General features: G+C 66.2%; 59 protein-coding genes and 1 pseudogene (1 of these 60 running past the window's edge). 30 read left to right on the forward strand and 30 right to left on the reverse strand.

Annotated features, from left to right (window positions below; genetic code table 11):
• The 4 genes and pseudogenes from BMW75_RS24785 to BMW75_RS29295 form a co-directional block, all read left to right on the forward strand.
• Positions 1–279 (forward strand): annotated as a pseudogene (locus tag BMW75_RS24785) (methyl-accepting chemotaxis protein); the annotation flags it as partial.
• A 338-nt stretch (positions 280–617) separates the two neighbouring features.
• The gene (locus BMW75_RS24790) at positions 618–2,213 is read left to right on the forward strand and encodes a methyl-accepting chemotaxis protein (protein WP_092582282.1); all 1,596 of its coding nucleotides are present in this window, start codon (positions 618–620) and stop codon (positions 2,211–2,213) included.
• Positions 2,214–2,417: 204 nt separating this feature from the next.
• Positions 2,418–2,612 carry a PAAR domain-containing protein gene (locus BMW75_RS29800; RefSeq protein ID WP_371467589.1) on the forward strand — a complete coding sequence of 65 codons (195 nt, stop codon included), beginning with the start codon at positions 2,418–2,420 and terminating at the stop codon, positions 2,610–2,612.
• Positions 2,613–2,732: 120 nt separating this feature from the next.
• Entirely contained in the window at positions 2,733–3,143 is a 411-nt protein-coding gene (locus tag BMW75_RS29295; protein ID WP_139208596.1) for a hypothetical protein, read from the forward strand.
• 105 nt (positions 3,144–3,248) lie between these two features.
• Here BMW75_RS29295 and fliR read toward each other — a convergent pair whose 3' ends face one another.
• The 13 genes from fliR to fliF all read right to left on the reverse strand — a co-directional run bounded on the left by fliR (position 3,249) and on the right by fliF (position 14,655).
• Positions 3,249–4,037, reverse strand: a complete 789-nt coding sequence (gene fliR, locus BMW75_RS24800) for a flagellar biosynthetic protein FliR (RefSeq protein WP_092582283.1) — start codon at positions 4,035–4,037, stop codon at positions 3,249–3,251.
• A gap of 34 nt (positions 4,038–4,071) precedes the next feature.
• A complete protein-coding gene (gene fliQ / locus BMW75_RS24805; protein WP_008163193.1) occupies positions 4,072–4,341 on the reverse strand; it encodes a flagellar biosynthesis protein FliQ in 270 nt (89 codons plus the stop codon).
• Positions 4,342–4,359: 18 nt separating this feature from the next.
• The gene (gene fliP / locus BMW75_RS24810; RefSeq protein WP_092582284.1) at positions 4,360–5,151 is read right to left on the reverse strand and encodes a flagellar type III secretion system pore protein FliP; all 792 of its coding nucleotides are present in this window, start codon (positions 5,149–5,151) and stop codon (positions 4,360–4,362) included.
• A 34-nt stretch (positions 5,152–5,185) separates the two neighbouring features.
• A complete protein-coding gene (fliO, locus tag BMW75_RS24815; protein WP_076522135.1) occupies positions 5,186–5,509 on the reverse strand; it encodes a flagellar biosynthetic protein FliO in 324 nt (107 codons plus the stop codon).
• Positions 5,510–5,520: 11 nt separating this feature from the next.
• Complete coding sequence (fliN, locus tag BMW75_RS24820; protein ID WP_092582285.1) at positions 5,521–6,093, reverse strand: flagellar motor switch protein FliN; 573 nt, start codon at positions 6,091–6,093, stop codon at positions 5,521–5,523.
• Positions 6,086–7,093, reverse strand: coding sequence for a flagellar motor switch protein FliM (fliM, locus tag BMW75_RS24825; RefSeq protein ID WP_076521331.1), 1,008 nt, complete (start codon positions 7,091–7,093; stop codon positions 6,086–6,088). Before fliM ends, fliN begins: the two co-directional genes overlap by 8 nt.
• Positions 7,094–7,095: 2 nt before the next feature.
• Complete coding sequence (fliL, locus tag BMW75_RS24830) at positions 7,096–7,719, reverse strand: flagellar basal body-associated protein FliL (protein WP_092582286.1); 624 nt, start codon at positions 7,717–7,719, stop codon at positions 7,096–7,098.
• Positions 7,720–7,888: 169 nt separating this feature from the next.
• Entirely contained in the window at positions 7,889–9,268 is a 1,380-nt protein-coding gene (locus BMW75_RS24835; protein WP_092582287.1) for a flagellar hook-length control protein FliK, read from the reverse strand.
• Positions 9,269–9,292: 24 nt separating this feature from the next.
• Positions 9,293–9,745, reverse strand: coding sequence for a flagellar export protein FliJ (gene fliJ, locus BMW75_RS24840; RefSeq protein ID WP_092582288.1), 453 nt, complete (start codon positions 9,743–9,745; stop codon positions 9,293–9,295).
• Positions 9,738–11,201, reverse strand: coding sequence for a flagellar protein export ATPase FliI (gene fliI / locus BMW75_RS24845; protein ID WP_076522134.1), 1,464 nt, complete (start codon positions 11,199–11,201; stop codon positions 9,738–9,740). The genes fliJ and fliI overlap by 8 nt, the downstream gene beginning before the upstream one ends.
• Positions 11,202–11,245: 44 nt before the next feature.
• Positions 11,246–11,989, reverse strand: a complete 744-nt coding sequence (fliH, locus tag BMW75_RS24850; RefSeq protein WP_076521327.1) for a flagellar assembly protein FliH — start codon at positions 11,987–11,989, stop codon at positions 11,246–11,248.
• Positions 11,982–12,992: a flagellar motor switch protein FliG gene (fliG, locus tag BMW75_RS24855; protein ID WP_056316680.1), complete on the reverse strand. Its 1,011-nt coding sequence runs from the start codon at positions 12,990–12,992 to the stop codon at positions 11,982–11,984. The genes fliH and fliG overlap by 8 nt, the downstream gene beginning before the upstream one ends.
• The gene (fliF, locus tag BMW75_RS24860; protein ID WP_092582289.1) at positions 12,982–14,655 is read right to left on the reverse strand and encodes a flagellar basal-body MS-ring/collar protein FliF; all 1,674 of its coding nucleotides are present in this window, start codon (positions 14,653–14,655) and stop codon (positions 12,982–12,984) included. The genes fliG and fliF overlap by 11 nt, the downstream gene beginning before the upstream one ends.
• Positions 14,656–14,986: 331 nt before the next feature.
• Between fliF and fliE the strand changes: the two genes are divergently transcribed.
• On the forward strand, positions 14,987–15,319 hold the full coding sequence (gene fliE, locus BMW75_RS24865; RefSeq protein WP_076521324.1) for a flagellar hook-basal body complex protein FliE: 333 nt from the start codon (positions 14,987–14,989) through the stop codon (positions 15,317–15,319).
• 133 nt (positions 15,320–15,452) lie between these two features.
• Here fliE and BMW75_RS24870 read toward each other — a convergent pair whose 3' ends face one another.
• The 7 genes from BMW75_RS24870 to BMW75_RS24900 form a co-directional block, all read right to left on the reverse strand.
• Complete coding sequence (locus tag BMW75_RS24870; protein ID WP_369825586.1) at positions 15,453–16,256, reverse strand: flagellar brake protein; 804 nt, start codon at positions 16,254–16,256, stop codon at positions 15,453–15,455.
• 11 nt (positions 16,257–16,267) lie between these two features.
• The gene (locus BMW75_RS24875) at positions 16,268–16,594 is read right to left on the reverse strand and encodes an EscU/YscU/HrcU family type III secretion system export apparatus switch protein (protein ID WP_092582290.1); all 327 of its coding nucleotides are present in this window, start codon (positions 16,592–16,594) and stop codon (positions 16,268–16,270) included.
• Positions 16,594–17,982 carry a flagellar hook-length control protein FliK gene (locus tag BMW75_RS24880; protein ID WP_092582291.1) on the reverse strand — a complete coding sequence of 463 codons (1,389 nt, stop codon included), beginning with the start codon at positions 17,980–17,982 and terminating at the stop codon, positions 16,594–16,596. The genes BMW75_RS24875 and BMW75_RS24880 overlap by 1 nt, the downstream gene beginning before the upstream one ends.
• Entirely contained in the window at positions 17,979–18,329 is a 351-nt protein-coding gene (locus tag BMW75_RS24885; protein WP_076521320.1) for a flagellar protein FliT, read from the reverse strand. The genes BMW75_RS24880 and BMW75_RS24885 overlap by 4 nt, the downstream gene beginning before the upstream one ends.
• A 47-nt stretch (positions 18,330–18,376) precedes the next feature.
• The gene (fliS, locus tag BMW75_RS24890) at positions 18,377–18,805 is read right to left on the reverse strand and encodes a flagellar export chaperone FliS (protein ID WP_076521319.1); all 429 of its coding nucleotides are present in this window, start codon (positions 18,803–18,805) and stop codon (positions 18,377–18,379) included.
• Between the two features lie 20 nt (positions 18,806–18,825).
• On the reverse strand, positions 18,826–20,214 hold the full coding sequence (gene fliD, locus BMW75_RS24895; protein WP_092582292.1) for a flagellar filament capping protein FliD: 1,389 nt from the start codon (positions 20,212–20,214) through the stop codon (positions 18,826–18,828).
• Positions 20,215–20,359: 145 nt separating this feature from the next.
• Positions 20,360–20,737: a flagellar protein FlaG gene (locus BMW75_RS24900; protein WP_076521317.1), complete on the reverse strand. Its 378-nt coding sequence runs from the start codon at positions 20,735–20,737 to the stop codon at positions 20,360–20,362.
• A 137-nt stretch (positions 20,738–20,874) separates the two neighbouring features.
• On the opposite strand from BMW75_RS24900, the gene BMW75_RS24905 reads away from it, so the two are divergent.
• Positions 20,875–21,612, forward strand: a complete 738-nt coding sequence (locus tag BMW75_RS24905; protein ID WP_076521316.1) for an IclR family transcriptional regulator — start codon at positions 20,875–20,877, stop codon at positions 21,610–21,612.
• A gap of 76 nt (positions 21,613–21,688) precedes the next feature.
• On the opposite strand, the gene BMW75_RS24910 is transcribed toward BMW75_RS24905, so the two are convergent.
• The 4 genes from BMW75_RS24910 to BMW75_RS24925 form a co-directional block, all read right to left on the reverse strand.
• Complete coding sequence (locus BMW75_RS24910; protein WP_092582293.1) at positions 21,689–22,855, reverse strand: acyl-CoA dehydrogenase family protein; 1,167 nt, start codon at positions 22,853–22,855, stop codon at positions 21,689–21,691.
• Complete coding sequence (locus tag BMW75_RS24915; protein WP_092582294.1) at positions 22,845–24,086, reverse strand: CaiB/BaiF CoA transferase family protein; 1,242 nt, start codon at positions 24,084–24,086, stop codon at positions 22,845–22,847. The genes BMW75_RS24910 and BMW75_RS24915 overlap by 11 nt, the downstream gene beginning before the upstream one ends.
• Complete coding sequence (locus BMW75_RS24920) at positions 24,083–25,054, reverse strand: Bug family tripartite tricarboxylate transporter substrate binding protein (protein WP_175493262.1); 972 nt, start codon at positions 25,052–25,054, stop codon at positions 24,083–24,085. Before BMW75_RS24920 ends, BMW75_RS24915 begins: the two co-directional genes overlap by 4 nt.
• Before the next feature lie 65 nt (positions 25,055–25,119).
• Entirely contained in the window at positions 25,120–25,536 is a 417-nt protein-coding gene (locus BMW75_RS24925) for a cupin domain-containing protein (protein WP_092582295.1), read from the reverse strand.
• 174 nt (positions 25,537–25,710) lie between these two features.
• Here BMW75_RS24925 and folC point away from each other — a divergent pair, with 174 nt between their 5' ends.
• The 4 genes from folC to purF all read left to right on the forward strand — a co-directional run bounded on the left by folC (position 25,711) and on the right by purF (position 29,938).
• Positions 25,711–27,021 carry a bifunctional tetrahydrofolate synthase/dihydrofolate synthase gene (gene folC / locus BMW75_RS24930; protein WP_092582296.1) on the forward strand — a complete coding sequence of 437 codons (1,311 nt, stop codon included), beginning with the start codon at positions 25,711–25,713 and terminating at the stop codon, positions 27,019–27,021.
• 71 nt (positions 27,022–27,092) lie between these two features.
• On the forward strand, positions 27,093–27,899 hold the full coding sequence (locus tag BMW75_RS24935) for an SPOR domain-containing protein (RefSeq protein WP_092582297.1): 807 nt from the start codon (positions 27,093–27,095) through the stop codon (positions 27,897–27,899).
• Positions 27,899–28,387, forward strand: a complete 489-nt coding sequence (locus BMW75_RS24940; RefSeq protein WP_076521310.1) for a CvpA family protein — start codon at positions 27,899–27,901, stop codon at positions 28,385–28,387. Before BMW75_RS24935 ends, BMW75_RS24940 begins: the two co-directional genes overlap by 1 nt.
• A 30-nt stretch (positions 28,388–28,417) precedes the next feature.
• Positions 28,418–29,938, forward strand: coding sequence for an amidophosphoribosyltransferase (gene purF, locus BMW75_RS24945; protein WP_092582298.1), 1,521 nt, complete (start codon positions 28,418–28,420; stop codon positions 29,936–29,938).
• Between the two features lie 78 nt (positions 29,939–30,016).
• Here the strand turns inward: purF and BMW75_RS24950 are convergent, their stop codons facing one another.
• From BMW75_RS24950 to map, 5 genes are all read right to left on the reverse strand, one after another.
• Positions 30,017–30,538, reverse strand: coding sequence for a M48 metallopeptidase family protein (locus BMW75_RS24950; protein ID WP_076521308.1), 522 nt, complete (start codon positions 30,536–30,538; stop codon positions 30,017–30,019).
• Between the two features lie 28 nt (positions 30,539–30,566).
• Complete coding sequence (locus BMW75_RS24955; RefSeq protein WP_076521307.1) at positions 30,567–31,049, reverse strand: disulfide bond formation protein B; 483 nt, start codon at positions 31,047–31,049, stop codon at positions 30,567–30,569.
• A gap of 49 nt (positions 31,050–31,098) precedes the next feature.
• Entirely contained in the window at positions 31,099–31,812 is a 714-nt protein-coding gene (locus BMW75_RS24960; protein ID WP_076521306.1) for a MarC family protein, read from the reverse strand.
• Positions 31,813–31,880: 68 nt separating this feature from the next.
• Entirely contained in the window at positions 31,881–34,487 is a 2,607-nt protein-coding gene (locus BMW75_RS24965; protein WP_092582299.1) for a [protein-PII] uridylyltransferase, read from the reverse strand.
• Between the two features lie 16 nt (positions 34,488–34,503).
• Entirely contained in the window at positions 34,504–35,325 is an 822-nt protein-coding gene (map, locus tag BMW75_RS24970) for a type I methionyl aminopeptidase (RefSeq protein WP_076521304.1), read from the reverse strand.
• Between the two features lie 875 nt (positions 35,326–36,200).
• On the opposite strand from map, the gene rpsB reads away from it, so the two are divergent.
• From rpsB to BMW75_RS25065, 19 genes are all read left to right on the forward strand, one after another.
• Positions 36,201–36,950, forward strand: coding sequence for a 30S ribosomal protein S2 (rpsB, locus tag BMW75_RS24975; protein WP_076521303.1), 750 nt, complete (start codon positions 36,201–36,203; stop codon positions 36,948–36,950).
• Between the two features lie 180 nt (positions 36,951–37,130).
• The gene (gene tsf, locus BMW75_RS24980; RefSeq protein WP_092582300.1) at positions 37,131–38,009 is read left to right on the forward strand and encodes a translation elongation factor Ts; all 879 of its coding nucleotides are present in this window, start codon (positions 37,131–37,133) and stop codon (positions 38,007–38,009) included.
• Between the two features lie 178 nt (positions 38,010–38,187).
• Positions 38,188–38,904 (forward strand): UMP kinase, encoded by a 717-nt coding sequence (pyrH, locus tag BMW75_RS24985; RefSeq protein ID WP_076521301.1) that lies wholly within the window; start codon positions 38,188–38,190, stop codon positions 38,902–38,904.
• Positions 38,905–38,919: 15 nt separating this feature from the next.
• Positions 38,920–39,480 carry a ribosome recycling factor gene (frr, locus tag BMW75_RS24990; protein WP_008167711.1) on the forward strand — a complete coding sequence of 187 codons (561 nt, stop codon included), beginning with the start codon at positions 38,920–38,922 and terminating at the stop codon, positions 39,478–39,480.
• 178 nt (positions 39,481–39,658) lie between these two features.
• The gene (uppS, locus tag BMW75_RS24995) at positions 39,659–40,423 is read left to right on the forward strand and encodes a polyprenyl diphosphate synthase (protein WP_092582301.1); all 765 of its coding nucleotides are present in this window, start codon (positions 39,659–39,661) and stop codon (positions 40,421–40,423) included.
• Between the two features lie 49 nt (positions 40,424–40,472).
• Positions 40,473–41,330: a phosphatidate cytidylyltransferase gene (locus tag BMW75_RS25000; protein ID WP_076521299.1), complete on the forward strand. Its 858-nt coding sequence runs from the start codon at positions 40,473–40,475 to the stop codon at positions 41,328–41,330.
• Entirely contained in the window at positions 41,327–42,526 is a 1,200-nt protein-coding gene (locus tag BMW75_RS25005; RefSeq protein ID WP_092582302.1) for a 1-deoxy-D-xylulose-5-phosphate reductoisomerase, read from the forward strand. The genes BMW75_RS25000 and BMW75_RS25005 overlap by 4 nt, the downstream gene beginning before the upstream one ends.
• 42 nt (positions 42,527–42,568) lie before the next feature.
• Entirely contained in the window at positions 42,569–43,900 is a 1,332-nt protein-coding gene (rseP, locus tag BMW75_RS25010; RefSeq protein ID WP_092582303.1) for an RIP metalloprotease RseP, read from the forward strand.
• 53 nt (positions 43,901–43,953) lie between these two features.
• Positions 43,954–46,287, forward strand: a complete 2,334-nt coding sequence (gene bamA / locus BMW75_RS25015; protein WP_076521296.1) for an outer membrane protein assembly factor BamA — start codon at positions 43,954–43,956, stop codon at positions 46,285–46,287.
• 109 nt (positions 46,288–46,396) lie between these two features.
• Positions 46,397–46,957 (forward strand): OmpH/Skp family outer membrane protein, encoded by a 561-nt coding sequence (locus BMW75_RS25020; RefSeq protein WP_092582304.1) that lies wholly within the window; start codon positions 46,397–46,399, stop codon positions 46,955–46,957.
• Between the two features lie 17 nt (positions 46,958–46,974).
• Positions 46,975–48,072, forward strand: coding sequence for a UDP-3-O-(3-hydroxymyristoyl)glucosamine N-acyltransferase (gene lpxD, locus BMW75_RS25025; RefSeq protein WP_092582305.1), 1,098 nt, complete (start codon positions 46,975–46,977; stop codon positions 48,070–48,072).
• Between the two features lie 67 nt (positions 48,073–48,139).
• The gene (gene fabZ, locus BMW75_RS25030; protein ID WP_008167730.1) at positions 48,140–48,595 is read left to right on the forward strand and encodes a 3-hydroxyacyl-ACP dehydratase FabZ; all 456 of its coding nucleotides are present in this window, start codon (positions 48,140–48,142) and stop codon (positions 48,593–48,595) included.
• Complete coding sequence (gene lpxA / locus BMW75_RS25035; RefSeq protein ID WP_076521292.1) at positions 48,596–49,390, forward strand: acyl-ACP--UDP-N-acetylglucosamine O-acyltransferase; 795 nt, start codon at positions 48,596–48,598, stop codon at positions 49,388–49,390.
• A complete protein-coding gene (lpxB, locus tag BMW75_RS25040; RefSeq protein WP_092582306.1) occupies positions 49,387–50,583 on the forward strand; it encodes a lipid-A-disaccharide synthase in 1,197 nt (398 codons plus the stop codon). Before lpxA ends, lpxB begins: the two co-directional genes overlap by 4 nt.
• A complete protein-coding gene (rnhB, locus tag BMW75_RS25045; RefSeq protein ID WP_092582307.1) occupies positions 50,570–51,178 on the forward strand; it encodes a ribonuclease HII in 609 nt (202 codons plus the stop codon). The genes lpxB and rnhB overlap by 14 nt, the downstream gene beginning before the upstream one ends.
• Positions 51,175–51,963: a TrmH family RNA methyltransferase gene (locus BMW75_RS25050; RefSeq protein WP_092582308.1), complete on the forward strand. Its 789-nt coding sequence runs from the start codon at positions 51,175–51,177 to the stop codon at positions 51,961–51,963. Before rnhB ends, BMW75_RS25050 begins: the two co-directional genes overlap by 4 nt.
• A 125-nt stretch (positions 51,964–52,088) precedes the next feature.
• Entirely contained in the window at positions 52,089–52,556 is a 468-nt protein-coding gene (locus tag BMW75_RS25055; RefSeq protein WP_092582309.1) for a DUF2846 domain-containing protein, read from the forward strand.
• A 71-nt stretch (positions 52,557–52,627) separates the two neighbouring features.
• Positions 52,628–53,056: a hypothetical protein gene (locus tag BMW75_RS25060; protein ID WP_254792127.1), complete on the forward strand. Its 429-nt coding sequence runs from the start codon at positions 52,628–52,630 to the stop codon at positions 53,054–53,056.
• Complete coding sequence (locus BMW75_RS25065; protein WP_092582310.1) at positions 53,053–53,526, forward strand: DUF2846 domain-containing protein; 474 nt, start codon at positions 53,053–53,055, stop codon at positions 53,524–53,526. Before BMW75_RS25060 ends, BMW75_RS25065 begins: the two co-directional genes overlap by 4 nt.
• 101 nt (positions 53,527–53,627) lie before the next feature.
• Here BMW75_RS25065 and BMW75_RS25070 read toward each other — a convergent pair whose 3' ends face one another.
• Positions 53,628–54,455: a posphoenolpyruvate synthetase regulatory kinase/phosphorylase PpsR gene (locus BMW75_RS25070; RefSeq protein WP_076521285.1), complete on the reverse strand. Its 828-nt coding sequence runs from the start codon at positions 54,453–54,455 to the stop codon at positions 53,628–53,630.
• A 215-nt stretch (positions 54,456–54,670) separates the two neighbouring features.
• Here BMW75_RS25070 and ppsA point away from each other — a divergent pair, with 215 nt between their 5' ends.
• Positions 54,671–54,821, forward strand: partial view of a phosphoenolpyruvate synthase gene (gene ppsA / locus BMW75_RS25075; protein ID WP_092582311.1) — the 5' portion only. 2,216 nt of this gene lie beyond the right edge of the window; only the first 151 of its 2,367 coding nucleotides appear in the window; the start codon lies at positions 54,671–54,673; its stop codon lies off the right edge, out of view.

Raw genomic sequence — 54,821 nt, forward strand, 5'->3', positions numbered from 1 at the left:
TCGGTGAAGCGCGTGACGGACATCATGGGCGAGATCTCGGCGGCGTCCGAGGAGCAGTCCAGCGGCATCGACCAGGTGAACCGCGCGGTGTCGCAGATGGATGAAGTGACGCAGCAGAACGCGGCACTGGTGGAAGAGGCCGCGGCGGCCGCCGGCTCGCTGCAGGAACAGGCGCAGCGTCTGGCCGAAGCGGTCGCGGTATTCAAGATCAATGCGGGCGAAGTGATCGAAGTGCCGGCGCACCAGCTTGGCGGGTACTCCGCGCCGTCGCTGAACTGATCCCCGCGTCATCCCGGGCCGCGCCGATCCCGCGTTTGCGGGGTCGGCGCGGCTTTTTGCGTCTGGCGCCCGGGTCCGGATTTTTATATGCCCATCAGTTATAAAAACCGCGGATTAAAACAGTGACAAAGTAATAAGCACGTTAAGTTTTCATTCAGATGACCGTAAACGTACGAGTGCCTGACCGTTCAGGCCAAGAACACAGTGTTCGATGGCAGCCCGGAATTCGGGAGCCAGACGAAGCGTGCAGCAGCGGATCGATGCGGGGCGTCGTGTCCGGACCCGGTTGAACGCCGTCAGAAGCTACTGTCGTATATGTTGTAACCGGAGACAAAGTCGTGCGCGTCAACTTACCCGTCACCAATGCAGAAACCAAGCTGCGCGAGGATCAGTACCTGATCTCGCGCACGGATACCAAGGGACGCATCGTCTACGCCAACCCCGCGTTCGTCGAAGTCAGCGGCTTCACGCGGGAGGAACTCATCGGCAAGCCCCACAACGTCGTGCGCCATCCCGACATGCCGCCGGAAGCCTACGCGGACCTGTGGGAGACGCTCGAGGCCGGCGAGTCCTGGCTGGGCGTGGTCAAGAATCGCCGCAAGGACGGGGGCTACTACTGGGTGCTGGCCAACGCCACGCCCATCGTCGAGAACGGCGAGGTGGTGGCCTATTCCTCGGTCCGGGTGCGCCCTTCGGACGAACAGATCGAAATGGCCGAGGCGCTCTATGCCCGCATGCGCGAGGGCACGGCCACGGGCGTGCGCATCCTGCGTGGCCGGCCGGCGCGCGCCGGTTGGCGCCGCGGCCTGGATGTGCTGGCCTTTCCGTTCCGCAACAGCGTGCGCAGCCGGATGCTGCGCCATGCCACGCTGTCGTCCGCCATCGTCGCGGCCGCCGGCGCGTATGGACTGCACGCCAACTGGGCCAGCCTGAGCCCGTGGGGCGCGGCGCTGGGTTGCGGCGCCATCGGGCTGGGCATCGTGGCCATCTTCTCGATGGGCTGGAGCCTGTCGCGTTCGCTATTGGAGCCGATGCTCGATGCCGCCAACATGGCGCGCCAGGTGGCCGCCGGCAACCTCACGACGCAGATCGTGCCGGAGTCGGACGATGAAGTGGGCAGCCTGAAGTTCTCGCTGGAAGTCATGCGCAAGAGCCTGATCGGCATTGCGCAGGACGTCTATCGCGGCATCGAGGGCACGACGCATGCCGCCGTGCACATCGCGCGCGGCAACCAGGAACTGGCCGGGCGCACGGAAGGGCAGGCCGCCTCGCTGCAGCAGACCGCCGCAAGCATGCAGCAGTTGACGTCCACGGTGCGCCAGAACGCCGACAACGCGCGGCAGGCCAACGAGCTGGCGGCCAGCAGCATGGACGTAGCGCGGCGCGGCGGCGTGGCCGTCGGGCAGGTGGTGAACACCATGCATGGCATTTCGGACAGCTCGCGCAAGATCGCCGACATCGTCACCATCATCGAAGGCATTGCCTTCCAGACCAACATCCTGGCGCTCAATGCCGCGGTCGAGGCCGCGCGCGCGGGCGAGTCCGGCAAGGGCTTCGCGGTGGTCGCCGGAGAAGTGCGCAGCCTCGCGCAAAAGAGCGCCCAGGCCGCCAAGGAGGTCAAGGCGCTGATCGAGGATTCGGTCGACCGGGTCACGGAAGGCTCCGCGCAGGCCGAGCAGGCCGGCGCCACGATGCAGGAGATCGTGGCGGCGGTGCACCGCGTCACCGACATCATCGGCGAGATCTCGCGCGCCTCGCAGGAGCAGTCCACCGGGATCGAACAGGTGGACACCGCCGTCTCGCAGATGGATGTGATGACCGTGCAGAACACGGCGCTGGTGCAGGAACTGGGCGGCGCGGTTACGCAACTGGGCAACCAGTCGGGCGCGCTGCGCGAGACCATCCGGGTGTTCCGGGTGGTGGGCCAGCATTAGTCTGCATTTCCACAGATGCGCCGGTACGGGGAAACGTGCCGGTTGAGATCAGGCACTGCCCAATAGCTAGGCGCAAACAATGACGGCCGCGACAAGCGGCCGTTGTTTTGTCTGCGATTCGAATCGGCGGCACGACTTCGCACGGAGGGACGGTCGTGCGGAGGGGTTCCTAGCTACATCGTCTTCGGGCGACCTGCCGCCGGGATGGGGCACATGGTGAGCTGTCCGCGATGTAAGGGCGCCTTTCCTATTGTTGAGGGCGTCTTAGCCCTCGGCATCGATAATAGCTACGTCGCCATCGAGGGGATGAAGACATCTTGTGGCGCAACGCTGAGCGCTAGTCAACAATTCGCCAAAGTTGAGTACGGTACCGGGGGGCAAAATGCAGGCATCAGATGATTCGACGACATTGGCTAATGGCTTGACAGGAGGTGCATCCAAGCAGAAAACAACGCTTTACTAGAGCCTTCGCCAGGCCGAAAGAGCCGCATACCTGCAACCGCTGAATGAAAAGACCCAATGCCTCGTTTACTTAAGTTATTAGGCTGTATTGTTGGCTTCTTGGTCCTGCTTTGGACCTCCGTGGCGCTTTGGGGAACCTTCTCACCGATGGTGTTGCTTCACTACTCCAAGACGGCGACGGAGCAAATTGGCGTGTTTTTCAATGACAACCATGACACATCGAAATTCGAGATGCGCCCTGGGCAGACCGTGGCCCGCTACACCGCGATGTTCCCTAAACCTGATATGTGGCTGCTACTCACGTTCCCCGGTCAAAGTTCTGATTCGCTCGAAATCACCAAACCATTTAGGCGGATAGACGTCTGTATCGGGCCCGATGCGAAGATTGCAAGGGTAGAAATACGTCATGGATTTTTTGACCGTTTCAGGGGCCCGAACCCGCCGTGTGAAACGCTGCCTACGCATTGAGTTGTGTACGACGCACTCAGAGCGCGAATCAGACCAAAATCGGCCGCGATATGCGGCCGTTGTTTCGTCTGCCGGAAGTCGTGCCCCGTCCGGGGCTGGGGCCTGCTACCTTCCCGCCAGCGCGTCCACGACGCGGCTCATCGCCGTCAGCCCCGATTCGAACAGCGATTCCAGGAACGGGCCGGCATGCGGCAGCACGATGGTCAGCACGGTCACGCCAATGATGAGGGTGACGGGAAAGCCCACCGAAAACACGGAAAGCTGCTGGGCGGCGCGGTTCAGGATGCCCATCGCCAGGTTGATGGTCAACAGGGCGCAAATCAGCGGCAGCGCCAGCAGCAGGCCGGAGACGAACACGGTCTTGCCCCATTCCACCACCGTGCCCCAGCCATTCTGGTGCAGCTGGATCATGGCGATGGGCAGCGTGTCGAAGGACCGCACCAGCGCCGCCAGCACCAGCAGGTGCCCGTCCAGCGCCAGAAAGGTCAGCATCGCGACGATGTTGAACAGGCGCGACAGCACGGCGGTGTTCGCGCCCGAGCTGGGATCGAAGAAGGACGCGAACGACAGGCCCATCTGCAGGCCGACGAATTCCCCCGCCGTCTGCACGGCGGCGAACACCAGCCGCATGGTAAAGCCCATGGCGATGCCGATCAGCACCTGCTGCATCACCATCCAGAGGCCGGCATAGGAGCCGGGCGCCACGGGCGGCATGGGGTCCAGCGCGGGGCTGATCGCCACGGCCAGGACGAAGGACAGTCCCACCTTCACCTTGATGGGAATCAGCGACTCGGAAAACAGCGGTGCGGTGCCCACGAGCGCCAGGATACGCACGAACGGCCAGAGGAACTGGCCGATCCAGCCGTTGAGCTGCTCAAGCGTGAAGGCGATCATGGCGGAACGGCCAGGGTCCGGCGGCGGGCGCCGCTCAGGACACCAGCATGGGGATCTGGCCGATGAGCTGCCGGATGTAGTCGACCATCACGCCGATCAGCCAGGGGCCAAGCAGCACCAGCACGCCGCACATGGCCAGCAGCTTCGGAATGAACGACAGCGTCATTTCATTGATCTGCGTGGCGGCCTGGAAAATGCTGATGACCAGGCCCACCACCAGCGTGACGAGCAGGAGGGGACCCGCCATCGCCAGGACGATCTTCATCGCCTGGTAGGTCATGGTCATGACGGTTTCGGCGGTCATGGCGATCTCCTTGCGGCGTTACTGGTAGAAGCTCTGGGCCAGCGAGCCCATGAGCAGGTTCCAGCCGTCGGCCAGCACGAACAGCATCAGCTTGAAGGGCAGCGCCACGGTGACGGGCGGCACCATCATCATGCCCAGCGCCATCAGCACGCTGGCGACCACCAGGTCGATGATGAGGAACGGAATGAAGATGGTGAAGCCGATCTGGAACGCGGTCTTCAGTTCGCTGGTGATGAAGGCGGGCACCAGGATGCGCATGGGCACCTGCGAGGGGTCTTCCAGCGCGGGCTGTTTGGCCAGATTGGCAAAAAGCGACAGGTCGTTCTCGCGCGTCTGGTGCAGCATGAAGGTGCGCAGCGGGGCCGCGGCGCGTTCGACCGCGGCTTCGAATTGGATCGACCCTTCGGACAGCGGCTTGTAGGCGTCGGTGTAGATCTTGTCGAACACCGGGGACATCGTATAGAAGGTCAGGAACAGCGACAGGCCGATCAGGACGTGGTTGGGCGGCGACATGGCCGTGCCCATGGCGCTGCGCAAGAGGCCCAGCACGATGATGATGCGCGTGAAGCCCGTCATCATCAGCAGCGCCGCCGGCAGGAACGACAGCGACGTCATCAGCAGCATGGTCTGCATGCTGAGCGAATACGTCTGCGAACCGTCCGCGCCCGGCGTGGCCGTCAGCGCGGGCAGGGTGGCTTGCGCCACCACCCCGGCCGGGAAGAAGGCCAGCCCCAGGACCGCGGCGGCGGCCAGCATGGGCAGCGCGCGATGGCCGGCGCGGGAGCAAGTCGTGCGGGTGGGCAAACTCATGGGTATCGCTTGAATCGCGCCGGGGCGTGTGGCCCTAGCGGCGCTTGAGGGCCTGGCCCAGCTTGGCCGCAAAGGCGGCCGCGGGCAGAGGCGAACCCTCCGGCAACTGGCCGGCGGGCAGGGTATGCAGGGTGGTGAGCTGGTTCGGGCCGACGCCCACCACCAGCCAGGTGTCTTCGATCTCGACGACGACGACGCTTTGGCGCGGACCGACCGGCAGGCTGGCGACGTGCCGCAGCAGGTTGCCCCCGCCGCGCTGCACCAGTCCGGCGCGTTTCGCCAGCCACGCCGCCACCAGGATGGCGGCCACCACCAGCACGAGGCCGATGATGACGCGCAGCAGGGCAGATTCGGTCATGGCGCCGGACGTCAACGACGGTTGTTCAAGCGGTTGATCCGCTCGGACGGGGTAATGATGTCGGTCAGGCGGATGCCGTACTTTTCTTCGACGACCACGACTTCTCCCTGGGCGATCAGGTAGCCGTTGACGAAGATGTCCATCGGCTCGCCGGCCAGGCCGTCGAGTTCGACCACGGAGCCCTGGCCCAGCTGGAGCAGGTTCTTGATGGTCAGGCGGGTGCGGCCCAGTTCGACCGTCAACTGGACGGGCACGTCCATGATCAGGTCGATATCGGTACCCTGGCCGGGCGCGGTGCCGGCCAGCGGCTTGAACACGGATTGCGACGCCGATTGCGCGGCGGCCGATGCCGCGGCGGCCGGTGCCGCGGCGGCGGGGGCCGGGGCAGCGGGTGCTGCGGGCGCGGGTGCCGCGGCGGCCGGCGCGGGTGTGGCAGCCTGTTCGGCCATGGCGGCCGCCCAGTCGTCCTGCGGCTTCAGACCGTCGGCTTGCGTGGGCGGGTTGGCGCGGGATTGTTCGGCGAGCGCGTCGGCCCAGTCGTCGGCCGGGGACGAGCCAGTGCCGGGCTCGTTCTTGTCAGTCATGGTCAGAGGCCTCGTTGGGTTCTGTATCGTGGGTAAACAGGTTCTGTACGCGCAGGGCGTATTGGCCGTTGAAAACGCCGTAGCCGCATTCCATCAGCGGCACGCCGTCGACGTGGGCGATGACGGTTTCGGGCACGTCGACCGGAAGGACGTCGCCGACCTTCAGGCTCATCAGTTCGCGGATCGACGAGGGAATGCGGGCGAATTCCGCGACCACGTCGATGTCGGCGCTGCGCACCTGGCGCGAAAGCTGTTGCGACCAGCGCTGATCGACCTCTTCGAGCGTGGTCTCCTGCAGCGGGCGCGTCAGCAGGTCGCGCACCGGCTCGATCATGGAGTAGGGCAGGCAGATGTTCAGGTCGCCGCCGGTCGCGCCGAATTCGATATGGAACGAGGAGACGACCACCACTTCGTTGTTGCCGGTGATGCTGGCGAACTTGGTGTGCATCTCCGAGCGGACGTATTCGAACTCGATCGGATAGACGGGGTCCCAGGACTTGCCGTAGCTTTCCAGGGTCAGGTTGAGCAGGCGCCGGATGATGCGCTGTTCGGTGGTGGTGAAGTCGCGGCCCTCGACGCGCGTGTGGTAGCGGCCATCGCCGCCGAACAGGCTGTCGATGACCAGGAACACCAGGTTCGGGTCATACGTGAAGAGCGCCGTGCCGCGCAGCGGTTTCATCTGAATCATGTTCAGATTGCTGGGAACCGGCAGGTTGCGCTCGAAGTCCGCGTACTTCTGGATCTTGATCGAGCCGACGGTGATGTCGGCGCTGCGGCGCATGAAGTTCAGCAACACGTTGCGCATGTTGCGCGCAAACCGTTCGTTGATGAGCTCCAGCGTCTGCATGCGGCGCCGGACGACGCGCTCGGGCGAGCTCAGGTCGTAGGCGCGCGCGCCGGCGTTCTGGCCCTCGGATTCCTTCTTGCTATCGCTCTCGCCGGTGACGCCGGCCAGCAGCGCATCGACTTCGTCCTGCGAAAGAAACGCCTCGTAGGCCATGCTTATTGCACCACGAACGCCGTGAACAGCACGTCGGTGACGTACTGGCCGTCAGGCAGGGGCGAGAAGGGGCGGTTCACGGCCTGCTTGATGGCCGCGACCATGTCGTTCTTGCCCTGTTGCGTCTGCACGGCGGTGGGCGACTGCGACGACAGCACCATCAGGATGCGGCTGCGCACTTCGGGCATGTACTTTTCCAGGCGCGTGCGGGTCTGTTCGTCGCTCACGCGCAGGGTCAGGCCGACGTGCATGATGCGCTCGGTCTCCGCGTTCTGCAGCGTGACCGTGAAGGCTTCGATCGGCACGAAGATCGGGGCGGGCACGGCGATGGGGGTGGCGGACGGCGCGACGAAGGTCGTCGGCGTGGCCTGGGGCCCTTGTCCGGCTTGGCCGGCCTGGCCCGGCTGCCCGGGTTGGCCGGCGGGCGCCTGGCCCACGCCGAGCTGCACCGGCGCGCCGCCTTGCGGCTGCTGCATGCGCTGGGTGATGAACCAGGTCGCGCCCGCGCTGGCAGCCGCAACGATCAGCAGCACCAGGATCGCCAGCAGCGGGCGAAGGATGCGGCCGATGCCGCCGGAAGTCGACGCGCCGCGCGCCGGTGCGGGAATGGGTTTGATTGTCGCCATCTGGATTTCGATGCGTGTTTGCCGCTGGTGAAAACGGATTCTTAGTGGATGAAAGCATTCTGCCCGAAATCCCGCCTCGGCTTGGAGGCGAAAAACAGGGCGAAAGCCGCGTATCTCAAGCTATTGCTGCACTGCCCGCAGCCGTTGCCGGCGGCGGGCAGCTGAATCACTACGCGAACGTGTCGACCAGCGCGTTGGCGTTGCGCGCCACCGTCACCGCAGGCTGCGCGGCATCGGCCGCGCCGTCCGCCACGCCGGCACCGCCGCCTTGCTGACGCTGCGATCCGTTGCCGTTCTGCTGCGCGAATTCCTGCTGCGCGGCCTGTTCGCCGACACTCGTCTGGCCCAAGGAGATGCCGGCCTGCGCAAGCGCCTGCTGCAACTGCGGAAGCGCGACTTCGATCGCTTGGCGCACCGAGGCATGCGCGGACACGAACGAGGCGCTGGCCACGCCATCGGCCAGGTTCAGGCTGACGCGCAGCGGGCCGAGGTCGGGCGGATCCAGCCGCAATTCGGCGGTCTGCATGCCTTGGCGCGCGTTGGTGCTCATCATGACCATCTGTTGGCCCAGCTCGGTGCCCCAGTGGGTGGCGCCGACCGGGGTGGCCACCTGCAGCACGACCGGCACGACAGGCTGCGAGACCGCGGCCTGGTTGACGATGGGCGCGGCCTGCGTGGCGGCGGCCAGGGCGTGGGCAAGCGCATCCTGCGGGCTGGCGCCATGCTGGGGCGCCTGGAACTGCGGCGTGGAGGCGGCCAGCAGCGCCGGCTGATCTTCGTCGGCCACGTGGTCGGGCAAGGCGGTTGCCGTTTCGGCTGTTTCGGGACGCGCCTCGCGCGCCACGCGCGGCAGCGGCAGGTCCGGCGTGGCGGGCTTCGCGTCGAGCTTGGCCGTGGCCTTGGGGTCGACGGGCGCCTGCGTGACCGGGGCGGAACCCGGCTTGACGGCGGCGGTGACGACCGGCAGCGCGGCTTCGGCATCGCGGGCGAGCTGCGCGGCGGCGGCCTGCGCTTGGCCGGCCGTCGCGACGACGGGCGCCTGCGAGGCTTGGGCGGTCTGCGGCGCCAGGGTGTCGGCGGCGTTGAGCGCGGCCTTCAGCACGGCGGCGCCCTGGCTCATGGCGGTGGCCGCGGCGGCGGCGTTGCCGCGGGCGAGCTGCACCTGCTCGGCGGCCTGGGTGGCGATTTCCAATGCCTGTTGCGGCAGGTCGGACGGCGCGATGGGTTGCTGCGCGGCGACGGCGAGGGCGCCGGCTTCAGCCTGCGCGGCCGTCTGCACCGCGGCGTCGATGGCGCCCGCCGCGGCGCTTTCCGCCGTGCTGGCCGGGTCGCCGGCGTTCGGATCCTTGGATGGCGTCTTGCCGTCAGTCTTGGCGGGACGGGCGTCGGCGGCCTGGTTCGGCCGCTGCTGCGCGGGACGTTGCTGGGCCAGCACGTCCGAGAAGGAAGGGCCTTTCTTTTCCGGCGGCGCGGATTTGGCGCCAAGCGCATCGGCGACCGACGACGGCGCGGCCGGCGTGATCGAAGGCAAGGGCAGGGGAGCGGTCATCTTGGGCTTCCTGTGAGGTATTGCTTAATGCATGCCGCCGGCCTGGCGCTGGACCAGGCGGGCGGAGTATTCGTCGCTGGCGCGCTGTTCGCGGCGCGATTCCAAGACGGCCTGGGCGCGCTGTTCGCGCTGCGCCAGGGCGTCATAGGAGTTGAGCTTGCGCTTTTCCTGCTGCCAGTAGAGCCGTCCCTTGGTCAGGTTCTCGTCCGCCTGGCGCAGCACGCCTTGCTGCTGGCCGATCGCGTCGTCCAGGGTGCCGATGAAGCGCTGGTAGTTGTGGCAATCGCTCGCCGCCATGCCGCTGGTCATTGCCTGCTGCAGGCGCTCCAGATAGTCCTGGCGGTAGTCGTGCAGCATGACCAGCTGGCGTTCCGCATTGCTGCGTTCGGCGGTCAACCGGCCCAGCAGGCGCGCGGCTTCATCCGTGCTCTCCTTGGCCAGGTTGATCAGCATGTCCAGGGGCAATTGGCTAGGCATAGGTGTCCCGTATTTCGAAACTGGCTCGCAACTGGTTGACGGCGTCTTCATAGCCGACGTTCTCGCCGATATCCTGCTGCAGGAAGGCTTCCAGACGGGGATAGCGCGCGATGGCGTCATCCAGTTGCGGGTCGTTGCCGGCGGCGTACGCGCCCACGGCGATGAGGTCCCGGTTGCGCTGGTAGCGCGACAGGGTCTGCTTGAAGCGGCGCACGATCGAAAACTGTTGCGGCGTGATGAGCGAGGTCATCGCCCGCGAGATCGAGGCTTCGATGTCGATGGCGGGGTAATGACCGGATTCGGCCAGGTGGCGCGACAACACCACGTGGCCGTCCAGGATCGCGCGCGCCGAATCGGCGATGGGGTCCTGCTGGTCGTCGCCTTCAGCCAGCACGGTGTAGAACGCCGTGATGGAGCCGGCCTTGCCGGACGGGCCGGGCGCGCCCATGCCCGCGCGTTCCACCAGGGTGGGCAGCTTGGCGAAGACCGACGGCGGATAGCCCTTGGTCGCGGGCGGCTCGCCGATGGCCAGCGCGATCTCCCGTTGCGCCATGGCGTAGCGGGTCAGCGAATCCATGATGAGCAGCACGTCCAGGCCCTGGTCGCGGAAATGCTCCGCGAGGCGCGTGGCGTAGGCGGCGCCCTGCAGGCGCAGCAGCGCCGAGACGTCGGCGGGTGCGGCCACGACCACGGAGCGCGCAAGGCCCTCGGGGCCCAGGTTGTGCTCGATGAATTCCTTGACTTCGCGGCCCCGCTCGCCGATCAGGCCCACGACGATCACGTCGGCCTTGGTGTAGCGGGCCATCATCCCCAGCAGCACGGACTTGCCGACGCCGGAACCTGCGAAAAGGCCCATGCGCTGGCCGCGCCCGACCGTCAAGAGGCCGTTGATGGCGCGCACGCCGGTGTCCAGCACCGTGTCGATGGGCGCGCGCGACAGCGGGTTGATGGGTTGGGCCGACAGGGGCGCGAGTTCGGCGCCCGTCAGCGGGCCCAGTCCGTCCAGCGGGCGGCCGGCGCCGTCGAGCACGCGGCCCAGCAGCGCATTGCCGACGGGCAGGTGGCGGCCAAGTTGGGGCTTGGCATTGCCGTTGAGTTCGGCCTTGCGCGGCAGCGGAATCTGGCGTTGCACAGGCGGTTCGCCCGGCACCACGCGCGCGCCCGGCGGCAGGCCGGAAATGTCGGCCTGGGGCATCAGGTACAGGGTGTGGCCGTCAAAGCCCACGACTTCGGCGTCGGCCCAGTGGTCATGGCCGCGCGCGATTTCGATGCGGGCGGCGGCGCCCACGGGCAGGCGCAGTCCGGTCGCGTGCAGCACCAGGCCGGTGGCCCGCGTGATCTTGCCGCTGACCAGCCAGGGATCGGTGGAGGCGGCGCGGATCGAGCCGATCTGAAGCTGCGTCTGCCAGCGGTCCAGGACCGGCGCGGCAGCAACTGGGGCCGGGGCGCCCGCCAGGGGCGCGCCGGCCTGGCCAGGCTGCGCGGAGACCGGATTGGCGCTCACACCGGTTCCTCCCAGGAGGCGTTGCGGCCCAGCGACGCGGCCACGCGGCGCCAGCGGGTCTGCAGGGTGGCGTCGATGTCGCCGAAGGGCGTCTCGGCGCGGCAGCCGCCGCGCGAGATGGATTCATCGGCCAGCACGCGCCAATGGCCTTCCTTGAGCTCGTCGGCCAGGTGCAGGCGGATCAGTTCGATGTCGTCGGGATTAGCCCACAGCCGCATCTGGCCGCCGGCGGTGGGATTGATGTGCAGCACGTCGCGCACGGCGCTCACGACCGTTTCGGGCTGTTCGGCCAGGGTGGTGCGCACCACCTGCTGCGCGATATCCAGCGCCAGCGTCAGCAGGCTCTGGCCCATCTTTTCTTCCAGCGCGCCGATCGACTCGGCGCAGGCCTGCACCAAGGCGTGCAGGCGCTGCGCCTCGGCGGCGGCCTGTTCGCGGCCCTGGGCCAGGCCTTCCGCATAGCCGGCCTCGCGGCCGGCGGCCAGGCCCGCCTCGTAGCCGGCCTGCTGGCCCGCTTCGTGGCCCGCGGCATGGCCGCGCGCCAAGCCTTCTTCGTGTCCTTCCGCGATGGCCTGGGCGCGAAGCTGCGCCATCACCACGGCGGGATCGGGCCCCGGATCGGGTTCCGGTTCGGGCTCGACTTCGACGGGCGCCGGCTCGTCGAACGACAGCATCTGCCAGCGCCGCCAGGCGGCGCTGCGCGAGATGAGCGTCGTCGCGCCGTTGTCCGCTTCAGACATACGCGTCGTCTCCGGAATTGCCCAGCACGATCTGGCCGCTTTCGGCCAGGCGGCGGGCGATCTGGAGGATCTTCTTCTGTTCGGTCTCGACCTTCGACATGCGGATCGGCCCCTGGGCTTCCAGGTCCTCGCGCAGCATTTCGGCAGCGCGGCTGGACATGTTGCGCAGGAACTTGGCGCGCAGCTCTTCCTGGGCGCCCTTGAGCGCGACCATGAGCGTGTCGTTGTCGATTTCCTTGAGGATGAGCTGGATCGCGCGGTCCTCGACGTCGAGCAGGTTGTCGAAGACGAACATCTCGTCGATGATCTTCTGCGCCAGGTCGTTGTCGCGTTCGCGCAGGCTGGCGACCACGGTCTCTTCCTGCGTCGAATTCATCATGTTCAGGATCTCGGCCGCGGTGCGCACGCCGCCCATCTTGCTGCGCTTGGCGCCCTGGCCGGCCAGCACGGAATTGAGCACTTCGGTCAGTTCGGACAGCGCCGCGGGCTGCACACCGCCGAAGGTGGCGATGCGCAGCATCACGTCGTTGCGCAGGCGGTCCGTCAGCAGGGCCAGCACGCCGGCCGCGCGGTCGCGCTCCAGGTGAACCAGGATGGTCGCGATGATCTGCGGGTGCTCGTCGCCGATCAGCTCGGCCACGGTGTTCGGGTCCAGCCAGTTCAGGGCGTCGATGCCGCTGCCGCCGTCGCCGGCTTCCAGGATGTCCTCGATCAGGCCGGCGGCGCGGTCGCTGCCCAGGGCCTTGGTCAGCACGCTGCGGATGTAGTCGTCCGAGCCCAGCGTCACGGCCATGAACTGGTCGGCTTCCTGGCGGAACTCTTCCAGCACGACGGCGACGTCGTTGCGCGTGACCTGCTTCAGGCTCGCCATCGCGGCGCCGACCTGCTGGACCTCACGGGCGCTGAGGTACTTGAAGACCTCGGCCGCGGCGTCTTCGCCCAGCGACATCATCAGGACGGCGCTGCGCGTCATGCCGTCCATGGGGAGGGAATCATTTTTCATCTTTGCTCATCCAGGTGCGCAGGACCATCGCGACGGCGCGCGGATCCTTGTTGGCCATGGTGCGGGCGCGCTCCAGGTTGTCCTGGTAGCGGTCCGTTTCCTTGGCGCGGGCCAGGTCCTGGGCCTCGCGGGCGGCTTCGGCGCGCTCGGCTTCGGCCTGTTCAGGATCCACCGGCGGGTACAGGTATTCGGTCACCGTGCGGCGCAGCTTGCGATACAGCCACAGCGCCAGGACACCGCCGACCAGCCACGCCAGGATCGTCTTGAACAGCGAGATCATTTCCGGATCGCGCCACATCGGCAGCGGCGGAGGACCATCGTTGAACTGGCTGTTGACCAGGTTGAGCGAGTCGCCGCGAGTCTCGGAATAGCCCATGGCTTCGCGCACCAGGTTGGTGAGCTTGCTCAGTTCTTCAGGCGGCAGGGCCTGCGGCTCGCCGTCCTTGTCGCGCACGTAATTCACCACGACGGCGACCGACATGCGCTTGAGGTTGCCCACCGGCTGCTTGATGTGGCTGATGGTGCGGTCGACTTCGTAGTTAGTGGTGGCGTCGCGGCGTTCGTTCAGGTTGCCCGTGGCGGCCTGGGTGCCGGTCTGCTGCTGTTGTTGCTGTTGCGCGTTGGCCGGCTGCTGCGGCTGGCCGGGGCGGGGCGGCTGTTGCTGCGGCGGATTGGCGATGGGCGCCTGCGCTTCGGCGGGCGCCTGGTTCGACAGCGCGCCGGGCACGCCCTGGGCGGGACCGACGCCGCGCTGCGTCGAATCGCTGGTCTGCTGGCTGCGCACGGCGGCCTGACCGGGTTCCTGGTTGGGACGGTAGACCTCGGACGTCTCTTCGCGGCGGGCGAAGTCGACGTCGGCGGTGGCCTGGGCGTGGACGTTGCCGGGGCCGACCAGGGGATTGAGGATGGTGAGGATGCGTTCGACGGTGCGCTGTTCGATTTCGCGCACGAAGCGGAGCTGGTCGGCGTCCATGCCGCGGCCTTCGCCCAGCGGGGCGGACAGCAGGCGGCCGTTCTGGTCGACGATGGACACGCTTTCGGCGGTCAGTTCGGGCACGCTGGAGGCGACCAGCCAGGAAATCGCGGAAACCTGCGCGTCGCTCAGGCTGCGGCCGGGATACAGGTTCAGCAGCACCGAGGCGGTGGGCGCCTGGCGCTCGCGCACGAACAGCGACTGGCGCGGCATGGCCAGGTGGACGCGCGCATGCTGCACCGTGTTCATCGCTTCGATCGACCGGGCCAGCTCACCCTCCAGACCGCGCTGGTAGTTGATCTGTTCAGCGAACTGGCTGGCGCCGAAGCGGGCGTTGTCCATCAGTTCGAAGCCGACGGAGCCGCCGCGCGGCAGGCCTTGCGAGGCGAGCTGCAACCGGGCGTCGTAGACGCGGTCGGCGGGCACGAGCAGCGCGGTGCCGGTTTCGTTGTAGCGGTAGGGCACGTTCATCGTGCCCAGGGCCGTCACGATGGCGCCGCCGTCGCGGTCGTCCAGGTTGGAGAACAGGACCTTGTACTGGGGTTCGCTGCTCCACATGGCCACGGCGACGATCACCGCGACCAGGGCGGCGGCGGCGCCGATCAGGATGGGCTTGGGAAGCGCGCGGACCCGTTCCAGCACGGGGAACTTGGCCAGAAGCGACGAGCTCAGGGTAGCCTGCTGATTCATTGACGGCTCCCGCTGGCTTCGCGGAGCAAGGAAAATGACTTCATGTCTGGGTAGGGCCGATTACACATGCAACGTGCTTCTGGTCTGGGGAGAGCGTGGATTATTGCCCCTGAGACAGCAATCCCAATCGATGAAAACAGCCGTTTTTTGGCGTTACTTAAGCCCTATGTCGATGACGGGACGCAAAGCGGGGCCACATCCGCGGGAAGGGATGCGGCCATTCATCGAAATGTCGGGTTTTTTGGCGGTTCTTGTCCGCTATGGACTGGCGCGGCAGGGGTTACGCTGCGAAGGCAATTTGGCGTAATCCCTCACCAGCAAGGAAAAGGTAATGGCTGTATCAGGCTTGTCCGGCATCGAAGGCATGCTCCAGCAGATGCGCTCGGTCGTGAGCAAGGCGGAAACCGGCAATCTGGCCGCGGGCGAAGCCGTGGCCCAGCCCGATGGGTTCGCCGCGGAACTGCAGCGCTCCATCCGCCGCGTGACGGCCGCGCAGAACGCCGCCAGCAATCAGGCCAAGGCCTTCGAGCTGGGCGCTCCCGATATTTCGTTGAATGACGTCATGATCGACATGCAGAAGGCCAGCATCGGCTTCCAGACCGCGGTCCAGGTGCGCAACAAGCTGGTTGCGGCCTACAAGGAAGTGTCCTCGATGGCCGTCTGAGGCCGCGAAGCGGTTCCTGGGACGTCCCGCGGGCAGGCGCAGCGCCTGCCCGGCAGTTCAATAGCGCCTCTTCGCAGGCGCTGTTTTCACTGGTGCCGCTGGTGGGTCTTGCTGGTTCGTCACGCTGGTCGGATCAGTTGCGCTGCGCGCTTTTTTCCAGGCGCCACACGACCTGCTGCAGCCAGTTTTCCTGGCGTGCATTCAGATTCATGAACAAGGCGCCCACATGGCTGACCGGCGGCTCGCCGGTGAGCGACACGTGCTTGGGCGCTTCGCCATCGACGCTTTCGGACGCGGCCATGGGCTGGCCGGACACCGGATAGACGTTGCGCACTTCCAGGTCGGCGCTGAGCTTGCCCAATTCGCCGAAGTCCAGTTCCACGTCTTCCATGATCGCGCCGCGCGCGGGCAGCTCGCCCACCGCCAGGCCCACGCGCAGCCCCACGCCATCCACGGAGATGTCGCGCACGGTGAATCCGACCGGCTTGTCCGCCGGCGCCGGCTGCCAGGTGGCCAGGCAGCGGTTGGCGCTTGAGATCATCGAGGCGCGGAACATCTTGCGCCGCTGGATGCGGGCAAGATGGTCGGGAAAGGGAGACATCAGGGCCGCGCTGCCGTCATCGAAGTGGATGATCTCGGGGCGCTGCACGCGAAAGCGGATCTGCACGCCGCCGTAGGCGGTGGCATTGAAATGGAAGGTCGTGCCGCTGAGCAGTCCCATGCTGTCGGACTGTTCGAAGTCGGCGCCATCATAGTCGCGCGGCCGCCAGAAGAACTGGCGCGTCTGCTTGTCGGCGCCCAGGATCAGCACGGCGATCTCGCGGTCGGCGGCGTCGCGGACCAGGATGTGGCTGTCGGGGTGCGTCAGCTCAAAGAGGGCTGAGCGCATGTCTTCCGGCCGGGTCAGCAGGAATTCCGGGTCGGCGGCATCCAACACGTTGTTAGTCCTTAGGGTGAGATTTCGGGCCGCGCGGCGTCGGGGATTTCGCGCGATTCCAGACGGTACAGCCACGCGAGCAATTCTGCCACCGCGACGTAGAGTTGGGGAGGAATATGCGCGTCCAGGTCCACCTGCATGAGCAGGCCCACCAGTTCGCGCGATTCGTGCACGTACAACCCGTTTTCCTCGGCCGCGCGCACGATCGTGTCCGCCAGTTGGCCGTACCCCTTGGCGACGACGCGCGGCGCGCCGTCGCTTTCGTCATAGGAGATGGCGACCGCCGCGTTGCGGTTGGCGTTGGGGCCGGCGTCCGCGGGGAGGGAGGGAGTGCTCATCAGAAATCGGTCGGAATGACGGGACGCGGTTCCACCACGCTCACGGTCAGATTGCTCAGGGTCAGGCCGGCGGCCAGGAGGCGCGAGCGTAGCATGTCCGAGGCGTCATTGATCTCGCCCGCGCTGTGCGGGGCGATCAGCTGCAGCACGATCTGGTCGCCCGCCAGGTTCAGCCGGGCGTCCACCAGCCCCAGGCGCGGCAGGTCCAGCTTCACGCGGGTCGCCCAGGTGGGGACGGCCGATTCGCGGTCGGCGCCGTAGGGATCGCGTTCCACTTCCCATTCCATCGGCGTGCCGGGCCAGGCTTCGCCCTGCCAGGCGAGGGTCTGGTTGGCCAGGACATCGAGCTGCTGACGGACTAGCACGGTGAGATCCTGGTGGATGCCGCTCACGGGCGCGCCGGGCGTGGACGATGTCGACGTGCCCACCGAGGCGGGCGCGTCGGCGCCCGCGCCGGACCGGCCGGCGCTCGCGGTGTCGCCGCGGCCGCGCGGCTGGGAACTGGCGTGCGCGGCGGATTCGCGCGTCAGCCGGGCCTGCGGCTCGTTCTGCAGCGAGGCGGGATTCTTGCGGCCAAAGACCATGTCGGTCAGGTGCGATTCGTAGAACAGGCCGCTGGTCTGGAGGGCGGTGCGCAAGGCCTGTCCCAGCGCCCGCGCGGACGGGCCGCCCGTGGCGAGCGAGGCGTGGGACGCGCCTTCGGGGCCTTTCGCCCCGCCCGCCTGCCCACCGGGGGGCGTGGCCGGCCGGGCCGTCGCGGCATCGGCGGCCGCGCCGGCGGCAGGCGCGGCGGCAGGCGTCGCCGCAGGCAGGGGCGCGGAAGCAGAAGGCGGGGCCGCCGGGGCAGGCGCGGGCTGGCCGGGTTGTCCGGGTTGTAGTCCGGGTTGTCCTGCCTGCGCGGGCTGGCCGGGCTGGGCAGGGGCCGGCTGGCCGTTACCGGCGCCGCCCGCCTGGCCGGGCGGCGTTCCGCCCTGCGCGTCGGCGCTCCAAAGCGGCGCGCGCCCTTGCACGGGCGGCGCGGCTTCGGGAAACTGGGCGAGCAGGGCCAGGATGGTGCGGGCGGTCGTGCCCAGTGTGGTCGGCGCCGAGGCGGTGGTGTCGCTGCTGGTGACCAGGCCGCGCGCGGCCAGGGCCAGCGCGGCGGCGGTTTTGGGGTCGACAACAGTATTCTGGCGGTCGCCTCGGGCGCCGCCAGTCTGTATGCCTTGCCGGGGGTCGCGGGCCGAGCCGTCCGAGGGCCCGGCTTTCTCCGGGCTGCCGGGCTGGCTGACCGCGTCGGGCCGCGCGCCCGATACCTGGTTGGCGCTCGCGGCGGACATCGTCGTGCCAAGCACGGCGTCCAGCCGCTGCACCAGGACGTTGCCAAGCGCGGCGGGGCCGATGCTCATTCTTCAGGAGCCTGGTTGCCGTAGGTGGACAGCAGCGTCTGCTGGCGCTTCATGCGTCCCAGCAGTTCGCCCAGCCGGGCCAGTTGCGGCAGCGCCAGGTCGCGCGTCATCGCGTCGTTTTCCAGGATGCGCACGAGCAGGTCGTACTTCATGCTGCGTCCGGCTTCGTCCAGCGGACTGGTCGACTCGGCATGGCGCAGGCGCTCGACCTGTTCGCAATACTGCTGACCGTGCATGAGCGCGGTGTCCCAGTCGCCGGCCTGGGCGGCGGTCAACATCTCGCCCGTGGAAATGGCGATGTCCTGATAGTGTTCCAGGATGGCGGAGTACTGGGTGAGGGACGTCATAGAAATCTCGGGCGTTCGATGGCTGTCTGAATTCGTTGTGGTGGCCATCAAAGCTGTGCGCCCGGGGCAGGCCGATCGATGGATGTCTGCCAGGCTTCGGCCAGGTCCGCCAGCAGGCGGTCGGCGATGTCGAGCTGCTCGACGTCCGCTTTCAGGTTAGCCATGAGCAGGGTGCGGACGATGTAATCGTAGAGCCGGCTCAGGTTGGCGGCGATGTCGCCGCCTGCTTCCATGTTCAGGCCCATCTTCAGGCCTTCGTCGACGATCTTGATCGCCTTGGTGATGGCCGTGCCGCGTTCGGCAACACGGCCTTCCTGCAGATGCAGCCGCGCCTGGCCGATTGCCGCGCGCGCACCCTGGTAGAGCAGGGTGATCAGCCTTTCCGGCGTGGCGCTCATCACTTGCGTTTCCAGGCCGATATCGGCGTAGGAGCGGACGGAGTATGAGCCTGTGGGGCGGCGCGCGGCGTACGTCATTTAATGCATCTTCTCGGTTATCAACTCGTCGACTTGTTCATCGCGGCGAACTGCTGGGTCAGGTAGCTTGCCGTGACCGACTGCTGCGAAACGAACTTGTCCAACTGGACGAACTGGGCGCGCATGAGCTCGAGCGAGGCTTCGCCGGCGGCCTTGGCGCGCGTGTACTGGGCCTTCACGTTCTCGATCGACTTGGCAAGGCCGTCGGTCTTGGTCTTGATCGAGCCGGTGTCGCTGAGGATGTCTTTGGTGGCCTTTTCGAAGTTGGCGGCCAGCCCGTTCTCGCCGGTCAGCAGGCGCGAGACGTCCGCACCGTTGGAGGCGAGCGCTTTGTCCAGCTTGGTCTGGTCCAGCGTCAACTGGCGCGTCTGCGGGTTCGTCGTGATGCCCAGGTCGGCCAGCGACCGCAGCGAGCCTTCACCCGACAGGACTTGCAGCGCGCTGGCCATCGAGGACTGGATGGCGCGCGTCGTGCCGTCGCCGGTCAGCGGCTGGTTGGTGGCGGCCGTGGCGTCGAAGGCGGTCAGGTTCTTGATCGTCGTCTGCAGCGTGTTGTAGGCGGTCACGAAGCTCTGGATGGCCTTGCTGGCCACCGAGGGATCGCTTTCCAGCTTCAGCGTGATCGGCTTGCCGGCTTCCGTCGTGGTCGACAGGTTCAGCGTGACGCCGTCGATGGCGGTCGAAATATTGTTGGAGCCGCTCTTGACCGTGATGCCGTTGATGTCGATCTCGGCGTCGACGGCGGCGGTGGCCGTCATCTTGGTGCTGGTGTCGCCCGCATCCGTGTTGTAGTTCAGGACGTCCTTCAGGGACTGGTCGCCCGTCACGGTGATGGACTTCACCGAGGCCTGCACGCCGGTGTCCTTGGCGCTCAGCATCAGGTAGCTCTTGCCGTCGCCGTCGGTGATGACGGTGGCGCGCACGCCCAGCGTGTCGTCGGCGTTGACCGCCTTGACGATGCCGTTCAGCGACGTGTCGTCCTTCAGGTCGACGGTTTTCTTGGTGCCATCGGCCAGTTCGATTTCAAACGAGCCGGTGGCGCCATTGGAGGCCTTGCGATCCGCCACGGCCCCCGATTGCAGGGTCTGGGAAGTGGCGACCGTCGTCACATTGATCGTGTACTGGCCGGCCACGGCGCCTTCGGCGGCCACGGTCGCGGTCAGGGCTTCACCGCCGGTCACGCTGCCTTTCACGGCGCCCAGCGTCTCGGCCTTGCCCAGCACGGCGGCGGCCTTCTGCACGGCTTCCACGGCGCTCTTCAGTTGGCCGTATGCCGTAACACGGGTTTCGTAGCTGGTCTGCCGTACGGTGTACAGCTCCAGCTTCTTTTCCTCGGCAGCTTCCAGCTTCGTGAGGATGTCCTCCAGGGGCAAGCCTGAAGTCGAACCGAGGTTAGTGATGGTGGCCATGTGAAATTCCTTCCTAGCGATGCAATTCTGACAAAAATGGGGTTCCGGCTATCGGCCGGGCAAAGGCATAAGGCGGGCCTAATTCGAGGCTTCTTTCAACGCCGGCCCGCCAGACATGGGGGCGAGCCGTGTTTCAGGTGCCGGATCATGCAGAGGTCTTAATGCCATTTCCCTGCATGTTCACGATCATTTTGGCGATTTTGAGCACCGCTTCGCTGGGGATGGTGCGAATGACGTCCCCGGACTCCGCGTCGATCACCGACACGACCACCTGATGCACATTGGGGTCGATTTCGAACTGAAGCTGCGTCGACCAGGCCTTCATCTGTTCGTTGATCTCGTCCAGCGCCTTGTCGAGCGGCAGCTTCTGCGCTTTCGACTGGTCCGACGTCGCGCTGTCGGAAGCGCCGCTATTGGTGCTGGCGGGGGCGGGGGTGGCGGTTGCTGCGGGGTCCGGCGTGGCGATCGCGGTCGAAACCGGTAACGACGCGAAGGCTGCGGGGGCTAACGGGGTTACGGCCATGATCACTCCAACGGCGGGGGCGTCTGGGAGGAACGCGCTGATTTCAGGAAATTCTCAGTTACCATAACGACACCCTCGCAGGGAACTTTAGCCCCGCGCAAACAGGTGGTTCACGTGCTAATGGTCTGGATCGGGCAATGAGTGTCAAGACGGCGTTGCGAGTTATCGAAATCATCGAAACCTACGCCCGCGAGAAACGCGCGCTGCCCCTGTCGGAACTGGCCCGCCTGCTGGACGTGCCCGTCTCCAGTTGCCTGGCGCTCATCCGCACGCTGACCGGCCTGGGCTATCTCTATGAGACGGGGCGGCGCCAGGGCTATTACCCCACCGGCCGCCTGCTCGCCATGGCCCAGCGCATCGCGCGGGCCGACCCGGTCCTGGACCGGGTCTATCCCAGCCTTACCGAATTAAGGGAAGCCACGCGCGAAACCATCGTGTTCGCCAAGCTGTCGCCGGACGGCCGCGTCGTGTACCTGGATGTGCTGGATTCGCCACATACGATCCGTTATGCCCCCGTTGCCGGCGAGTTCAAGGACGTACACGCCAATTCGCTGGGAAAGGCGCTACTTTCGCTGCTGGACCCGTCCGCGCGGGACGCCATGCTCGCGGCCTTGCCCATGACGCGCTACAACGAGCGCACGCTCGTCACGCGCGACGCGTTGCTGGCCGATATCGAGGCGTCGCGGCAGCGGGGCTGGTTCATGAACAGCGGCGAGTCGATCGCGGACGTGGGCGCGATCGCCTGGCCGGTCACGCTGTCGGGCGAGCACTACGCCATTTCGGTGGGCGGCCCCATCTACCGCATCGAGCCGGAGCAGGAGACCTATGCCCGCATCCTGCGGGCGGCCTGCACGGGGCTGGAACAGCAGGCCTGATCCGTCCCCGGGCGCGTCGGGTCCGCAGCCCCGCCGCCCGGTTCCGGTTTCTCAGGCAGTGCTTATATATGTACCGCTAGTAAGACTTGGGCAGGCCCAGCACCTTTTCCGCGATGAAGCACATGATGAGCTGCGGGCTCACCGGCGCGATGCGCGGGATGAAGCTCTCGCGCAGCAGCCGCTCCACGTGGTACTCCTTGGCGTACCCCATGCCGCCCAGCGTCATCACCGCCGTCTGGCAGGCGTTGTAGCCGGCCTCGGCCGCCAGGTACTTCGCGGCATTCGCGGCCGGGCCGCAGGGTTTGCCGGCGTCATACAGGCTGGCCGCCTTGAACACCATCAGGTCCGCGGCCTCCAACTGCATCCAGGCCTGGGCCAGGGGATGCTGGATGCCCTGGTTCTGCCCGATGGGGCGCCCGAAGACCGTCCGCTCGCCGGCGTACTTGACGGCCCGGTCCAGCGCCGCGCGGCCGATACCCACCGCCTCGGCCGCGATCAGGATGCGCTCGGGGTTCAGGCCGTGCAGGATGTATTCGAAACCGCGGCCTTCCTCGCCGATGCGGTCGGCCACCGGAATCCGCAGGCCGTCGATGAACAGCATGTTCGAGTCCACGGCCTTGCGGCCCATTTTCTCGATCTCGCGGACTTCGATCTTGTCGCGGTCCAGATCGGTATAGAACAGCGACAGGCCCTGCGTGGGCTTTTCCACGTCGGACAGCGGCGTGGTGCGGGCCAGCAGCAGCATCTTGCTGGCCACCTGCGCCGTGGAGATCCAGATCTTGCGGCCATGCACGATGTATTCGTCGCCCTGGCGCACGGCCCGGGTGCTCAGCTTGGTCGTGTCCAGCCCCGCGTCGGGCTCGGTGACCGCGAAGCAGGCCTTTTCGCGGCCGGCGATCAGCGGTTCCAGCCAGCGTCCGCGCTGTTCGTCGGTGCCGAACACCACCACCGGATTGAGCCCGAAGATGTTCATGTGGACGGCCGAGGCGCCGGCAAAGCCGGCTCCCGAGGCGGAGATGGTCTGCATCATCAGCGCGGCCTCGGTCATGCCCAGGCCGGCGCCGCCGTATTCCTGCGGCATCGCGATTCCCAGCCATCCGTCGCGCGCCAGGTCGGCGTGCAGGGCGTGCGGAAAGCCGCCGTCGCGATCGCGTTCCAGCCAGTATTCGTCGGGATAGCGCTCGCAGATGCGGGAGACGGCGTCGCGCAGCGCCAGTTGCTCGGAGGTGAACTCAAAATCCATCGGTGTTTCCGTCCTGGGTAATGCCACGCGCGAGCATGGCGTCGATCTGTTCCGGCCCAAAACCCGCCTCGGCCAGCACCTCGCGGCTGTGCTGACCCAGCCGCGGGGCGGGGCGGCGTATGGAGGTCGGTGTGCCCGCGTAGCGCCCGAGCGGGGCGGTGGTGCGGATGCGGCCTTCCGAGGGGTGGTCCATTTCGTGGATGAAGCCCGTGGCGGCCAGATGTTCGTCCTGCAGCAGGCCGTCGATGGTGTAGAGCTGCGAGGCGGGAATGTCCGCCCGGGCCAGGGCGTCCAGCCAGTCCTGGCTGGGCCGCGTGGCGATCACCTCGGCCACGAAGGCGTAGACCTCGCTGATGTGCGCGGCGCGCGCGCCATGGGTGCAGAAGCGCGGATCCCGCGACAGTTCGGGCCGGCCGATCAGGTCGAAGAAATTGCGCCAGTGCTTGTCGTTGTAGATCAGCAGGCAGATGTAGCCGTCGGCGGTGGCGTACGGCCGGCGGTGCGGCGCCAGCAGGCGCGCGTAGCCGGTGGGCCCCATCGGCGGCTCGAAGGTCGCGCCGCCCAGGTGATCGCCCAGGACCAGGTGCGCCATGCCCTCGAACATGGGAATCTCCACCTGCTGTCCTCGTCCCAGCGTCCGCGCGCTCAGCACGGCGGACACCAGCGCGATGCCCACGTGCAGCCCGACGGCCCGGTCGGCCAGGGTCAGGGGGGCATAGCGCGGCACGTCGCCGCTCTGCTGTGCCGACAGGGCGGCGATGCCGGTCTGGCCCTGGATCAGGTCGTCGTAGGCGGGGCGGCCGGCGTAGGGGCCGGCTTCGCCAAAGCCGTAGGCGCCCACGTAGACAATGCGCGGATTGCGCGCCGCCACCGCCTCGTACGACAGCCCCAGCCGCGCCATGGCCTGGGGACGGATGTTGTAGAGCACGGCGTCGCAGCGTTCGGCCAGTTTCAGGCAGGCCTCCAGCCCCTCGGGCGTCTTCAGGTCCAGGACGATGGAGCGCTTGTTGCGGTTCAGGTGCAGGTAGAGGTGCCCCATGCCGGGGTTGCGCATGGGGCCGACGGCCCGCATGTTGTCCCCGGCCGGCGACTCCACCTTGATCACGTCCGCGCCCAGGTCCGCCAGGACCTGGGTGGCGTACGGCCCCATCACCACCGAACTCAGGTCCAGGATGCGCACGCCGGCAAGCGGCCCGGCGATGGGCGTGTCGGGCAGGGGCTGGTCGATCATTGCTGCTCGATCCCCGCGTCGCGAATCAGCTTGCCCCAGAGGTCGCGCTGTTCGCCCACGAACTGCCCAAAGGCCTCGGGCGTGCTGGAAAAGGCGTCGAAACCCAGCCCGGCCAGGCGCTTTTTCACGTCGGGATTGGCGACGATCTGGTTGATGGCCGCGTTCAGTTTGGCGACGATCTCCGGCGGCATGCCGGCCGGACCGAAGTAGCCGTTCCAGGAGTTCAGGTCGAAATCCGGCACGCCCGCTTCGGCCATCGACGGCAGGTCGGGAACGATGGTGCTGCGCTCGGCGGTGGACACGGCCAGTGCGCGTAACTGGCCCGATTGCACGAAGGGCAGGCCCGAGGCCAGGTCGGTGAACATGAAGTCCACCTGGCCGCCCACCACGTCCGTCAGGCTCTGCGGCGTGCCCTTGTACGGCACGTGCAGGATGTCGATCTTGGCGCGGTTGGCCAGCGTGGCGCCGGCGACGATGCCGGTGCTGTTGCCGCTGGCGTAGGTGATGCGGCCCGGATTCTTCTTGGCGTCGGCCACCAGGTCGGCCACGGTTTTCCAGGGACGCTTCGGGTTCACCACCAGGATGAAGGGCAGGTTGCCGCCGCGCGCGATCGGGGTGAAATCCTTGACCGGGTCGTAAGGCACGTTCTTCATCAGCCACGGGGCGGCCGAATGCGAGGTGTTCGTCGTGACGAACAGCGTGTAGCCGTCCGGCTTGGCCCGCGCCACGTAGTTGGCCGCGATGGTCGCGTTGGCGCCCGGCTTGTTCTCCACCACCACCTGCTGGCCCAGGATGGTCGAAAGCTCGGAGCCGAAGATCCGCCCCACGGCGTCCGTTCCCGATCCGGCGGGGAAGGGCACGACCAGCGTGATGGGCTTGGTGGGGTAATCGGCGGCGTGGGCGGGGCCAGCGGCCATCAAGGCCGCGCCCGTGACGAGCGCGGCGCCTAGCAGGCGTAGGGATTGCATGGGTGTGTCTCCTGGTTCTATGAAATGCGGCGCGGCTCTGCGGCCGCTGCCGGTAAAGCGCCGCGTCAGGCGGCGGAGGGGGGCGCCGGAAAGTCCCGGATCACGCGATCGGGGGATTCTTCGTACGGCGGCGTGTAGATCACCAGCAGCCGGGCCGGTTCATCGCTCGTCACCGTGAAAACATGGGGAATGTCGGGAGGGAAATAGCAGCAGTCGCCGGGGCCCATGTCGGCCCATTCGTCCTGCACCTGCGCGCGGGCGGTGCCCGAGATCAGGTAGCAGACCTGTTCGATGCCCGGGTGCGCGTGCGGCAGCGCGCCCTTGCCCTTGTCGATCACGCCCAGCAGCACCTCCACGCCGCGCGCGCCGACGGTGTCCGGCCCGATCAGCCGGCGGTTCAGGGTGCCGGTATGGTTGGCCGGGTGGTAGCCGGGCACGTCGGCTTCACGCACCAGCCAGCGGGGGGTATGTTGCTGCGTCATGTCTCTTCCTATTGTTTTTCATACATGAATTTATTTTCACGTATGAAAAAAACATGGGCAAGCCTTTTTTGGTCTGCGATAACGTGGCGCGCCCTAGGGGATTAGGGAAAACACCGGGCGCGGACTGCTAAAATCGCCGGCTGATTGTCTATCTGTCTATCGCGAATCCGCCCCATGTCTTCTGTCCGTACGCCTGACGCCGCCGCCTCCCTGTCCGACTGGCTGCAGTACCTGGAGTCCATCCACGCCACCGCGATCGACATGGGGCTGGACCGGGTGCGCGCGGTGGCGCAGCGCATGGAGCTGGCGCTGCCGGGCGTGAAATTCGTGGTTGGCGGCACCAACGGCAAGGGTTCCACCTGTGCCATGCTGGAGGCCATCCTCCTGGCCGCCGGCTATAAGGTCGGGCTGTACACCTCGCCCCATCTCATCGATTTCAACGAGCGCGCCCGCGTCAATGGCCAGATCGCCTCGGACGCAGACCTGATCGCCCAGTTCCAGGCGGTCGAGGCGGCGCGCGGCGACGTGTCGCTGACTTACTTTGAATTCACCACCCTGGCCATTCTGCGCCTCTTCTCGCAGTCGCGGCTCGATGCCGTGGTTCTGGAAGTCGGGCTGGGCGGCCGCCTGGACGCGGTCAATATCGTGGACGCGGACTGCGCCATCGTCACCAGCGTCGACCTCGATCACACCGACTGGCTGGGCGACACGCGCGAAAAGATCGGCTTCGAAAAAGCCCATATCTACCGCAGCGGCCGTCCCGCCATCTGCAGCGACCCCGTGCCCCCGCAATCGCTGCTCGACCACGTCGAGGCCATCGGCGCGGACCTGTGGCTCTTCGGCCGCGACTACAACTATTCGGGCGACCGCCAGCAGTGGGCGTACGGCGGGCGCGAGCAGCGCCGCAGTGCGATGGCCTATCCGGCCCTGCGCGGCGCCAACCAGCTCCTGAACGCCTCGGCCGCGCTGGCCGCGCTGGAATCCGTGCGCGACCGCCTCCCCGTGCAGCAACAGGCCGTGCGCCTGGGGCTGCTGCAGGCCTCGCTGCCTGGCCGCTTCCAGATCCTGCCGGGTCAGCCCACCGTGATCCTCGACGTGGCGCACAACCCGCACGCCGCGGCGGTGCTGGCCCAGAACCTGGACAACATGGGCTTTCATCCGTACACGCATGCAGTGTTCGGCATGCTGAACGACAAGGATCTCGCCGGCGTGGTCGCCAAGCTGGGTTCCCGCGTCGACTATTGGTATTGCGCGGGCCTGCCCGGACCGCGCGGCACCTCCGGCCAGGCGCTCGCGGACCAGGTGGCCGCGGCGCTTCCCGCGCTTCCCGCCGGCAGCGAAAGTCCTGGCATCCAGGCCTACGCCGATCCCGCCCAGGCCTTCGCCGCGGCGCGCGAACGGGCAGGGGAGAATGATAGAATCGCGGTGTTCGGATCGTTTCTCACCGTAGCCTCCGTTTTGCAGGCTCTGGGTCGCAAGGCATAGGCAAATCGGGCCATAGGCATCAGGGCGGCCCGCCGCCGCAATGCCGCAAGGCGCCGCAAGGATTCTCTTCCATGGGCTTTTTCAAACGCAAAGATCCTGCCGACCAGGCGCAGGCCTCCAAACGGGCTGCCGTGCCCAGCGAGGTCCAGGCCGCCGAGTTGCGCGGTCGTGCGCGGCGCAGGCTTGCGGGCGCTGTGGCGCTGGTGCTGGCCGCGGTCATCATCCTGCCCATGGTGCTCGATTCGCAGCCCGCGCCGGTGGATGACAACATTCCCATCAAGGTGCCGGATCGCAACACGCCGTTCCAGCCCCAGGTTTCCGAACCGCAGGCGGCAGCGCCCGCGGAGTCGCCCGCCGCTGCGCCCACCGAACCCGCAGCCGTTCCCACGCCGCCTCCCGTGACATCCGTGCCCCCGGCCGTGGCCGCCGCGCCCGCCGCGCCGCAGGCCAGCCCGCCCGCGACGCCGCCGGCCACGCCAGCCAAGCCCGACGCCAAACCCAAGCCCGAACAGCCCAAACCGGCCACGCCGGCCAAGCCCGAGGTCCGTTCGGACGATGGCGCCCGCGCGCTGGCGCTGCTCGAAGGCCGCAACGCGCCGGCCTCCGCGCCCAAGCCGGCCGCGCCCAAGCCGGCCGCCGCCAAAGGCAATTTCGTGCTGCAGATCGCCGCCTACACCACCTCCGAAGACGCCCAGTCGCGCCGGGGCAAGCTGCACCAGGCCGGCGTCACGAACGCATTCGTCGAGCAGGCCACGATCAACGGCAAGCAGCAGTTCCGTCTGCGGGTGGGGCCATTCCCCTCGCGCGAGGCGGCCCAGGCGGCCCAGGCGCGGTTGCGCACGCTGGGCTATGACAATGGTTTCATCGCCGCCCAATAGTGACCGGCTTCGACTTCGTCGTGCTGGCCATCCTGGCGGTATCGGGTGTGCTGGGCCTGGTGCGCGGCCTGCTCAAAGAGGTGCTGTCGCTGGTCGCCTATCTGCTGGCCTTCGTGGCCGCGATCTGGTGGGGCCCCACGGTCTATACCTGGCTGGAGCCCTATATCGAAACGACGGTGCTGCGCATGGGAGTCTCGTACGCAGCAGTGTTCATCATCGTGTTGCTCGGCGTGGGGTTGGTCAATATGACGCTTGCCGCCCTGATCCGCAGCACCGGACTGAGCCCGGCCGACCACGGCCTCGGGGGAATGTTCGGGCTGGCCCGTGGTCTGTTGATCGTGCTGGCGCTGGTCGCCGCCGCAGGCTATACGCCGCTGCCTCAAGAACCGTGGTGGCAGGACGCCATGTTTTCGCATTCGGCCATCGAGGCCATCAAACATATCAAGACGTGGCTGCCGCCATCCCTGGCGACGTGGCTGCCGTATTGATTAGCTTCAAATCAACCAGGAAATCTCACCATGTGTGGAATCGTAGGGGTCATCGGGCGCGGGCCGGTCAACCAGCTGCTCTATGACAGCTTGCTGCTGTTGCAGCATCGCGGGCAGGACGCCGCGGGCATTGCGACGTCGCAAGGCAACCAGTTCAATATGTACAAGGCCCACGGCCTGGTGCGCGACGTCTTCCGCACGCGCAACATGCGGGCGCTGCCCGGCACGTCGGGCGTCGGCCAGGTCCGCTATCCGACCGCCGGCTCCAGCGCCAGCGAAGAAGAAGCCCAGCCCTTCTACGTCAACGCCCCGTTCGGCATCATGTTGTCCCACAACGGCAACCTGACCAACTGGCGTGAATTGCGCGAATCGCTTTATCGCGTCGACCGCCGCCACATCAACACGAACTCCGATTCCGAAGTCCTGCTCAATGTGCTGGCGCACGAGCTGCAATCGGCCGCCAACGGCGTGTCGCTCGACGAAGAATCCATGTTCCGCGCGGTCGCCGCCCTGCACAAGCGCGTGCGCGGCGCCTATGCCGTCGTGGCCCAGATTTCCGGCTACGGCCTGCTCGCTTTCCGCGATCCCAACGGCATCCGTCCGCTGTGCATCGGCCGCCAGGAAACCGAAGAGGGCGTGGAGTGGATGGTTGCCTCGGAATCCGTGGCGCTTGAAGGCAGCGGCTTCACCTTCGTGCGCGACGTCGATCCGGGCGAAGCGGTGTTCATCGACCTGGACGGCCGCCTGGTCGCCCGCCAGTGCGCCGACAACCCGCAGCTCGTGCCGTGCATCTTCGAATACGTCTACTTCGCCCGTCCCGATTCCATGATCGACGGCGTGTCGGTGTACGACGCCCGCCTGCGCATGGGTGAATACCTGGCCGACAAGGTCGCGCGCAACATGCGGCTGGGCGACATCGACGTCGTCATGCCGATTCCCGATTCCTCGCGTCCCGCCGCGATGCAGCTTGCCGCGCGCCTGAACCTGGATTATCGCGAAGGGCTCATCAAGAACCGCTACGTGGGCCGCACGTTCATCATGCCGGGCCAGGCCGTGCGCCGCAAATCGGTGCGCCAGAAGCTCAATGCCATCGGCATGGAGTTCAAGGGCAAGAATGTGCTGCTGGTCGATGACTCCATCGTGCGCGGCACGACCAGCCGCGAGATCGTCGACATGGCGCGCGCCGCTGGCGCCAACAAGGTGTACTTTGCCTCGGCCGCGCCTCCGGTGCGCTTCCCCAACGTGTACGGCATCGACATGCCCACGCAGAGCGAACTGATCGCCACCGGCCGCACGGACGAGGAAATCGCCCGCGCCATCGGCGCCGACAGCCTGGTCTACCAGGACCTGCACGACATGCAGCAGGCGGTCCGCGACATCAACCCCAAGCTGACGCGCTTCGAGGCTTCCTGCTTCGACGGCCAGTACATCACGGGCGACATCACGCCCGATTACCTGGCCCGCCTGGGCCAGTCGCGCTCCGAGCCCGGCAAGGACGAAGACGCGGGCGGTCTGCGCTTCAACATGGGCTACACCTCCGACGACGCCTGATCCCCGCCGGCGTCCCGCCCAGACAAGAATGCCGTCCCTCGTGGACGGCATTCTTTTTGCAACCGGGGCCGCAAGCGCCTAGCCCGGCGCTTCCCACAGCGGCGTGCGCGTGGCCTCCAGGTGCGTCAGGTACAGGCGCAGGTCGAACTCGTACTGGTGGTAGTGCGGCTCCATGCGCAGGCACATGTTGTAGAAGGCCTTGTTGTGGTCTTTTTCCTTCAGGTGCGCCAGCTCATGCACCGTGATCATCTTCAGGAATTCCGCGGGCACGTGCTTGAACAGCGTCGCCACCCGGATCTCATGCTTGGCCTTCAGCTTGCCGCCCTGCACGCGGGAAATATAGGTGTGCTGGCCCAGCGCGTGCTGGATCACGTGAATCTTGCTGTCGAAGGCCACCTTGTTGATCTGGTCGCCATTGCGCATGTGCGCGTTCTTCAGTTCCGTCACATACTGGTAGAGCGCCTTGTCGGTGCGCACGCCGTGCGCGCCGCCCGGGTACCGGGCCAGCAGGGCGGCGCCCAGCTTGTCCTGGTCGAGCAGCTTGCGCGCCTGCGCCAGTAGGGCTTCGGGATAGCCGGACAGGAATTTCAGGGTTTGCACGATATGGGCCGGGCGGGCGAAACCGCGCTCAGGCGCGGCCGCGCCGGAACACGACGGGCAAGGCCATGAAGAACAGGATCACGAAGAGCGCCAGGCTCCACAAGGCATATTCGATGCCCAGCACAGGCACCTTGGCGTCCATGCAGGTGGCGTAGATGCCGAAGAGCGGCGGGATGGCGCTTTCCAGGCCGATGCCGGTCATGAAGCGGTCGGCAAAGGTCTGGTCGCAGGACAGCATGTTCGCGGCGACGCTGTACTGGTACCAGGCGGCCACGATGCCGGACAGCGACAGCGCCGCGGTCAGGACGCCGCAGACGCGCGTCAGCGCGCGCCCGCCGCCAAAGCCGCCGACCAGGGCGATGACGCCGATCACCAGGTAGATCAGGCGCTGCATCACGCACCAGGCGCAGGGCGGCATGTCAAAGACGTGCTGGGAGACGAGGGCGATGCCGACGGCGCCGAAGCAGAAGAGGGCGACGAGACGAAGCAGGCGTTCGGAACGAGAGGTCATTGTTGCGTTGGTAAGGGTTGGACGGGGCCGGCGCGGCGGCCAGCCATGCTTAGGCCTTCGGGACCGGAATAGGTTGCATCACCTGGGTCAGGACGCCCAGCAGGAGGTCCCGCGCGCCTTCCCAGAAAATCTGCACCCCCAGGCACAGCATGATGAAGGCCGACAGCCGCATGAAGACCGCCGTGCCATTGTCGCCCAGGCGATGCAGCATCTGGGCCGCAAAGCGCAGGCAGATGTAGAGCGTCAGCGAGACGACGACGATGCCCGGAATGGAGCCTCCCAGCCGTACCAGGCTCAGCGCGTGGTTCTGGTCGCGCAGCGAGACGCCCACCGTGATGGCCGCCGCGATGGAGCCGGGGCCGCAGCTGATCGGAAAGGTCAGGGGATAGAAGGCGCGGGCCTTGGCCATCTCGGGGGTGAACGACTCGGCCATGCGGGCCACGCGTTCCGTGTCGGCGTCCGGCGAATTCACCAGGCGCCACGCGCTGGCAATCACCAGCATGCCGCCGCCCACCCGCACGATCGACAGCGAGATGCCGAAGAAGCTCAGCAGCACGTTGCCGGCCACCATGGCCACGATCAGCATCAGGCACACATTGATGGCGACCCGCTTGGCCAGCACGACGCGCGTGGCGGACGAGGCGCCTTCGGTGAGCGACAGGAAGATGGGGGCGATCGCCGGCGGATTCAGGAACGGCAGCAGCGTGGCCAACGCGAAGAAAAAGCTGCCACCGAAAACGCGCAGATAGTCATTGAGCTGCATGGGAGCAAGCATCGCCTGGCCGAAAACCCGGATTGTATGCGTTCCGGGCCGGGTCTGGCGATGCCGGCTCAGGCGGCGCGCTGCTGGGCGTCGTCGCCCGACAGCGCGTCCAGGATGTCGCGTTCGAACTGCATCTGGCTGCGGGGGCGCGCCAGCGCCGAGCCGTCCACGATGAACACGTCCTCCACCCGGTCGCCCAGCGTCATGATCTTGGCCATGAGCAGGTTGACCGCGTGGCGGGCGAAGACGCGCGCCAGGGCGTGCAGCAGTCCCGGCCGGTCGGTCGCCGTGACGGACAGGCGCCACGAGGTGCTGCGTTCGTCGGGCTGCAGCTCGGCCTGCGGCATGACCGGAAACACGCGCGAGACACGCGACTGGCGGCCGCGCCCATACCAGCCGCCGCGGGCCGGCTGCGCCTGGGCGGCGGCCTGCGGGTCCTTCAGGCGTTCAGCCAGCTCGTGTTCGACCAGCGTGGCCTGCGCCCGCAGGTCGCTCGCCCCTTCCGGCAGCAGGACGATGAAGCTGTCCAGCGCCCAGCCATGGCGGGTCGTGTGGATGCGCGCGTCCTGGATGGACAGCGACTTGGCGTCGAAATAGCCGCAGATCGCGACGAAGAGGTCCGGCGCGTCGCGGGTATAGACCATGATCTGCAGCCCTTCGCCCTGTTCGGTGGGCCGGGCCTTGACGACAGCCCGCGCGGGCGCGACCTGGTGGTACAGGTGGCGCGTGTGCCAGGCGATGTCGGAGGCGTCGTGGCGCAGGAAATACGCCACGTCGAGCTGGTTCCAGAAGGCTTCGCGCGCGTCGTCGCGCAGGCCCGCCAGCCGCGTCAGCCGCGCCGCTTCTTCCTTACGTTCGGCCAGGACCGTGTGGGCGTCGGCGTGGGCGCCGCCCAGCGCCGCCAGCGTCAGCTTGTACAGGTCTTCCAGCAGCTTGCCCTTCCAGGCGTTCCAGACCTTGGGGCTGGTGCCACGGATGTCGGCGACCGTCAGCAGATACAGGGCAGTGAGATGGCGCTCGTCCTTGACGGTGGCGGCAAACTCCTTGATCACCTCGGGATCGGACAGGTCGCGCTTCTGCGCCACCGCCGACATCAACAGGTGCTGGCGCACCAGGAATTCCACCAACTTGGCGTCTTCCGGGTCCATGCCGTGGTCCTGCGCGAACTTGCGCACGTCGCGCGCGCCCAGTTCGGAATGGTCGCCGCCGCGGCCCTTGGCGATGTCGTGGAACAGCGCCGCCACGTACAGCAGCCAGTGCCGGTCCAGGCCCGCGATGAGCTGGCTGGCGAGGGGATATTCCTGCGCGTGCTCGGGCATGGTGAAGCGCCGCAAATTGCGCACGACCGCCAGCGTGTGCTGGTCCACCGTATAGGCGTGGAAGAGGTCGTGCTGCATCTGGCCCACGATGCGGCGGAACACCGGCAGGTAGCGCGGCAGGATGTTCAGCATGGTCATGCGCCGCAGTTCGTGCACGATGCCGCGCGGCTGCTGCAGGATCTGCAGGAACAGCTTGCGGTTTACCGGATTGCGGCGAAACTGCGCGTCGATACGGTGGCGCGAATGCCAGATGGCGCGCAGCGTGCGGGCCGACATGCCGGTCAGCTCGGGGTGTTGCTGCATCACCAGGAAGGCGCGCAGCAGCAGCGTGGGATTGCGTTCGAAGCCGTCGTCGCGAATGATGTCCAGGCGGTCCCGCAGGTTGCGGAAATCGTCGTCGATGTCGCGCGCGTCGCTGTCGGGGCGCGGAAACAGCCGCTCCTCGATGTTCTGCACCAGGATGCCGTTCAGCTGGGTCACGAGCCGCGCCGCCCAGTAGTAGCGCTGCATCAGCAATTCGCTGCCGCGCCGCGTGGCGGTCGCATGGATGCCATAGACTTCGGCCAGCGCGGGCTGCAGGTCGAACAGCACGCGGTCCTCGCGCCGGTTCGACAGCAGGTGCAGCTCGATGCGCAGGCGCTTGAAGGCCTGCTCGGCCTTGCGCAGGTCGCGCGCCTCGGACGAGGTCAACAGGCCCGCCTGCGCCACCGACCGCCAGTTGTTCCCGAAACCCGCCGCCCGCGCCATCCACAGGATGACCTGCAGGTCGCGCAGCCCGCCCGGCGATTCCTTGCAATTGGGCTCCAGCGCGTAGGGCGTGTCGTGGTAGCGACCGTGGCGCTGCTGCATTTCGACGCGCTTGGCCAGAAAGAAGGCCTGGGGGTCCAGCCGCGACTTCGTCGCGGCATCGAACTTGCGCATCAGCACCCGGCTGCCGGCCAGCCAGCGCGATTCCAGCAGCGCGGTTTCCACCGTGATGTCGGCATCGGCCTCGCGCTCGCAGTCCTCGATGGTGCGCACGCTGTGGCCGGGTTCCAGCCCCAGGTCCCACAGCGAAGCCACCAACTGCTCGATCGCGGTTTCGTCCTCGGCCGTGGGCGCGTGGGGCAGCAGGATGAGCAGATCGACGTCGGAATGGGGGTAGAGCTCGCCGCGGCCGTAGCCGCCGACGGCCGCCAGCGTGGCGCCAATCGGCAGCGGATAGTGTTTGACCAGGTCGCGCAGGGCGGCGTCGACGATCCGCCGCAGCTCGGTCAGCAGGATGTCCGGTCGTTCATGGTCCCGGAATTGCGCAACCGCGGCCCGCCGGGATTCCTGAATGCGTTCGCGCAGCTTGGTGAGGATTTCGGCGGTCATGGCTGGCAGCGGCGCTTCAGACGGCGGGAATGACGATGGGTTCGGTGATGAATGCCGGCGGTTGGGGCATGCCGGGCGACAGGGTCAGGACTTCGTAACCGGTTTCGGTCACGCAGACGGCGTGCTCCCACTGGGCGGACAGGCTGTGGTCGCGGGTGACGACGGTCCAGCCGTCGGCCAGTTGGCGGATCTCGCGGCGGCCGGCGTTGATCATGGGTTCGATGGTGAACAGCATGCCCGTTACCAGCGGCACGCCCGTGCCGGGCTTGCCATAATGCAGGACCTGCGGGTCTTCGTGGAAACGCTGGCCGATGCCGTGGCCGCAGAATTCGCGCACCACCGAAAAGCCGTTGGCCTCGGCGTGCTTCTGGATGGCATTGCCGATGTCGCCCAGGGTGGCGCCGTTTTTGACCTGCTGGATGCCTTTCCACATGCACTCGAACGTGATGTCGGAGAGGCGCCGGGACAGGATGGATTGTTCGCCCACCGCGTACATCCGGCTGGTGTCGCCAAACCAGCCATCCTTGATGATGGTGACGTCGATGTTCAATGAGTCCCCGTTTTTCAGCACCTTGTCGCCCGGGATGCCGTGGCAGACCTGATGGTTCACCGAGGTGCAGATGGCGCCGGGAAAGGGCGGATAGCCGGGCGGCGCGTAGCCGACCGTGGCGGACTTCACCTTCAGCTCGTCCGTCAGGTACTCGAGGCAGAGCCGGTCCAGTTCTCCGGTGGTGACGCCCGGCTTGACGTGCGGGGTGATGAAATCGAGAACTTTGGCGGCGTCCTGGCAGGCGGCGCGCATTTTGGCCAGGTCGGCCGGATTGGTGATTGTGCCCATGGAAAGCTTGCGATCTGTCGCTTGAATGTCAGCTTGAAAGAATAGTAGAATTATAGGCTTCCCTAAAAATTTGGGGAGCAATCGGGTTACCGGCAAGAGCAACAGAGCGGAATTTGGCGCTACGCCTCACGGCAAAGCGGCCAAACGATGCGCTGGTGTAAAGCCAAACCCGGCGGGTGCAGGCCTTTGGGTCCAAAGCCACCCGGCAGGAGTCCTGGTTTTGCGCGGTTCTTACTTGAGATCGGCGGCAAGCCCTGAAGTTTCACCGCAAGCGAAGGTTGTGGAGCGAGTTCGGGCAGGTCGTGGGGTCCAGGGCAGGGCGCGCATCATGCGGAATCCGGCTGGATGCGCTGGGGACGCGGATGTCGATGCCGGCTGGGCACGGCGTTCTTGCAAGCCCGGAAGTGTTTTCGAGCGGCGATGCAGGTTCGGTATGGGCGCTGGATTAAGTTCTTGGAATCCATCCTGAAAGGGAAATTCCTGAAGAACTGCCACAGCGGCCTGATGCGCGGGCTGGCCTAGCGGCCATGCAAGCGAAGAGCTGGATTTCGCCGCCAACAAAACAATTCCGGGTGCGCCTCGAAGAAACTTCCAGGAAATTCCTGGAGTGTCGGGCAGGCGCGATGCAAGTGTCTTGTGGGTGGCGGCCGTCTGGGTTTATCGCGGCAGCGTAGTAGTTAGCAGGCGCAGCAGGTCCAAGGCGAGCCGTTCCAGGCAGTACGCCTGGAGCGTCGTAGTTATTGCGGCAGTGATCGGCCGGCCCGGTTAAAATCTTTTCATCCCGCATTGGCGGGAAATCGCGCGCAACACCACCCAGGGTGTCAGCAAGATGCTGATGCAGGTGCGGCGCAAGAAACCAACCCTTGGAGAATTACATGTCTTTGATGCGCGAAATGCTGGAAGCGGGTGTCCACTTTGGTCACCAGACCCGTTACTGGAACCCCAAGATGGCTCAGTACATCTTCGGTCACCGCAACAAGATTCACATCATCAACCTGGAAAAGACGGTTGATAAGTACCAGGAAGCCACCAAGTTCGTGAAGCAGCTGGCTGCTCGCGGTGGCAACATCCTGTTCGTTGGCACCAAGCGCGCCGCTCGCGAGCTGGTCGCTTCCGAAGCCGCCCGTTGTGGCATGCCCTACGTCGACGCCCGCTGGCTCGGCGGCATGCTCACCAACTTCAAGACGGTCAAGACCTCGGTCAAGCGCCTGAAGGACATGGAAGCCGTTGTCGCCGAAGGCGGCGCCGAGCGCATGATCAAGAAGGAAGGCCTGCTGTTCCAACGCGAACTGGACAAGCTGAACAAGTCGATCGGCGGCATCAAGGACATGAACGGCCTGCCCGATGCCATGTTCGTGATCGACGTCGGCTACCACAAGATCGCCATCGCCGAAGCCAAGACCCTGGGCATTCCCGTGGTCGCCGTGGTTGACACCAACCACTCGCCCGAAGGCATCGACTACGTCATCCCCGGCAACGACGACTCGGCCAAGGCCATCGCGCTGTACGCCAAGGGCATCGCCGACGCCGTCCTGGAAGGTCGCGAGCAAAACCTGAACGGTCTGGTCGAAGAACTGGGCGAAGGTCAGGAAGAGTTCGTCGAAGTGCAAGACAACCAGGCCTAAGCCTGTTGTCATGTCCGGCGGGTAAGGTCTGGAAGCGGCGCCGAAACGGACCGCTTCCGCCCTCGCCGGCGCTGCGAAGCTGGGCTCCCATCTTCCAGGCCCGCCTAGCGCGGGCGTCCCATCGAATCAAATCACAGCCCCGGCCCGCCGGGGCGTGTCTTAGCAAAATTTGGAGCAAACATGGCTGAAATTACCGCTGCCCTGGTCAAGGAACTGCGCGAAAAGACTGACGCGCCCATGATGGAATGCAAGAAGGCCCTGACGGAAGCCGAAGGCGACCTGGCCCGCGCTGAAGAAATCCTGCGCGTCAAGCTGGGCAACAAGGCCAGCAAGGCCGCCGCCCGCGTCACCGCCGAAGGCCTGATCGGTCTGTTCATCTCCGCCGACGCCAAGAAGGGCGCCGTCATCGAAATCAACTGCGAAACCGACTTCGTCGCCAAGAACGACGACTTCGTCGGCTTCGTGAACAAGCTGGCCGAACTGGTCGCCACGCAGAATCCGGCCGACGTGGCCGCGCTGTCCGCGCTGCCGTACGGTGAAGGCACCGTCGAAACGACCCGCACCGCCCTGATCGGCAAGATTGGCGAAAACATCTCGATCCGCCGCTTCGAGCGCATCGAGACCGCCAACTCGCTGGCCAGCTACGTGCACGGTGGCAAGATCGGCGTGCTGGTGGAATACACCGGCGCCGAAGAAGTGGGCAAGGACCTGGCCATGCACATCGCCGCCACCAAGCCCAAGGCCCTGAACGCCGATGGCGTGAACCCGGCCGACATCGCCGCCGAGCGCTCGGTTGCCGAGCAAAAGGCTGCCGAATCCGGCAAGCCGGCCGACATCGTCGCCAAGATGGTCGAAGGTTCGGTGGTCAAGTTCCTGAAGGAAGTGACGCTGCTGTCGCAGCCCTTCGTCAAGAGCGACAAGCACACGGTCGAACAGCACCTTAAGGAAAAGGGCGCCTCGATCAGCAAGTTCGTGCTGTTCGTCGTCGGCGAAGGTATCGAGAAGAAGACCAGCGACTTTGCCGCTGAGGTTGCCGCTGCCGCCGCCGGCGCCGCCTGACCTCTAGGTAGTGCTTAAAGGCCGGCGCTAGATTAAATTCTAGTCCGGCCTTTTCGCCGCATGGACCCCCCGAGGGCGTATGCCTGGGGGGCAGCCGGCCCGCCTGGCGGGTGCGGCGCTGGGGGCAACCCCATTCTTGACTTACACTTTCGTCGGATTGTTCTTCGGGATATCACCTATGAGCAGCAGGGCATACAAACGGGTTCTTCTCAAACTTTCCGGCGAGGCGCTGATGGGCGAAGATGCATTCGGCATCAATCGCTCCACCATCGTCCGTATGACCGATGAGATCGCCGAGGTCGCCGCCGCGGGCGTCGAACTGGCCATCGTCATCGGCGGAGGCAACATCTTCCGTGGCGTCGCCCCGGGTGCGCAGGGCATGGACCGCGCGACCGCCGACTACATGGGCATGATGGCCACCATCATGAACGCGCTTGCGCTGCAGGACGCGCTCAAGCACAAGGGTATCGACACCCGGGTACAATCCGCGCTGAACATCGATCAGGTCGTCGAGCCCTACATCCGGCCGAAGGCGCTGCGTTACCTCGAAGAAGGCAAGGTCGTCATCTTCGCCGCGGGCACCGGCAACCCTTTCTTCACCACCGATACCGCCGCCGCGTTGCGCGGCGCCGAAATCGGCGCCGAGATCGTGCTGAAGGCCACCAAGGTGGATGGCATCTACAGCGCGGATCCCAACAAGGATCCCACTGCCACGCGCTATGCGCGCATCAGCTTCGACGAAGCGATCGTCCGCCGTCTGGAAGTCATGGACGCCACCGCCTTCGCGCTGTGCCGCGACCAGAAACTGCCGATCAAGGTGTTTTCGATCAACAAGTCCGGCGCGCTCAAGCGAGTCGTGAGCGGCGAGGACGAAGGCACGTTGGTACACGTTTAAAGAAAAGGAAATTCCATGAGCGCAGCAGAAATCCGCAAATCCGCCGAGGCCAGAATGGCCAAGTCGCTTGATACGCTCAAGACCAACCTGGCCAAGATCCGCACGGGCCGCGCCCACACCGGCATCCTGGACCACGTGCAGGTCGAATACTACGGCTCGCCCGTGCCGGTCGGCCAGGTCGCCAACGTGAACCTGGTCGATGCCCGCACCATCAGCCTTCAGCCGTACGAAAAGCACATGGCGGGCCCGATCGAAAAGGCGATCCGTGAATCGGACCTGGGGCTGAACCCCATCTCCATGGGCGACACGATCCGCGTTCCGATGCCGGCGCTGACCGAAGAACGCCGCCGCGACCTGACCAAGGTCGTGCGCAGCGAGGGCGAAGACGCCAAGATCGCGGTGCGCAACCTGCGCCGCGAGGCCAACGAATCGCTCAAGAAGCTCGTCAAGGACAAGGAAATCTCCGAGGACGACGAGCGCCGCGCCCAGGACGACGTCCAGAAGCTGACGGACCGTGCCGTGGCGGACATCGACAAGATGGTCGTCCAGAAAGAAGCGGAAATCATGACCGTATAATCCTGGCACGCCCCAGGGCTTCCGGCGATGCCGGCGGTCCTGGCGCCAGGATTTCCCTGCCTATGCGCCGTCCTGTCCATTGCCTCGCGGTACTTCCACGTAGCGATGGAAACGACGGCGCAGGTTTTTTCCCGTATTCGTGTCTTTCACCGGCCCACCGCGCACAGTCCCCACACTAATGGCAACCAGTTCGACTCAGGCGGTCCCCGATACTCGCGACATCCCCGAGCACGTCGCCATCATCATGGATGGCAACGGCCGCTGGGCGACGAGGCGGCTGCTGCCTCGTACCGCCGGCCATGCCAAGGGCGTGCAGGCGGTCCGGCGCGTGGTCGAGGCCTGCGGACGCGCCGGCGTGCGTTACCTGACGCTGTTCGCGTTCAGTTCCGAGAACTGGCGCCGACCGGCTGAAGAGGTCTCCCTGCTGATGCGCCTGTTCGTGCAGGCCCTGGAGCGCGAGGTCGGCAAGCTGGAAGAGCAGGGCGTGCGCCTGCACGTCATCGGCGACCTGAGCGCCTTCGAGCCGCGCCTGCGCGAACTCATCGACGCCGCCCAGGAACGCACCGCGCACAACGATCGCCTCCACCTGACGGTGGCTGCCAACTACGGCGGCCGCTGGGACATCCTGCAGGCCACGCGCGCCATGCTGGCGGCCGAGCCCGAGCTGGCGGCGCATCCCGAGCGGGTGGACGAAGAGCGCCTTTCCAGGCATCTTTCCATGGCATGGGCTCCCGAGCCCGATCTGTTCATCCGCACGGGCGGCGAACAGCGCATTTCCAATTTCCTGATCTGGCAGATGGCCTACGCGGAGTTCTACTTCACGGACCGCTTCTGGCCGGACTTTGGCGCCAACGAACTCATGGCCGCCTTCGATTGGTACCGCACGCGCGAGCGCCGCTTTGGCCGCACCAGCGCTCAAGTCAGCGAAAGCGCCGCGAAGTAGGCTGAGCGCGACGCGCGTCTTTCCAGGCTGCACAAGAGGAGACCGTCATATGTTGGGCCAGCGTATCGTTACCGCCGTCGTGTTGTTGGCCATTCTGGCCGCCGCCATGGCGAGCGCCAATCCCTGGTGGTTCGTCGCCCTGCTGGCCCTGGCGGCCGCTTGCGCCAACTGGGAGTGGCTGCGCCTGACGCTGCCGCAACCGCCATCCCCCCTGATTTCCATCGGCGTCGCCGTGCTGCTCCTGGCGGGCATGCTGGTGCTGACTTCCGCGTGGCTGGCGGGCGATCGCACGGGCGCCGGCGATCCCGGCTGGATACTGCGCTACCTCGTGCCGGCCGTGTCGGCCGTCTGGCTGTTTGCGGGCGTCGCCGCCGTGGTGCGCGGCCGTTCCGATGCGCCGCCCGCGAGCCTGGCCTGGTCGGTGTTTTCGGTCCCCGCGGCCCTGGCGGCCTGGGCCGTGCTGGCGCAGATGTACATCGCGCGCGGCGCGGTGTTCGTCGTGTCCTTGCTGGCCCTCGTCTGGGTGGCCGATATCGCCGCGTATTTTGCCGGCAGGGCCTTTGGCAAGCGTAAACTTGCTCCGCGGGTCAGCCCGGGCAAGACGGTTGAAGGCGCCATCGCCGGCGTTCTGGGCGCGGTAGTGTGGATCGGCTTGTCCAGTCTCTGGGACGGCACGTTCGGCCATGCGCTGGTGCAACGCTGGTCCTTCTGGCTGGCGTTGCCGATCGCCGCGGCGCTCGGCATGCTGTCCATCGTCGGAGACCTCTTCGAATCGCTGCTCAAGCGCCGCGCGGGCCGCAAGGATTCCAGCACGCTCCTGCCGGGCCATGGCGGCGTCTATGACCGCATCGACGCGATTCTTCCCGTCGCGCCGTTCGCGCTACTTTTGTCTGGAGTTTTGTTTTGACGGCTTTTCAACGTGTCGTCGTACTGGGATCGACCGGTTCGATTGGTGAAAGCACGCTGGACGTGATCGCCCGCCATCCTGAACGACTGGCGGTTTATGCGCTGTCCGCGCACAGCAGGATGCAGCGCCTGGCCGAACAGGCGCTGGCCAGCCGGGCCGCGGTCGTGGTGGTGCCGGACCTCGCCGCCCGGCAGAAATTCATCGACGCCTGGCCGGGCTCGCAGGCCATGCCCGAGATCCGCGTGGGCGCGCAGGCGCTTGCGGACACCGCCGCCGACGCGCAGTGCGATGCCGTCATGGCCGCCATCGTCGGCGCCGCCGGACTCCCTGCCGCGCTGGCCGCCGCGCGCGCCGGCAAGCGCGTGCTCCTCGCCAACAAGGAAGCCCTGGTCGCGGCCGGCTCCCTGTTCATGCAGGCGATTCGCGACAACGGGGCCGAACTGCTGCCCATCGACAGCGAACACAATGCCATCTTCCAGTGCCTGCCGCATCAGGGGCGGGCCGCCGCGCCGCAGCATCCCGCCCGGGGCGTGCGCCGGCTGCTGCTGACGGCTTCGGGTGGTCCGTTCCGCGGCCGCGATCTCGAAGACCTGCACGACATCACCCCCGCACAGGCCTGCGCCCACCCCAACTGGAGCATGGGCCGCAAGATTTCCGTCGATTCGGCCACCATGCTGAACAAGGGCCTGGAGGTCATCGAGGCGCACTGGCTCTTCGCCATGCCTGCCGATCGCATCGAGGTGGTGGTGCATCCGCAAAGCGTCGTGCACTCCATGGTCGAATACGACGATGGCTCGGTGCTCGCGCAACTGGGCCAGCCCGACATGCGCACGCCCATTGCCTACGGCCTGGGATTTCCCGATCGCATCGAAAGCGGCGTGGGGCCCCTTGACCTGACCCGGCATGGCCGCCTGGATTTCGAAAAACCCGATCTGTCCCGGTTTCCGTGCCTGGCGCATTCGTTCGCCGCGCTGCGCGCGGGCCAGGCCGCGTGCGTGGCGCTCAATGCCGCCAACGAGGTCGCCGTCGACGCATTCCTGGACGGCCGGCTGGCGTATACCTGGATTCCGCGGGTGATCGAGGCCGCCCTCGAGTGGCAAGCGCGTCAGGCATCTGTTACGCTCAGCAGTCTTGAAGACGTACTTGCTCTTGACGCCGAGGCGCGCACCTTTGCGGGCAACCTCGGACTGGCCTGATCGCGGGCCGCGCCTGCCTCTGATTTCCTAGATTCCGACCCCATGCTTTTCACCCTGCTGGCCTTTGCCGTAGCGCTTGGCTCACTGATCATTTTCCATGAGCTGGGGCACTATTGGGTTGCCCGCCTGTGCGGCGTGAAGGTGCTGCGGTTTTCGGTGGGGTTTGGCAAGGTCATCCTGCGCCGCACCGACCGCCACGGCACCGAGTGGGCAGTCTCCGCCTTGCCGCTGGGCGGCTACGTCAAGATGCTGGATGACGCGCCGCCGGGGGCCAGCCCGGCGCTGGCGGCTGGCGCCTTCAACACCAAGCCTGTGGGCCAGCGCATCGCCATCGTGGCTGCCGGCCCCATTTTCAACCTGATTCTTGCGGTCTTCCTGTACGCGGGCCTGAACATGGCCGGCACCGAAGAGCCGGTGGCCGTCATTGCGCCGCCGGCCGCCGATACGCCCGCCGCGCGCGCCGGCCTGCTGGCTGGCGACCGTATCCTTGCCATCGACGGTGAGGAAGTCGCCTCGTGGTCCGACGCGCGCTGGCGCCTGATGGACGTCATGTCCACGGGCGGCACCGCCCGCATCGAGGTCAGCACGCCCACCGGATCTGTCCAGCAGCGCGAACTCCAGCTTCCTCCCAATACGATGGATCCGGACGCCGGCGATCCGCTCGCCGCCGCCGGCATCCGGTTGGCCCAGCCCAAGCCGGCGGTGCGTGCCGTGATCGACGGCGGGGAAGGGCAGGCCGCGGGCCTGCGCGCTGGCGACCAGGTCGTGGCCGTGAACGGCCAGCCGGCCCCCGATACCGGCGCGCTGGTCAGGCAGATCCAGGAAAACGCCGGCAAGACGCTGGCGCTGACGGTCGCGCGTGATGGCGCCAATGTCACCCTGAACGTCACGCCCCGCCCGGAAGTCGTCAACGGCCAGGAAATCGGCCGGCTGGGCGTGCAGCTTGGCGGCAATGTGCCGATGGTGACGGTGCGCTATGGCGTGTTCGACAGCCTGTGGCGCGGCGCGGTGCGCACGTGGGACACCGCCTGGTTCTCGCTGCGCATGATGGGACGCATGGTGACGGGCGACGTCTCGTGGCGCAATGTCAGCGGTCCGGTCACGATTGCCGACTATGCCGGCCAGACCGCGCGGATCGGTATTGTTGCGTATATCGCCTATATCGCATTGATCAGCATCAGCCTTGGCGTTTTAAATTTGCTTCCCATTCCTATGCTGGATGGTGGCCATCTGCTGTACTATCTCGTCGAAATCGTGCGGGGTAGCCCGCCGCCAGCGAAGTGGATCGACATCGGACAACGCGCCGGCATAGGTATATTGGCAAGCCTCATGGGGCTTGCGCTGTTCAACGATTTCACGCGTTTGTTCACTTGAACGCGATTTAGCATAAAATCCCCCGCCATTTGCACGACCGAGGATACTCAAGGATGTCTTTTCGCCGGATGTTTCATCACAAAAAGGGTGTACTGCCGGGTCTCGTAGCCGCATTGCTGTTGCCGGCCCTGGCCCATGCCTTCGAACCCTTTGTCGTGCGGGATATCCGCGTAGAGGGTATCCAACGAACCGACGCCGGCACCGTCTTTGGTTATCTCCCCGTCAAGGTCGGTGAAAAATTCACCGAAGAAGAAGCCACCGAAGCCATTCGCCGTTTGTATGGCACGGGCTTTTTCACCGACGTTCAGATCCAGACCGACGATAATGTCGTCGTCGTGGTCGTGCAGGAACGTCCCACCATCGCATCCGTCAATTTCAACGGCATGCGCGAATTCGATTCCAAGGCCATTACCACGTCGCTCGCGCAGGTGGGTTTTGCCGAGGGCCGCATTTTCGACCGCTCCATGCTCGAGCGCGCCGAATACGAACTCAAGCAGCAGTATCTGTCTAAGGGCAAATACGGCGTCGAAGTGACCTCCACCGTGACGCCGCTGCCGCGCAATCGCGTCGGCGTGAGTTTCGACGTGTTCGAGGGCTCGGTCGCCCGCATCCAGGAAATCCGTTTCGTCGGCAACAAGGCGTTTTCCGAAAGCGACCTGCTCGACGAATTCAAGCTCACGACCCCGGGCTGGCTTACCTGGTATACCGATACCGACAAATATTCGCGCGAAAAGCTCGAAGGCGACCTGGAGCGCCTGCGCTCGTTCTATCTGGACCAGGGTTACCTGGAATTTTCCGTGGAGCCGCCGCAGGTCACGATCTCCCCGGACCGCCAGGATATCCGCATCACGATCACCATCCACGAAGGCGAACCCTACAAGGTGCGCAGCGTGAAGCTGGCCGGCAACCTGCTGGGCCTGGACAAGGAAATCAACGATCTGGTGCAGATCAAGGCGGGCGAGACCTTCTCGGCCGCCAAGACCAACGATTCGGCCAAGGCGATCACCGACTATCTGGGTGAACTGGGCTACGCGTTCGCCAACGTGAACCCGAACCCGCAGCTCGACCGTGCCAAGCACGAAGCCGACCTGACCTTCTACGTCGATCCCAGCCGCCGCGTGTACGTGCGCCGCATCCAGATCGGCGGCAACACCCGCACCCGCGACGAAGTCGTGCGCCGCGAAATGCGCCAGCAGGAAGCTGCCTGGTACGACGCCGGTGACATCAAGACCTCGCGCGACCGCGTCGACCGCCTGGGTTACTTCAGCGACGTCAACGTCAAGACCGACCCGGTCCCGGGTTCGCCCGACCAGGTCGACGTCAACGTCGACGTGAAGGAAAAGCCCACCGGCATGATCAACCTGGGCGTGGGCTACGGCTCGTCCGAAAAGGCCATTCTGTCGGCCGGCATCAGCGAAGACAACGTCTTTGGCAGCGGCACGAACCTGACGCTGCAACTGAATACCAGCAAGACGAACCGCGCCGTGGTGCTGTCGCACACCGATCCGTACTGGACCAAGGATGGCATCAGCCGCACGACGTCCGCGTACTACCGCGTGACCGAGCCCTGGAACAACAACGACGGCGACTACCGCGTCAAGGCCATGGGCCTGGGCATGAACTTCGGTATCCCGATCTCGGAGTACGACCGCATCTTCCTGGGCGGCAACTTCGAACGCAACCAGATCGACCTGTACGACAACTCGCCGGCGGCCTACGAGAACTTCGTCGACCAGTACGGCGATTCGACGAACGCGGTGATCTTCAGCGCCGGCTGGTCCAAGGACACGCGCGACAGCGCCCTGGCGCCGACCAAGGGTTCGTACACCCGCCTGAAGGCCGACCTGTCGACCATCGATCTGCAATACACCATGCTGACGGCGCAGCAGCAGTACTACGTGCCGCTGGGCGGCTCGTACACGCTGGCGCTGAACGGCATGGTGGACTGGGGCCAGAGCTACGGCAGCAAGGATTACCCGGTCATCAAGAACGTGTACGCCGGCGGTATCGGCACCGTCCGCGGCTACGAAGGCTCGTCGCTGGGTCCGCGCGACGTCAAGACGGGCGATTACCTGGGCGGCACGCGCCGCATCGTGGCCAACGCCCAGCTTTACCTGCCGTTCCCGGGCGCGTCCAAGGACCGCACGCTGCGCTGGTTCGTTTTCAGCGATGCCGGTCAGGTGTCGGCGGGCAGCGGCCTGAGCTGCACCCGCGGGCGCGACAACACCGAGGTCGAGGATCCGTGCGGCTGGCGTTTCTCGGCGGGTATCGGCCTGTCGTGGCAGTCGCCGATGGGTCCGCTGCAACTGTCGTATGCGCGGCCGCTCAACGCCAAGCAGGGCGACGACAAGCAAAGCTTCCAGTTCCAGATCGGAACCGGATTCTGAGCGAGGCGTTACTCTTGAAAACAAGGGCGCGGCCTCCTGGCCCGGCGTCCTTGCTGTTTAGTGGCACAATACACACTTTGGCTTTGCCTTACTGGAAGGTGAGATTTTCATGATGTCTGATTTCGCACTTAAATCATCGAAGACGCTGGGCGCCAAGCGCCGTGGCAAGCTGGGCGGCTCCATTGCCCTGGTGGGTGCGCTCATTCTCGGTTCGGCTGCCGCGATCCCCGCGCAAGCGCAAGGCACCAAGATCGGTTTCGTCAATACCGAACGCATCCTGCGCGAATCGGGTCCGGCCAAGACTGCGCAAAGCAAGATCGAAGCCGAATTCAAGAAGCGCGACGACGAACTCCAACGCCTGAACAACAGCCTGCGCTCGCAAGCCGAGAAATTCGACAAGGACGCACCCGTCCTGTCGGAATCCGACCGCGTCAAGCGCCAGCGCGAACTGGCCAACCTGGATACCGACCTGCAGCGCAAGCGCCGCGAGTTCCAGGAGGACTTCAACCGCCGCCGCAACGAAGAATTCTCCACGATCGTGTCCAAGGCCAATGACGCCATCAAGCGCATCGCCGAGCAAGAAAGCTACGACCTGATCATCCAGGACGCGGTGACGGTCAACCCGCGCATCGACATCACCGACAAGGTGATCCAGAGCCTGGGCAAGTAAGCGATACCCGTCTAGCCATGCCGGTTTTACTGGATCTTGCCCGCGCGCCAACGCTTGAAGCCCTGTTGAGCGCCGCCAATACCCAGGGTATGGACTGGCGCATCAGTGAGGTGTCCGGCGCAGACCCCATGCGGGTCTGCGGCATCGGAACCCTGGCTTCGGCCGGCCGCCAGGAACTCTCGTTCCTGTCCAACCCCCGCTATCAAAGCCAGCTTGGCGCAACCGGAGCCGGGGCGGTCATCGTCTCGCCCGAGGTCGCCGAGGCCCTCGAAGCCCAGGGCAGCGACCGGCCGCCTTTCGCGCTGGTCGTCTGCAAGCATCCCTATCTGCTCTACGCGCGCATTGCGCAGTGGTTCGACACTGCCCGCAGGCCCGCGCTGCCCGCTGAAACCCATCCCTCCGCCGTGGTCGCGCCCGACGCGATCATCGAAGAGGGCGTGCGCATTGGCCCCAATTGCGTCGTCGAGTCCGGTGCGCGCATCGGCCGCGGTACGGTGCTGGGTCCCGGTTGCGTCATCGGCGCGGGGTCGTCCATCGGGCCTGACGGGCGCCTGCATGCCAACGTCACGCTCTATGAAGGCGTGAAGGTCGGCGCGCGGGTCATTCTGCACAGCGGTGCGGTGCTGGGCGCCGACGGCTTCGGGTTCGCGCCCGATCCCTCGCTGGGCAAAGGCGCCTGGGGCAAGATTCCGCAGTTCGGCGGCGTGTCGCTGGGCGATGACGTCGAGATCGGCGCCAACACCACCGTCGACCGCGGCGCGCTCGAAGACACCGTGCTGGCGGACGGCGTCAAGCTGGACAACCAGATCATGGTCGGCCACAACTGTCGCATTGGCGCGCATACCGCAATGGCGGCGTGCGTGGGCGTGGCGGGTTCGACCACCATCGGCGAACGCTGCACCATCGGCGGCGCCGCGATGCTCTCGGGCCACCTGGTCCTGGGCGATGACGTACACATTTCGGGCGGCACGGCAGTGACGTCCAATATTTCCAAGCCGGGCCGCTATACCGGGGTCTTCCCGTATGCGGAGCACGGCGACTGGCAGCGCAATGCCGCCGTGATACAACAGTTGGCGCAATTGCGCCGCCGCGTGCGCACGCTGGAAAAGGACTAGGGCGCTGTCGCCGCCCTGGCGCGCGCGCGCCGCCACATTATTTAATTTCGCAGGAACGCATAGAAAAATGGAACTCGACATCAAGGGGATCATGGAGAGGCTGCCGCATCGCTACCCGATGCTGCTGATTGACCGTGTAGTTGAAATGGTGCCTGGCAAGTCCATCGTCGCCATCAAGAACGTCTCGATCAACGAGCCGTTCTTCAACGGTCACTTTCCTCACCATCCGGTGATGCCGGGCGTGCTCATCGTTGAAGCCATGGCGCAGGCTTCGGCGCTGTTTTCCTTCACGGATGAAAACGGCGGGCTCAAGTGCGAAGGTTCCAAGACGGCCTATTATCTGGTCGGCATCGACGGCGCGCGCTTTCGCCGCCCCGTCGTCCCGGGCGATCAACTGCGCATCGAGGTCGAAGCCGAGCGCCTGAGCCGCAGCATCTGTAAGTATCAAGCACGCGCGACGGTCGACGGCCAGGAAGTGGCGTCGGCCAAGCTGATGTGCGCGATTCGCAGCCTGGAAGAGTAAATGGCAGGAAACATCCATCCCACCGCTGTCGTCGATCCGGCGGCAAAAATCGACCCGACCGCGGTCATCGGCCCGTTCGCAGTGGTGGGGCCCGATGTGACCATCGGTGCGGGTACCGAGATCGGTCCTTACTGCATGGTCGACGGCGTGACGACCATCGGTCGCGACAACCGCTTCTACCGGTATTGCTCCATTGGGGGCATGCCGCAGGACAAGAAATACGCGGGCGAGGCCACCCGCCTGACGATCGGCGATCGCAACACGGTTCGCGAATTCGTCACGCTGAATACCGGCACGACGCAAGATGGCGGCGAGACCACGCTGGGCGACGACAACTGGATCATGGCCTATGTCCACGTCGCACACGATTGCCACATCGGCAGCCATACGATCCTGGCGAACTCGGTCCAACTGGGCGGCCACGTCCATGTGGGCGACTGGGCCATCATCGGCGGCCTGACCGGCGTGCATCAATTTTCTCGGGTCGGCGCGCACACCATGACGGGCGGCAACAGTTCGCTCATGCAGGACACGCCGCCGTTCGTGCTGGCCGCGGGCAACCCCTGCCGTCCGGTGGGGATCAACGTCGAAGGCCTGAAGCGCCGCGGCTTTACGCCGGCCGCCATCTCGGCCCTGCGCGAAGCCTACAAGATCATCTACCGCCGGGGCCTGCCCCTGGACGAGGCGCGCGCCGAATTGCGCGAACGCCAGCAGGCCGTCCCTGAAGCCGCCGAGCATCTGCAGACCCTGCTGGATTTCCTGGACGTCGCGTCCCGCGGCATCATCCGCCCATGAGCTCGCGGATCGGCATGGTGGCCGGCGAGCCTTCGGGCGACCTGCTGGCCGGGCGCATCATTGCCGGTCTGCAAGCGCGCGACGGCAGCGTCCATTGCGAGGGCATCGGCGGGCCCCAGATGCAGGCCCACGACTTCGAAGCCTGGCATCCGATGCATGCGTTGACGGTGTTCGGGTACGTGGACGCGCTCAAGCGCCTGCCCAGCCTGTTGGCCACGTATCGCGACGTCAAGCGTCGCTGGCTCGCCCAGCCACCATCGGTGTTCGTCGGCATCGACGCGCCCGACTTCAACCTGCGGCTGGAACACCAACTGCGGCAAGCCGGCACGCCGACGGTGCATTTCGTCGGCCCCTCGATCTGGGCCTGGCGCTACGAGCGCATCCACAAAATCCGCGAATCGGTCTCGCACATGCTGGTGCTTTTTCCGTTCGAGGAAGAGATTTACCGCAAGGAAGGCATCCCCGTCACCTACGTGGGCCATCCGCTGGCCGGCGCGGTGCCGATGCAGCCCGACCGCGCCGCGGCCCGGGAACGCCTGGGCATCGACCAGGGCGCGCGCGTGCTGGCGATCCTGCCCGGCAGCCGCTCGTCGGAGATCCGCCTCCTGGCGCCGCGTTTCCTGCAGGCCGCGCAGCAATTGCTGAAGAAAGATCCCGCGCTGCAATGCATTGTCCCCATGGTCAACGACCAGCGGCGGGCGGAATTCCTGGAGATCCTGGCTCAGTACCCGGTGCCCGGGCTGCGCTGCGTCACTGCCCACGATCTGCACGGCGAAGGCGGCGACCGCAAGGCGCCGGTGGCCTGGTCCGTGATGGAGGCCGCCACGGCGGTGCTCGTGGCCAGCGGCACCGCCACGCTGGAGACGGCGCTGTTCAAGCGTCCCATGGTGATTTCGTACGTGCTGTCGCCCTGGATGCGGCGCATCATGTCCTGGAAATCGGGTCAGCAGCGCCCCTATCTGCCGTGGGTGGGGCTGCCCAATGTGCTGCTGCGCGACTTTGTCGTGCCGGAGCTTTTGCAGGACGATGCCACGCCCGATAAACTGGCCGAAGCGACCTGGCAGGCATTGACCGACGACGCGCTGATCGCGCGCGTGGAGTCCCGGTTCACCGCCATGCATCAGGACCTGTTGCGAGACACGCCGGCGCTGGCCGCGCAGGCGATCCTGGAGGTGGCCGATGGAGCAGCCTGATCTGTTCGTGGCGCCCGAGCAGCCCGCCTTGCTGACGGCGGGCGTGGACGAGGCGGGCCGCGGTCCGCTCGCCGGCCAGGTTTATGCGGCGGCCGTCATTCTGGATCCGTCGCGGCACATCGATGGGCTCGCGGACTCCAAGGCGCTGACCGCGCTGCGGCGCGAGGCGCTCGCCGAGCAGATCAGGGAGCGGGCGCTGGCCTGGTGCATCGCCAGCGCCACCGTCGCGGAGATCGACACCCTGAACATCCTGCGCGCCACGCTGCTGGCGATGCAGCGCGCCGTGCAGGGCCTGGCCACCGCGCCGCAATTGGCCCTGGTGGACGGCAACCAGGCGCCCAAGCTGCGCTGCACCGTGCAGACGGTCATCAAGGGCGATGCGCTCGTGCCGGCGATCTCGGCCGCGTCCATCCTCGCCAAGACGGCGCGCGACGCGGACCTGCTGCGGCTGCATGCGCTGTATCCCCAGTATGCGTTCGATCAGCACAAGGGCTACGGCACGCCGCTGCACCTGCAGCGGCTGCGCGAACACGGCCCTTGCGCCGAACACCGGCGCAGCTTTGCGCCCATCAAGGCATTCGGCCTGGCCTCATGAAGCACATCAGTTCCCGCGATAACCCCGCGGTCAAGGCGCTGGCCAAGCTGGCCGGCACGGCGGGCAAGCGCGGCGCCCCGGTGCTGCTGGACGGCGTGCACCTGTGCCAGGCATGGCTGCAGCATCATGGCGCGCCCGATCAGGCGATCTTCGATGTCGAGCGCCTGTCCCATCCCGACATCGCGGCCCTCGCCGCGGGCGTTTCCGACCGCATCAGCCTGGCGCTGGATGCCCGGCTGATGCACATGCTTGCCGCGGTGGAAAGCGGGCAGGGCGTCGCCTTCGTGGTGACGCCGCCTGTGCCGACGCCGCCGGAGCAGGTCGACGAAACCTGCGTGCTTTTTGACCGCATCCAGGACCCCGGCAATGTGGGCACGCTCTTGCGCACGTGCGCCGCGGCGGGGGTGAAGCGGGTGTTCCTGGCGACCGGCACCGCCGCCGCGTGGTCCCCGAAGGTGCTGCGCAGCGGCCAGGGCGCCCATTTCGCCCTAGCCATCCACGAGCATGTGGACCTGGAGGCCTTGCTGCCCCGGTTGCGCGTTCCCCTGGTTGCCACCGCCCTGGACGGGGCGCGTGATCTCTACGCGGGCAGGCTTCCCGCGCGGTGCGCATGGGTGTTCGGCCACGAAGGCCAGGGGGTGGCCCCGGCGCTGCTCGCGGCCGCGACCCTGAAGGTCCGCATCCCGCATGACGCCGGCGCGGTGGAATCGCTGAACGTCGGCGCGGCGGCGGCGATTTGCCTGTTCGAACAGCGCAGGCAGGCCAGCGCCCCGCGCGCCGGTTGATCTGCTTCAGGATTCCCCGCTTTTCCGCCTATTGAGGGCCACAGACCCGCCTTATACTGCCGCGTCCGCGCAGGACGCCGCCGTGGAGGCGGGCGTCACGCGCATTTCGACCTGGGAGGCGACGCGTGAAGAATTGGATCAAACTGAGTATTGCCGCGCTGGGCGCCGCGACGCTGCTGGCAGGCTGCGCGGGCCCGCGTTATGCCGATGTGTCGGCGCGGATTTCCGCGCTGCAGCCGGGCGAAGGGCGCATCTACTTCTACCAGCCCAAGACCGCCAACGGCGGCAAGACCCAGCACCCCGCGATCCTGGTGGACGGCACGCGGGTCGGCAAATCCAAGATGGGCCACTTCTTCTTCGTGGACCGGTCGGCCGGCACCCTTGAGGTCACAACCGCGACGGACCGCAAGGAGCAAAAGGCGCCGATCACCGTTCCGCTTGCGCCGGGCCAGACGCAGTACGTCAGGGTGGACATCGAGGGCGGCAAACAGGTCCTGCAGCTCGAAGGGTCGGCCGAGGCGGCCCAGCAGGCCCTGGCGGAACTGCGGTACTGGGGCGCCGGACGGCGGGAGCGCGAGCCGCTGCGCTATTGATGCGACGTCACGTTTTGTAGATTTCTGACGCACCCATATACTTACGCACTTTATTTCTAGCCGAGGTATCCATGGCGTCGTCGGTGGTGCAGAAAATGGCGGGTGCGGTCCGCGTGGGAAAACTCGCGGCCATGGCCGGTGCGGGCGCGCTGCTCTTGGGAGCGTGCATGTCCGTGCCGACGCAACGTGTCGCGTTGGTCCCCGTTGCGGCGGCAGACCCGGTAAGCGTGATCCAGTTGTCGCGCATGATCAGCGCCCAATTGTCCAATGACAGCATTGTCACCCTGTCCGCGGGGTCGCAATGGCAACGGGTTGGCGCCTTGCCCCAGGGCGACGCCTACCGGTCGCTCAGCGGGCTGTTCACCATCCAGACGCGGCGCCAGGCCGAGGCCTATGTCGTGGCGTCGTCCGGAAAGCTCGTCGGCTTTTACTTGCCGGGCGAATCGGCTTACTTGTCCTTGACTCGCCCCGTCACGCTGCCTGTGGAGATGCGTCAATGAAGGTTTGGCTGATGAAACTGGCGGCGGTTGCCGCGACCGCCGTGGTGCTGGCAGGCTGCGCCGGCCCGCAGTATCAATCGCTGCAGGGCCGCATTCCGCCGATTGCGCAAGGCAACGGACGCATTTACTTCTACCAGCAGCAAACCACGCCCGTGGCGGCCGCCCAGCAGAAACTGCGCGTCAACCAGGATGTGGTGGGCCGCAACAAGCCGGGCAGCTTCTTCTTCGTGGATCGGCCGGCCGGCAGCTATGTCGTGACCAACCTGTACTGGACGGGCGAGGGCGTGAGCTTCATGCTCGACGCGGGCCAGACGCGCTATGTGCGTGTCACCGCCGAGTCGCTGGGCAGCACGGGCGCGGTCGGCAACCTGTCGATGGAACTGGTCGATCCGCCCGAGCGCGCCGAAGCCGAGATGCTGCGCTTGCGCTACTGGGGCGCAGCGACGCCCGAGCGGGTTCCCGGCCTGTAACGGGTTCTGCCCGGGGCGCGGATTTGCGCAAACGCGCGATGCTGTGCCCCTGATTTCCTGCATGCCAGACCAGGGCGCGCCGCGGCGCGCCCTGGTCGTTTTCAGCCCCGATCCAGCCCGACTTCCTGCAGCACCGTGGTGGCGATCTCCTCGATCGACTTGGTGGTGCTGGACAGCCAGGAAATGCCTTCCCGGCGCATCATGCGCTCGGCTTCGGCCACTTCGTAGCGGCATTGCTCCAGTTGCGCGTAGCGGCTGTTCGGGCGGCGCTCGTTGCGCACTTCGGCCAGGCGTTCGGGCTGGATGGACAGGCCGAACAGCTTGCCGCGGTGCGGCGCGATGGTGGAGGGCAAGGTGCCGCGCTCGAAATCGTCGGGCGTCAGCGGGAAGTTGGCCGCCTTGATGGCGTATTGCATGGCCAGGTACAGGCTGGTGGGCGTCTTGCCGCAACGGGAGACGCCAACGAGGATCACGTCGGCCTGGTCGAGCTGGTTCACGAACTGGCCGTCGTCGTGCGCCAGGCTGAAGTTGATGGCGTCGATCCGGTTCCGGTATTTTTCGGAGTTGGCCTGCATGTGCGAGCGGCCGATGGAATGGCTGGACTTCAAGCCGAGCGCCTGCTCGATGTGGCTGACGAAGGTGCCGAACAGATCCAGGAACACGCCGTTCGCCTGGCGAACGCGGGCCAGGATTTCAGGATTGACCAGGGTGCTGAAGACAATGGGAGGAACCCCCGCGTCCAGGGCGCTGCGGTCGATCCGCATGGCGACTTCCGCGGCCTTTTCGAGCGTGTCCACGAAAGGCAGGCGGATAGGCTTGAAATTGACCTCCTCGAACTGCGAAAGTACTGACTGGCTGAACGTTTCCGCGGTGATGCCGGTACTGTCGGAAACGATGTATACCGTGCGTACGATAGGGGTAGATGTCATGTGTAAAAAATTCCAACCAGGCGGATGGCCGGACGTACTCCACCGAGTACAATCAGGCCCCTATAAGTCACCCCAAGGGCGGTCCAAGGCCAGTTTGGTCAGCGTCTGAAAGCGTGCCTGCGCAAGCCCGGAAACAGTCTTCCTGCGGCAGCCAAGACAGCGCTTTTCATGCATTGACCAAACTCGCTTTCATTCCATTGTAAAAGGTGACTTCAATGTCGTATGTTGTTTTGTTCGAGCAGCTCCGCATGACGGACGTGGACTCGGTAGGAGGCAAGAACGCATCACTTGGCGAAATGATCAGCCAGCTGTCCGGCGCGGGAGTCCGCGTGCCGGGCGGCTTCGCCACGACCGCAGATGCCTTCC

Origin of the sequence: Achromobacter sp. NFACC18-2 (assembly GCF_900108985.1) — a bacterium.
Classification (GTDB): Bacteria; Pseudomonadota; Gammaproteobacteria; order Burkholderiales; family Burkholderiaceae_B; genus Achromobacter.

What these genes read in the sequence shown, in the direction of transcription:
- BMW75_RS29800 (WP_371467589.1), top strand. Translation starts at nt 2,418, where the DNA reads ATGGGGCACATGGTGAGCTGTCCGCGATGTAAGGGCGCCTTTCCTATT.
- BMW75_RS29295 (WP_139208596.1), top strand. Translation starts at nt 2,733, where the DNA reads ATGCCTCGTTTACTTAAGTTATTAGGCTGTATTGTTGGCTTCTTGGTC.
- fliR (WP_092582283.1), bottom strand. Translation starts at nt 4,037, where the DNA reads ATGATCGCCTTCACGCTTGAGCAGCTCAACGGCTGGATCGGCCAGTTC.
- fliQ (WP_008163193.1), bottom strand. Translation starts at nt 4,341, where the DNA reads ATGACCGCCGAAACCGTCATGACCATGACCTACCAGGCGATGAAGATC.
- fliP (WP_092582284.1), bottom strand. Translation starts at nt 5,151, where the DNA reads ATGAGTTTGCCCACCCGCACGACTTGCTCCCGCGCCGGCCATCGCGCG.
- fliO (WP_076522135.1), bottom strand. Translation starts at nt 5,509, where the DNA reads ATGACCGAATCTGCCCTGCTGCGCGTCATCATCGGCCTCGTGCTGGTG.
- fliN (WP_092582285.1), bottom strand. Translation starts at nt 6,093, where the DNA reads ATGACTGACAAGAACGAGCCCGGCACTGGCTCGTCCCCGGCCGACGAC.
- fliM (WP_076521331.1), bottom strand. Translation starts at nt 7,093, where the DNA reads ATGGCCTACGAGGCGTTTCTTTCGCAGGACGAAGTCGATGCGCTGCTG.
- fliL (WP_092582286.1), bottom strand. Translation starts at nt 7,719, where the DNA reads ATGGCGACAATCAAACCCATTCCCGCACCGGCGCGCGGCGCGTCGACT.
- BMW75_RS24835 (WP_092582287.1), bottom strand. Translation starts at nt 9,268, where the DNA reads ATGACCGCTCCCCTGCCCTTGCCTTCGATCACGCCGGCCGCGCCGTCG.
- fliJ (WP_092582288.1), bottom strand. Translation starts at nt 9,745, where the DNA reads ATGCCTAGCCAATTGCCCCTGGACATGCTGATCAACCTGGCCAAGGAG.
- fliH (WP_076521327.1), bottom strand. Translation starts at nt 11,989, where the DNA reads ATGTCTGAAGCGGACAACGGCGCGACGACGCTCATCTCGCGCAGCGCC.
- fliG (WP_056316680.1), bottom strand. Translation starts at nt 12,992, where the DNA reads ATGAAAAATGATTCCCTCCCCATGGACGGCATGACGCGCAGCGCCGTC.
- fliF (WP_092582289.1), bottom strand. Translation starts at nt 14,655, where the DNA reads ATGAATCAGCAGGCTACCCTGAGCTCGTCGCTTCTGGCCAAGTTCCCC.
- fliE (WP_076521324.1), top strand. Translation starts at nt 14,987, where the DNA reads ATGGCTGTATCAGGCTTGTCCGGCATCGAAGGCATGCTCCAGCAGATG.
- BMW75_RS24875 (WP_092582290.1), bottom strand. Translation starts at nt 16,594, where the DNA reads ATGAGCACTCCCTCCCTCCCCGCGGACGCCGGCCCCAACGCCAACCGC.
- BMW75_RS24880 (WP_092582291.1), bottom strand. Translation starts at nt 17,982, where the DNA reads ATGAGCATCGGCCCCGCCGCGCTTGGCAACGTCCTGGTGCAGCGGCTG.
- BMW75_RS24885 (WP_076521320.1), bottom strand. Translation starts at nt 18,329, where the DNA reads ATGACGTCCCTCACCCAGTACTCCGCCATCCTGGAACACTATCAGGAC.
- fliS (WP_076521319.1), bottom strand. Translation starts at nt 18,805, where the DNA reads ATGACGTACGCCGCGCGCCGCCCCACAGGCTCATACTCCGTCCGCTCC.
- fliD (WP_092582292.1), bottom strand. Translation starts at nt 20,214, where the DNA reads ATGGCCACCATCACTAACCTCGGTTCGACTTCAGGCTTGCCCCTGGAG.
- BMW75_RS24900 (WP_076521317.1), bottom strand. Translation starts at nt 20,737, where the DNA reads ATGGCCGTAACCCCGTTAGCCCCCGCAGCCTTCGCGTCGTTACCGGTT.
- BMW75_RS24905 (WP_076521316.1), top strand. Translation starts at nt 20,875, where the DNA reads ATGAGTGTCAAGACGGCGTTGCGAGTTATCGAAATCATCGAAACCTAC.
- BMW75_RS24910 (WP_092582293.1), bottom strand. Translation starts at nt 22,855, where the DNA reads ATGGATTTTGAGTTCACCTCCGAGCAACTGGCGCTGCGCGACGCCGTC.
- BMW75_RS24915 (WP_092582294.1), bottom strand. Translation starts at nt 24,086, where the DNA reads ATGATCGACCAGCCCCTGCCCGACACGCCCATCGCCGGGCCGCTTGCC.
- BMW75_RS24920 (WP_175493262.1), bottom strand. Translation starts at nt 25,054, where the DNA reads ATGCAATCCCTACGCCTGCTAGGCGCCGCGCTCGTCACGGGCGCGGCC.
- BMW75_RS24925 (WP_092582295.1), bottom strand. Translation starts at nt 25,536, where the DNA reads ATGACGCAGCAACATACCCCCCGCTGGCTGGTGCGTGAAGCCGACGTG.
- folC (WP_092582296.1), top strand. Translation starts at nt 25,711, where the DNA reads ATGTCTTCTGTCCGTACGCCTGACGCCGCCGCCTCCCTGTCCGACTGG.
- BMW75_RS24935 (WP_092582297.1), top strand. Translation starts at nt 27,093, where the DNA reads ATGGGCTTTTTCAAACGCAAAGATCCTGCCGACCAGGCGCAGGCCTCC.
- purF (WP_092582298.1), top strand. Translation starts at nt 28,418, where the DNA reads ATGTGTGGAATCGTAGGGGTCATCGGGCGCGGGCCGGTCAACCAGCTG.
- BMW75_RS24955 (WP_076521307.1), bottom strand. Translation starts at nt 31,049, where the DNA reads ATGACCTCTCGTTCCGAACGCCTGCTTCGTCTCGTCGCCCTCTTCTGC.
- BMW75_RS24960 (WP_076521306.1), bottom strand. Translation starts at nt 31,812, where the DNA reads ATGCAGCTCAATGACTATCTGCGCGTTTTCGGTGGCAGCTTTTTCTTC.
- BMW75_RS24965 (WP_092582299.1), bottom strand. Translation starts at nt 34,487, where the DNA reads ATGACCGCCGAAATCCTCACCAAGCTGCGCGAACGCATTCAGGAATCC.
- map (WP_076521304.1), bottom strand. Translation starts at nt 35,325, where the DNA reads ATGGGCACAATCACCAATCCGGCCGACCTGGCCAAAATGCGCGCCGCC.
- rpsB (WP_076521303.1), top strand. Translation starts at nt 36,201, where the DNA reads ATGTCTTTGATGCGCGAAATGCTGGAAGCGGGTGTCCACTTTGGTCAC.
- tsf (WP_092582300.1), top strand. Translation starts at nt 37,131, where the DNA reads ATGGCTGAAATTACCGCTGCCCTGGTCAAGGAACTGCGCGAAAAGACT.
- pyrH (WP_076521301.1), top strand. Translation starts at nt 38,188, where the DNA reads ATGAGCAGCAGGGCATACAAACGGGTTCTTCTCAAACTTTCCGGCGAG.
- frr (WP_008167711.1), top strand. Translation starts at nt 38,920, where the DNA reads ATGAGCGCAGCAGAAATCCGCAAATCCGCCGAGGCCAGAATGGCCAAG.
- uppS (WP_092582301.1), top strand. Translation starts at nt 39,659, where the DNA reads ATGGCAACCAGTTCGACTCAGGCGGTCCCCGATACTCGCGACATCCCC.
- BMW75_RS25000 (WP_076521299.1), top strand. Translation starts at nt 40,473, where the DNA reads ATGTTGGGCCAGCGTATCGTTACCGCCGTCGTGTTGTTGGCCATTCTG.
- rseP (WP_092582303.1), top strand. Translation starts at nt 42,569, where the DNA reads ATGCTTTTCACCCTGCTGGCCTTTGCCGTAGCGCTTGGCTCACTGATC.
- bamA (WP_076521296.1), top strand. Translation starts at nt 43,954, where the DNA reads ATGTCTTTTCGCCGGATGTTTCATCACAAAAAGGGTGTACTGCCGGGT.
- BMW75_RS25020 (WP_092582304.1), top strand. Translation starts at nt 46,397, where the DNA reads ATGATGTCTGATTTCGCACTTAAATCATCGAAGACGCTGGGCGCCAAG.
- lpxD (WP_092582305.1), top strand. Translation starts at nt 46,975, where the DNA reads ATGCCGGTTTTACTGGATCTTGCCCGCGCGCCAACGCTTGAAGCCCTG.
- fabZ (WP_008167730.1), top strand. Translation starts at nt 48,140, where the DNA reads ATGGAACTCGACATCAAGGGGATCATGGAGAGGCTGCCGCATCGCTAC.
- lpxA (WP_076521292.1), top strand. Translation starts at nt 48,596, where the DNA reads ATGGCAGGAAACATCCATCCCACCGCTGTCGTCGATCCGGCGGCAAAA.
- lpxB (WP_092582306.1), top strand. Translation starts at nt 49,387, where the DNA reads ATGAGCTCGCGGATCGGCATGGTGGCCGGCGAGCCTTCGGGCGACCTG.
- rnhB (WP_092582307.1), top strand. Translation starts at nt 50,570, where the DNA reads ATGGAGCAGCCTGATCTGTTCGTGGCGCCCGAGCAGCCCGCCTTGCTG.
- BMW75_RS25050 (WP_092582308.1), top strand. Translation starts at nt 51,175, where the DNA reads ATGAAGCACATCAGTTCCCGCGATAACCCCGCGGTCAAGGCGCTGGCC.
- BMW75_RS25060 (WP_254792127.1), top strand. Translation starts at nt 52,628, where the DNA reads ATGGCGTCGTCGGTGGTGCAGAAAATGGCGGGTGCGGTCCGCGTGGGA.
- BMW75_RS25065 (WP_092582310.1), top strand. Translation starts at nt 53,053, where the DNA reads ATGAAGGTTTGGCTGATGAAACTGGCGGCGGTTGCCGCGACCGCCGTG.
- BMW75_RS25070 (WP_076521285.1), bottom strand. Translation starts at nt 54,455, where the DNA reads ATGACATCTACCCCTATCGTACGCACGGTATACATCGTTTCCGACAGT.